The following is a 51,006-nucleotide window of genomic DNA, read 5'->3' as shown; positions in this document are numbered from 1 at the left end:
CCCCTCCACACTCTACCGCCCACCCCGCCGCGCCGCGCCGCCCCCGCGCCCGGGGCGGCGGCCGCCGCGCGCGGGCCCCCCCCCCCCCCCCCCCCCCCCCCCCCCCCCCCCCCCCCCCCCGCGCCGCCGTCCGGCGGCCATCGCGTACGGATCGCGGGAGCCGTCCCCTGTCCCGGTGTGAACGCCCGGACAGGGGGAAGGAGTCGCCCCTGAGCAGCGGGGGCCCGCGGATCAGCCGTCTACACTCGACCGGCGACGGCCCCACCGACCGCGGCCGGAGCGGGCAGCTTCTGCCAGACCCGAAGGGTATTCGGCGTTTTGATACGGATGGACTCAGTCACCAAGCGGTACCCGGACGGCACCGTGGCGGTCGACCGGCTGTCGCTGGAGATACCCGACCGCGCGATCACGGTCCTCGTCGGACCCTCCGGCTGCGGGAAGACGACGACCCTGCGGATGATCAACCGGATGGTCGAACCCACCGAGGGAACGATCCTCCTCGACGGCCAGGACCTCCAGCAGCAGCCGGTCACCACGCTGCGCCGGTCGATGGGGTACGTCATCCAGAACGCGGGGCTCTTCCAGCACCGGACGATCCTCGACAACATCGCCACCGTGCCCCGCATGATCGGCTGGGGCAAGCAGAAGTCCCGCGAACGGGCCGCGGAGCTGATGGAACGGGTGGGGCTCGACGCCTCCCTCGGCAAGCGGTACCCGTACCAGCTCTCCGGCGGCCAGCAGCAGCGCGTCGGCGTGGCCAGGGCACTCGCCGCCGATCCGCCCGTGCTGCTCATGGACGAGCCCTTCTCCGCCGTCGACCCCGTGGTCCGCAAGGGACTTCAGGACGAACTCCTGCGCATCCAGGACGAACTGGGCAAGACCATCGTCTTCGTCACGCACGACATCGACGAGGCCATCAAACTGGGCACCATGGTCGCGGTGATGCGCACCGGCGGCCGGCTCGCCCAGTTCGCCCCGCCCGCCGAGCTGCTGTCCGACCCCGCGGACGACTTCGTCGAGGACTTCCTCGGCGCCGACCGCGGCATCCGGCGGCTGTCCTTCTTCCCCTCCACCGCCCTGGAGCTGACCACCGGCCCGGTCGTGCCCGCCGACGCCACCGCCGAGCAGCTCGCCGCCGCCGGCGACGCCGCCCACCTGCTGGTGACCGACGCGGACGGCCGTCCGCTGGGGTGGGCCGAGCCGGGCGGCCTGACGGCCGGGGACCTCGCGGCCGGACGACTGCTGTCCCACGGGCGGCCGTTCGTGCCCGGCACCGACTCGCTGCGGGCCGCCCTCGACTGCGCCGTGCTCTCGCCCACCGGCTGGGCCGTCGCCGTGGACACCGACGGGCGGGTGACCGGCGTGGTCTCCCAGCAGACCATCGGCGAGGCGATCCGCGCCGCCCACGGCGCCGAGAGCCCCGGCACGGCCGCACCGGCCGCGGAGCCCGTCGACGTCACGAAGGTCGCCCCGTGAACGGCTTCTTCGACATCCCGAGCGACCTCGACAACACCTGGCTCGGCCTGATCGGGCTGCACCTGCGCGAGGCGCTGCTGCCGGTCCTGGCGGGCCTGCTCGCCGCGTTGCCCCTCGCCCAGCTCTGCGTGCGCTTCCGCTGGCTGTACCCGCCCGTGCTCGGCGTGACGACCGTGTTCTACGCCGTCCCCTCGCTGGCCGTCTTCGTCGTCCTCATCGATTACACCGGCCAGACCGAGCTGACCGTGATGATCCCGCTGGCCGTGTACAGCCTGGTGGTGCTCGTCCCGGCGATCGTCGACGGCGTGCGGTCGGTGCCCGAGGAGACGCTGGCCGCGTCCACCGCCATGGGCTTCGGGCCGCTGCGCCGCTACCTCCAGGTGCAGCTGCCGATCGCGGTGCCCGCCATCCTGGCCGGTCTGCGGGTGGCCGTCGCCTCCAGCATCTCCCTGGTCAGCGTCGGCGCCCTCATCGGCAACCAGGGCGCCCTCGGCAACCTCCTCGCGGACGCCCAGAAGTACGGCCGGCCCGAGCTGGCGGTGAACTCCGTCCTCACCACCGCCGTCCTGGCCATCCTGTGCGACGCGGTCCTCGTCCTGGCCCGGAACCTGCTGACCCCATGGATGCCGCGGGGCAGGCGGCAACGCCCGAAGGAGGCCGCCGCGCGGCCCGAGCCCCAGGAGGCGTCCGCCCGGTGAACGTCCTGAACTTCGTCAACGCCTTCTTCAGCGACAGCGCCCACTGGCACGGCTACGACGGCATCCCCACGCGCCTCGCGGAGCACGTCCAGTACACGCTGATGGCCCTCGGTCTCGCCGCCGCGATCGGGCTGCCGGTCGGACTGCTGACCGGGCACACCGGACGCGGTGGCAACGCCGTCGCCTTCGTCGCCACCGCCGCCCGCGCCCTGCCCAGCTTCGGCCTGCTGGTGCTGATCGCCGTCGTCGTCGGCATCGGCCTGCTGCCCGTGATGATCCCGCTGGTCGTCCTCGCGATCCCGCCGATCCTGGTCACCACCTACGAGGCCGTCCGCTCCGTCGACCCCTCCCCGGTGGACGCCGCGCGGGGCATGGGCATGCACGAGACCGGCATCCTCTTCCGGGTCGAACTGCCCGTCGCCCTCCCGCTGGTCCTCAGCGGACTGCGCTCGGCCGCCATCCAGGTCGTGTCGACGGCGACCATCGCCGCGTACGTCAGTCTCGGCGGGCTCGGCCGGTACATCATCGACGGGCTCTACCAGCGCGACTACGAGAAGGTCGTCGGCGGCGCCGCACTCGTCGCCGTCCTCGCACTCGTCACCCTCGCGCTCTTCTGGGCGGCCGGGCGGTTCGCGGTGTCCCCGGGGGTGCGCAGGCGATGACGGCGCACGGCGGCGGGAAAACCGTAACCAGGCCGTTCTTGACTGACCGGCAAGTGGCTCGTTTGGATCGACGGATGACTTCCACCGCCAAGAGCAGCAGGTCCAGAACGAGGCACACCGGCGCGGCGGCCGTCGCGCTCGCCGCCGCGGCGGCGCTGCTCGCGGGCTGTTCCTCCGACTCCGACGACACGTCCGACAATCCGCTGGCGGGTGACAAGGCGGAGGCCGGCACCGTCGTCGTCGGCTCCAACAACTTCGCCGAGAGCACCCTCCTCGCCGACATCTACGGGGAGGCGCTCAAGGCCAAGGGCCTCAAGGTCTCCTACAAGCACAACATAGGCAGCCGCGAGACGACCTACGGCCTGATGAAGAACGGCTCCGTCACGGTGCTGCCGGAGTACAACGGCTCACTGCTGGCCTACCTCGACCCGAAGGCCGTGCAGAAGTCCGCCGAGGCGGTGAACGAGGCGGCGAAGGCGAAGCTGGACAAGAAGCTGACGCTGCTGGAGTCGTCGCCGGCCGAGAACAAGGACTCGGTCACCGTCAACGCCGAGACGGCGAAGAAGCACGGCCTCACCGCCGAGTCGACCCTCGCCGACCTCAAGGAGGCCGCACCCGACCTGGTGATCGGCGGCTCGCCCGAGTTCCAGACCCGGCAGCAGGGCCTCAAGGGCCTGGAGTCGGTGTACGGGCTGAAGTTCAAGTCGTTCAAGGCGCTCGACGCGGGCGGCCCGCTGACCCAGTCGGCGCTGACCAAGAACACCGTGCAGGCCGCGGACGTCTTCACCACCGATCCGACGATCATCAAGGAGAAGCTCGTCGTCCTGAAGGACCCGGAGAACCTCTTCGGCCACGCGAACGTCACCCCGCTGGTCGCCAGAGACGGACTGTCCAAGGACGGCGTGGCCACGCTCAACGCGGTCTCCGCCAAGCTGGACACCAAGACGCTCCTCGACCTGGACGCGAAGGTCCAGCTGGACAAGAAGGACCCGCTGGACGTCGCCAAGGAGTGGCTGAAGTCCGCGGGCCTCGGCTGACCGCGGCCGGCGTCACGACGCCGCGGCACCGGCCGCGGCGTCGATCAGCTGGTCGATCAGGGCGATGAGGACGTCCCGGCTGGAGGTCCGCTCCCGCGCGTCGCACAGCAGCACCTGCACGTGCTCCGGCAGCGCGAGGGCCTCGCGGATCTCCGCCGCCGGGTACGGGTGCCGGCCGTGGAAGCCGTTGACGGCGACGACGAACGGGATGCGCCGCCGCTCGAAGAAGTCGATGGCGGCGAAACTCGACTCCGGCCGCCGGACGTCCACCAGGACGACCGCGCCGAGCGCCCCGATCGCCAGGTCGTTCCACATGAACCAGAACCGCTGCTGACCGGGCGTGCCGAACAGGTACAGCACCAGGTCCCGGCCGATGGAGATCCGGCCGAAGTCCAGCGCCACGGTCGTGGCCCGCTTCTCCTCGATGCCGGCCAGGTCGTCGACGTTCAGGCCCGCCTCGGTGAGCGGTTCCTCGGTGCGCAGCGGGGCGATCTCGCTGACCGACCCGACCATGGTGGTCTTGCCGACCCCGAAACCGCCCGCGATCAGGATCTTCACCGCGTCGGGCGCCGTGGAGCGTGCGGGTGCCGCGGCAGCCGCGGTGGTCTCGGCAGCCGCGATGGTCTCGGCGACGCGCTCAGAGCCGGCCAAGGCCGTCCCTCACTTTCTGCAGCAGGTCCAGGTCCTCGGAGGCACGGGAGACGACGTGCGGCGGCCGGGCGGTGATCCGGCCGGCCTCCAGCAGGTCCGAGAGCAGGATGACGACCACGCTCACCGGCAGGTCGAGACGGGCCGCGATCTCCGCCACGGCCACCGGCTCGGCGCACAGCCGCAGGATCCGCAGGTGCTCGGGCTGCGGCCGCGCCGCCCGGGTGGGCTGCGGGTGGACGGCGGTCACCGTCGTGATGAGGGTGAAGTCGGCGCGGCTGGGCCGGGTCCGGCCGCCGGTCAGCGTGAACGGCCGCACGAGCCGGCCCGCCGCGTCGCCTCCGGTCACGTCACTCGCCGGGGCCGGCGGTGGCCCGCGGTGCCGCGCTCAGGTGCTCGCCGATCTTCTTCACCAGCATGTTCATCTGGTACGCCACCACGCCGACGTCGGCGTTCGGACCGGTCAGCACCACCAGGTGCGCGCCGGGGCCCGCGGAGGTGAGTATCAGATAGCTGTTGGCCATCTCGATGAGCGCCTGGCGCACCGGGCCGCCCCGGAAGTCCATGCTGACGCCCTTGCTGAGGCTCATCAGGCCCGACGCGGTCGCCGCGAGCCGCTCGGCGTCGTCCCGCAGGAAGCCGGTGGACTTGCTGACGACCAGTCCGTCCTCGGAGAGCACCACGGCCTGGTTCACCTCGGCGACCCGCTCCACGAGTCCGGTGAGCAACTGGTCCAGCTCGGTGTGCGTGGCGGGGGAGGGTCGGGTCATCGCGTGTCCTTCGTCGGCGGTCGGCGGTCGGCGGTCGGAGTCGAGGGGCCGGCGGACGAGACCACGCGCCCGTCGGTGTCGGTATCTGCGGCGTCCGTGCCGTCGTCGCTCTGGGCGCGCAGCGTGCCGCGCTGGAAACCGGCGAGGGACGAGGCGGCGCGTTCGGCCGTGAAGTCGGCGTAGTGGTCCCCGGATCCGTCGTCCGGCCCCTCCCGGCGGCCGGGGTCCTCGTCGCGCAGCTCGGCCGCGAGGCTGGTCTGCGGCACCCGGCGGGGCAGCGGAGCCAGGCCACCGGGCCCGTCGGAGGAACGGCCGGGTTCACCGTCGCGCGAGCCTCCGGACGCCCCTGCCGCGACCGCGGACCGGGCCGGAGGCGCCGGACGGGAGGACCGTACGGGCTGTTCGCCGCCGGCCGGGCCGGAGGCGGGGGATTCCGTGCCGCCGGAGGCCCGGGCGGCCTGCGCGCCGCCCGGCGGGACACCGGTGCCGTCGGCCCCGCCGACCGTCTCGCGCACCACGACGTCGTGCGGGATCAGCACGATCGCCGTGGTCCCGCCGTACGGGGAGGGACGCAGGGTGACGGTGATGCCGTGCCGGTGCGCCAGGCGGGCGACGACGAACATGCCGAGCCGCAGGTCGTCGGCGAGGGCCACCACGTCGAACTGCGGAGCCACCGCCAACTGGGCGTTGAACGAGGCGTAGTCCTCCTCGGACAGCCCCAGCCCGCGGTCCTCGATCTCGACGGCCAGGCCCTTGGCCACCAGCGCAGCCCGCACCCCGACCGGGTTGGGGGCGGGGGAGTACGCGGTCGCGTTGTCGATCAGCTCGGCCAGCAGGTGGATCACGTCGGCCACCGCGGGCGGGGCGAGGGCCACCTCCTCGTCGGCGTGCAGCTCCACCCGCTGGTACTCGGCGACCTCACCGACGGCGCTGCGCAGGATGTCCACCAGCGACACCGGCTCGCGCCACGTGCGCCGGGGCTGCTCACCGCTGATGATGACGAGGTTCTCCTCGTAGCGGCGCAGCTGGCTGGCCGTGGAGTCCAGCTCGTACAGGCCCTTGAGGATGTCCGGGTCGGTGTGCTCGCGCTCCAGCGCGTCCAGCTTGCCCAGCTGCATGTTGACGAGGTTCTGGCTCTGCCGGGCGATGCCCAGGATCACCTTCTGGAACCCGCGCCGGGTGTCGGCGAGTTCGACGGCGGTGTGCACGGCGGTGCGCTGCGCCGTGTTGAACGCCTGCGCCACCTGGCCGAGTTCGTCCCGGCCGTAGTCCAGCGGCGGGGTGGCCGACTCCACGTCGACCTTCTCGCCGCGCTCAAGACGGGCCACCACGTCGGGCAGCCGCTCCTCGGCCAGGCTCAGGGTGGCCAGCCGCAGACCGCGCAGCCGCCGGGACAGCGAACGGGTGATGCGCCAGGACATGACGATGCAGAGCAGCAGCGCGAGCAGCCCGCCCGCGCTGAGGGACGCGGCCTTGATCAGCAGCGCGCGGGCGTCGTCGGCGCTGCGGTCCAGGAGCCCGCCCGTCTGCTGCCGGATCAGCCGCCCGTACTGCTCGGTGACCCCCTCCATGGCGGGGGCCCACCGCTGCCGCAGGTCCGGCAGGTCGATCCGGTCCTCCCCGTCCGCGGTACGGGCCGCGAGCACCTGGTCCTCGACGGTCTGCAGGGTCTTCCACTCCGGGCTCGCCAGGATGCGCTCGGTCTCGGTCTTGGCGCTGCCGTCGAGCGAGGGGAGGATCTGGTCCCGGATCAGCCAGCGCCGGGTGTGGACCAGCATGGAGAACTGCTCCCACTCCGTCTGGTCCATCCGGTCCGACGGCCAGGCCAGGGTGAGCCGGGCGTCCTCCTGGGAGACCAGCTCGGCGGCGTGTTCGAGGGCGACCAGCGGACCGGCCTGCGAGGTGAGGTCGCCGTCGTCGACCTGGGACAGCTCCTGGAAGGCGTGGATCTGCTCGTCGACGATCGCGGTGTACTGGTCGAGCGCCTGCTCGGCGGTGATGTCGCTGGGGTCGTCCACCTGGTCGCGGTAGTACTCCAGGCTGCCCACCGAGCCGAGCACCGAGTACAGCCGGTCCGAGACGCGCTCGGGCGCGCTCTCGATCGCGTCGGACTGGCTCACCAGCTCGGCGATCGCCTCGTCCGCCTTCTTGCGCTGCGCGTCCAGTTCCGTCCGGTCGCCGCCCGGGTCGGCCAGCCGGGCCGCGGACAGGCTGCGTTCCCGCTGCAGGGCGAGGGCCGTCTCGGTGCCCATGGCGCCGGTGTCGCGGCTCAGCTGGGTCTGCGCACGGAGCCGCAGGCCCTCGGAGAACATCTGGATCGTCGTGACGCCCCACACGGTCGCGAGGGTGACGCCGGGCACCAGGGCCAGGAGGATCAAGGACAGGCGTATGGAGCCCAGGCGACGCCGGGCGCGCGTCTTCCGCGTCGTGCCTGTCGTGCGTGCAGACATCGTCGTCCTAGGCGATCAGTGGGCGGGAGGGGCGGGGACGCGGGGGGTGACGGCGGCCGCGGGACCGTCCGGTCACCGGGTGCCGCCCGCGGCGAACTTCGCGACCGTGTCGGCGTTCGTCCGGGTCACGAACGCGGGGCCGGTCAGCACGGGGGACACCCCGCCGCCGCTGACGTTGCCGTTGGTGCGGTACAGCCACAGCGCGTCCACGGCGAGATAACCCTGAAGATAGGGCTGCTGGTCCACCGCGAACTGGACGTCCCCGCGTTTGACGGCGGCCACCAGGTCGTCGTCGAGGTCGAACGTGGCGACGTGCGCCCCGCTGCCCGCCTCGTCGACCGACTCGACCGCGGCGAGGGCGAACGCCGCGCCGTTCATGACGACTTCGTCGATGCCGGTGTCCTGCCGCAGCCGCGTCGTGACGGCCGCGCCGACCGCCTTCATGTCGGTGCCCTCGACGTAGAGCATCTCGGTCTCGCCCCGGAAGGTCTTCTTCACGCCGGCGCAGCGGGCCTCCAGGGCGACGTTGCCGCGCTCGTGGATGACGCACAGGGCGTGCTTGGCCTTGAGGGCGTTCAGCTTCTCGCCGACCGCCCGGCCCGCGACGCTCTCGTCCTGTCCGAAGTACTCCAGGAGCCCCGTGGAACGCCAGGCGTCGATGCCGGAGTTGAGTCCGACCACGGGGATCCCGGCGGCCTCGGCCTCGGCGACCGGCGCCTTCATCGCCTGCGGTTTGGCCAGGGTCACGGCGATGCCGTCGACCTCGTCCCGGACGGCGTCCCGCACCAGGTCGGCCTGGTCGGCGGTGTCGGCGTCACCGGCGTAGGTCAGGTCGACGCCGTCCTTGGCGGCCGCCGCCTCGGCGCCCTTGCGCACCCGGTCCCAGAAGGCGTCGCCCTCACCGCCGTGGGTGACCATGACGATCTTCATCCGGTCGCGGCCCGGCCCGCCCGCGGCGTCCCCCGCCGAAGAACCGTCCTCGTCCCCGCCGAGAGCGGAGCAGCCGGCCGCCAGCAGACAGACGGCGGCGGCGAGGGCCGCGATGCGCAAGGGGCCGGGGGAGTGGGTGGGCGGGGGAGCTGTACTCATGGGGGCGGGGGCACCTCGCTGTGCGGCCGAGCAGGAGGAACGGGACGAGCCGGCCCGGAGCCGCGGGTCAGTGCGCCAACCGGGTGAAACTCGCCTGGCCGGAGCAAACCGTGTGTGACCGCTGACAGTCAAGTGACCAACGATGCGCTGTCAGTTGTCGGTGCCGCATCGTGATGAACCGGTCGGCGAAAGCGGGCCGAAGCGGAATCCCGGGCGGTATGCCGGTGGCGGTGGCGGTGGCGGTGGCGGTGGCGGTGGCGGTGGCGGTGGCGGGCTCCGGGCGCGAAGTCCGTGCCGACCGTGCCGTTCGTGCCTCCACGGGTTCGCCGAAGAAGGCTGATCTGACGGGCAGTTAGCCGGTGAGTTATCGTGTACAGGGGGTAAAGGCAGGCGGCCGGCCTGTTGGGTCCAGCCCGGGAGAGTTCAGCCGATGGCGAGGCAGGCACGCGCCGAGCAGACACGCGCGACGATCGTCGACGCCGCGGCAGACCTGTTCGACCGTCACGGATACGAGTCGACCAGCCTGAGCGAGATCGTCGCCCACGCCGGAGTGACCAAGGGCGCGCTGTACTTCCACTTCGCGGCGAAGGAGGACCTCGCCCACGCCATCATGGAGATCCAGTCCCGTACCTCGCGCCGGCTGGCGCGGGACCTGGACGGGCGGGGCTACTCCTCGCTGGAGGCGCTGATGCGTCTCACGTTCGCCATGGCGCGGCTGTGCGAGGAGGGACCGGTGCTGCGGGCCGGGCTGCGGCTCGCCACCGCCGGAGTGCCGGTACGGCCGCCGCTGCCGCACCCGTTCACCGAGTGGCGGGAGATCGCCACCTCCCGGCTGCTGAACGCGGTGCGGGAGTCCGACGTGCACCCGGACATCGACGTGGACTCCGTCGCCCACACCCTCGTCTGCTCCGTCGTCGGCACCCGCGTGGTGAGCGGCACGCTGGAACCGTCCGGCCGCCAGCCCCGCCGCCTGGCCGAGATGTGGTACATCCTGGTCCGGGGCATGGTCCCGGTGACCCGGCGGGCCCGCTACCTCACCCTCGCCGCGCGCCTGGAGCAGGAGACGGGCCCGGCCTGACCGGTACGGTGACGGGCATGCCCGACACCCCGTCCCCGTCCGCGCCCGTCATCCTGGGCGACGAGCCCGGGTCCTTCCCGCACGGTGTGCTCGCCGAGCGCCACCCCGCCATCGTCCGGCAGGTGCGCGACGCCTTCCCGCTCGATCCGGGACGGCGCCGGGCGCTCGACGCGCTCCTCGCGAGCTGCGCCGACGGCGTCGTCGAGCCGCTGCCCGCCGACGCCGACCCCACCGGACGCGACCGGGACCGCTGGGCGGCCTGGGGCCTCGACGGGTACGCGGGCCGCTCCTGGTACGACGTGCCCTGGCTGTGGGCCGAGAGCCACTTCTACCGCCGCCTCCTGGACGCCGTCGGCTACTTCGGCCCCGGCCCCTGGCAGGGCGTCGACCCGTTCCGGCCCGCCAAGCTGGCCGAACTCGACGCGCCGGAGACGGACGAGGAGCTCGCCGCGCTCGACGGCCTCGCCGAACTGCCCGCCGACGAGCGGACGAAGGCCCTGCTGCACGGCTCGCTGTGGGGCAACCGCGCCGACCTCGGCTTCCGCCTGTCCGACCGCGGCGCGGACGCCGCGGACCAGGTGGACGCGCTCGTCGCCGACGACAGCGACACCCTCTGGTCCCTGCTCCCGGCCCCCGGCCCGGGCGCCCCGCGGCGGGAACCGGCCACCCTGTGCCTCGTCGCGGACAACGCCGGCCGCGAACTCGTCCCCGACCTGCTGCTCGTCTCCCACCTCCTCGCCGAGGGCCGCGTCGACCGTGCCGTCCTGCACGTCAAGCCGTACCCCTACTACGTCTCCGACGCCACGCCCACCGACGTGCTCGACGCCCTGCGGCGGCTCGTGGCGGCGGACGGCACGGCGGCCGCGTACGGCGACCGGCTCTGGGCCGCGCTGACCGACGGCCGCGTCACCGTGCGCGCCCATCCCTTCTCCTGCGCGCCGCTGCCGTACGCGGACATGCCCGACGACCTGCGCGAGGACTTCGCCGCGGCCACCGTCACCGTGCTCAAGGGCGACCTCAACTACCGGCGTCTGGTGGGTGACCGTCGCTGGCCGGCGACCACCTCCTTCGCGGACGTCACCGCGTACTTCCCCGGCCCGGTCGCCGCCCTGCGCACCCTCAAGTCCGACGTGATCACCGGGCTGGACGCAGGGACGGAGGCCGCGCTGGAGGCGGGCGGCGAGCGGCGCTGGCGGACCGGCGGGACCCATGCGCTGATCCAGGCCAGGCCCTGAGGGAAAAGTTCCGCGGCGCGGGCCGGTTCACGCGATGGTGTGATCATGTGCCGCCGGCCGGATGCGTCCGAAGGGCCGTGGGTAGGGCCGGGCCATGACGCAACAGCCCTTCCGACTCCCGCACTTCTACCTGCCGCATCCGGCGCGGCTCAACCCGCATCTCGACGAGGCCCGCGCCCACTCGACGGCGTGGGCCCGCGAGATGGGCATGCTGGAGGGCTCCGGGGTCTGGGAGCAGTCGGACCTGGACGCCCACGACTACGGCCTGCTCTGCGCCTACACCCACCCCGACTGCGACGGGCCGGCGCTCTCCCTCATCACCGACTGGTACGTGTGGGTCTTCTTCTTCGACGACCACTTCCTGGAGAAGTTCAAGCGCACCCAGGACCGCCTCGCCGGCAAGGCCCACCTGGACCGGCTCCCGCTGTTCATGCCGCTCGACCCGGCCGCCGACATGCCCCGGCCGGAGAACCCGGTGGAGGCCGGCCTGGCGGACCTGTGGACCCGTACGGTGCCCGCGATGTCGGCCGACTGGCGCCGCCGTTTCGCCGTCGCCACCGAGCACCTCCTGAACGAGTCCCTGTGGGAGCTGTCCAACATCAACGAGGGGCGCGTCGCGAACCCCGTCGAGTACATCGAGATGCGCCGCAAGGTGGGCGGCGCCCCCTGGTCCGCCGGGCTCGTGGAGTACGCGACCGCCGAGGTGCCCGCCGCCGTCGCCGGGTCCAGGCCGCTGCGGGTGCTCATGGAGACCTTCTCCGACGCCGTCCACCTGCGCAACGACCTCTTCTCCTACCAGCGGGAGGTCGAGGACGAGGGCGAGCTGAGCAACGGGGTGCTGGTCCTGGAGACCTTCTTCGGCTGCACCACCCAGGAAGCCGCCGAGCTGGTCAACGACGTCCTCACCTCCCGGCTGCACCAGTTCGAGCACACCGCGTTCACCGAGGTGCCCGCCGTCGCCCTGGAGAGCGGCCTGACCCCGCCCGAGGTCGCCGCCGTCGGCGCGTACGCGAAGGGCCTGCAGGACTGGCAGTCCGGCGGCCACGAATGGCACATGCGCTCCAGCCGCTACATGAACAAGGGCGAGCGCCCCCCGGCCGGCTGGCAGGCGCTGACCGGCCCCGGCACCTCCGCCGCGGACGTCGGCGCGCTGCTCGCCGAGGCGGCCGCCCGGCGGGCCCGCTCCTACACCCACGTGCCCTTCCAGAAGGTCGGTCCCTCCGTCATCCCCGACATCCGCATGCCCTACCCGCTGGGGCTGAGCCCCGCCCTGGAGGGCTCCCGGCGGCACCTGTCCGAGTGGTGCCTGCGGATGGGCATCCTGAGCGAAGGCGTCTGGGACCAGGACAAGCTGGAGAGCTGCGACCTGCCACTGTGCGCCGCCGGCCTCGACCCCGACGCCACACAGGACCAGCTCGACCTCGCCTCCGGCTGGCTGGCCTTCGGCACCTACGGCGACGACTACTACCCGCTCGTCCACGGCCACCGCCGGGACCTCGCCGCCGCCCGGCTGACCACGGCCCGCCTGTCGGCGTGCATGCCGCTCGACGGCGAGCCGGCCCCGCCGCCAGCCAACGCCATGGAGCGCTCCCTGACCGACCTGTGGGCGCGCACGACGGCCGGGATGACGCCCGAGGAGCGGCGCCCGCTGAGGACGGCCGTCGACAAGATGACCGAGTCCTGGGTGTGGGAGCTGTCCAACCAGATCCAGCACCGCGTCCCCGACCCGGTCGACTACCTGGAGATGCGCCGCGCCACCTTCGGTTCCGACCTCACCCTCGGCCTGTGCCGCGCCGGACATGGCCCGGCGGTGCCGCCCGAGGTCTACCGCAGCGGCCCCGTCCGCTCCCTGGAGAACGCGGCGATCGACTTCGGCTGCCTGCTCAACGACGTCTTCTCGTACCAGAAGGAGATCGAGTACGAGGGCGAGATGCACAACGCCGTCCTCGTCGTGCAGAACTTCTTCGGCGTCGGCTACCCGGACGCCCTGGGCGTCGTGCAGGACCTGATGAACCAGCGCATGCGCCAGTTCGAGCACGTCGTCGCGCACGAACTGCCCGTGGTGTACGACGACTTCCAGCTGTCCGAGCAGGCGCGGACCGTCATGCAGGGGTATGTGGCCGACCTCCAGAACTGGATGGCCGGCATCCTCAACTGGCACCGGAACGTCCCGCGCTACCGGGCCGAGTACCTCGCGGGGCGCACCCACGGATTCCTCCCCGACCGGATTCCGGCGGCGCCCGTGACCGCGCCGGTCCTCGCGCCCCCGCCGGTCCCGGTGCCGAGGAGCAGCCCCGTCCCGACGCCCTGACCGGCGTTCAGTCTCACTCTTTCGTGGCTCGTCACGCGCGGGTGCGCCGGGTAGAGCACCTGCCGGAGGCGATCCATGGAACAGACAGCGTTGCGTCCCAAGCCGATGCCCGGCAGGGACCCGGGGCCCGGCACGGAGCCCGACACCGACCGGCGTCCGCACACCGGGCGCCGGCGCCGCCGACGGGCGGTCACCGTGCTGCTCGGCGTGCTCGCCGCGGTCGTCCTCGTCCTCGCGGGCGTGGGGCTCGGCACGGTGGGCGCCACCGTGATCGGCATGAGCAAGCTGGCCGAGCTGCAACAGCGGGCCGGAGCGGCGGGGCCTGGCGGGGCGCCGGGAGCGCCGGGACCCGGGGGGACGGCGGGAGTGCCGGGGACCGGGGGGACGGCGACGGGCACCCGGGGAGCACCGGGCCACCCGTCGTCCGGCCCCTCGCCCTCCCGGGTCCCGGTCGGCGCGACCCTCGGGGTGGAGGCCGTGGACGACAAGGGGCCCGGCGCCCGGGTCGTGGGCGTCCACGTGCCGGGCCCCGGATACGCGGCGGGCCTGGTGCGGGGAGACGTGCTGCTGGCCTTCGGCACCACTCGCGTCGACTCGGCCGCCGACCTCGCGCACGCCGTGTCCCGCGCCAGGCCCGGCAAGAAGGTGAAGCTCACCGTGCGCCACCGGAGTGGGGGCTACCAACAGCTGACGGCCCTGCCCGGCGTGGTCACCTGAGGGCCGCACCCGGCCACGCCCGACCGTGCCGTCACGCGACCGTACGGAGCGGCTCGTGAGCCGTCCGGCACCGTCCGGCACGTGGCGGGCCGGTCGCGTCCCGGCCCGCGACTGTCCCGGCGCCCCCTCCCCGACCGCCGGGGCATCCGTCCACCGGCTCGCCTGCCGGCCCACCGGCCGGCCCTCCCGGGCCGGCGGGAGGTCTGTCTACCGGTTCGCCTGTCGGGCCGGCGGGAGGTCTGTCTACCGGTTCGCCAGCCGGGCCAGCGGGAGGTCTGTCTACCGGTTCGCCCTCCGGGCCACCGGGACACCGGCCCACCGGCAAGCCCTCCCGGGCCGGCCGCCGGGCCCGCGTCGCCCGGGGGCGGCGCCCGGCGGCCGTTCGCGAACACGGTGACGGCGGGAGCGCGGGCCCGCCGTGATCAGCGGTCCCGGCGCGGACCGCCGGGCGTGCGCGAGCGCGGGTGCGGTGCCGTCTCACTCCGAGCGGCGGACCACGTCCCCCGTGAGACCGGCGCCCGGCCGTCGGCCGTGAGGGCCGATCCACGGCAATCGGCTCGCGCCGCCCTCTTCCTGCGGGCAGGATGCTGCCCGTGGTTCCTTCACCCTCGTGCCCTGGGAGGCCCGGATGACCGGCAGCAGGCCCGCTGCTCCCTTCACCGCCGACGACTACCGGACCCGCATGCGGCGTGCCGCCGGGGCGGCGGCCGACGCCGGGCTGGCCGGGCTGCTGGTGGCCCCGGGCCCCGACCTGGTGTGGCTCACCGGCTACGCGCCCACGGCGGACACCGAGCGGCTCACCCTGCTCGTCCTCGCCCCGGACCGCGATCCCGTGCTCGTCGTCCCCGCCCTGGAGGCCCCCGACGCCGCCAAGGCGGCCGGTGCCCCCGCGCTGACCCTGCGCGACTGGACCGACGGCAAGGACCCCTACGCGGCCACCGCCGCCCTCCTCGACCGGGCCGGCCGCTTCGGCATCAGCGACAACGCCTGGGCGATGCACCTGCTCCAGCTCCAGCGCACGCTGCCCGACACGTCCTACGCCTCCCTCACCGAGGCGCTGCCCATGCTCCGCGCCGTCAAGGACGCGGCGGAGCTGGAACTGATGGCGGCGGCCGGCGCCGCCGCCGACGCCGCCTTCGAGGAGATCCGGAAGGTCCGCTTCGGCGGGCGCCGCGAGTCCGAGGTCGCCGCCGACCTCGCCGAGCTGCTGCGGCGGTTCGGGCACTCACAGGTCGACTTCACCATCGTCGCCTCCGGGCCCAACGGCGCCAACCCGCACCACGAGGTCGGCGACCGCGTCATCGAGGACGGCGACATGGTCGTCCTCGACTTCGGCGGCCTGAAGGACGGTTACGGCTCCGACACCTCCCGCACCGTCCACGTGGGCGCGCCCACCGACGAGGAGCGCCGGGTGCACGACCTGGTCCGCGAGGCGCAGGAGGCCGGCTTCCGCGCGGTGCGGCCCGGAGCCGCCTGCCAGGACGTCGACCGGGCCGCCCGCGCGGTCATCGCCGGCGCCGGGTACGGCGAGTACTTCATCCACCGCACCGGCCACGGCATCGGCGTCACCACGCACGAACCGCCGTACATGATCGAGGGGGAGGAGCAGCCCCTGGTGCCCGGCATGTGTTTCTCGGTCGAGCCCGGCGTCTATCTGCCCGGCCGTTTCGGGGTACGCATCGAGGACATCGTCACCGTCACCGAGGACGGCGGCAGGCGGCTCAACGACACCACGCGGGAGATGATCATCGTCGAGTGACCGGTGGCGGACGGACCCCGAACGCCCCGGCAGACCCGGAAGACGGCGGCGCGACATGACCCAGGCACCGACACCCACCGCGGACACCGTCCGCCGACTGGTCCGTTCCCTGCTGGGCGGGAGCACGGAACCCGACCTCCGGCCCGTCCCCGGGGGCGACGGGCCCGACACGTGGTGGGTCGGCCCCCGGCACGTCCTGCGGCTGGCCCCCGACCGGGAGACCTCGGCGCGCAGGCGCCGCGAGCTGCGCCTGCGGGAACTGGTCCGGCCGTACGTCCCCGTCCCGCTGCCGACGAGCGTGGCGCACGGCGACTGGGCGCCGGGCCTCGCCTACACGCTCGACGCCAGGGTGGCCGGCGGGTCGGGCGAGGACCACGACGTGTCCGCCGCGGGCGAGGCGGACCTCGCGGCGCTGCTCGGCGGCCTGCGCGAGGTGCCGGTCCGGCAGGCCGAGACACTCGGGGTGCCGCGGGCCGCCCCCCGCTCCCTGGAGACGCTGCGGCAGTCGGCCGAGCACGCCGCCCGCCGCCTCGCCGCGGCCGACGAGTTCGACGCCGCGCGCCCGGAGCGGCTCACCCGGGAGGCGGCGGCCCAGCTCGGCGTCCAGCAGGGCGCTGCGGTCCTCGTCCACCACGGGCTGACCGCCGGGCACCTCGTGGTCGGCACCGACGGCCGGGTGCGCGGTGTCCTCGGGTGGAGCGACGCCGTCCTCGGCGACCCGGCCGAGGACATCGCCGGGCTCGCCCTGTCCGTCGGCTCACCGGCCGCCGTGCGCGCCGCCACCCTCGCCGGTTACGGCGCCCGGCCCTGCCTGCGCGGCCTGTGGCTGGCCCGCTGCGACGCCGTCGCCCACCTCGCGGAGGGCCTCTCCGGCCGGTCCGGCGCGCCGCTTCCCCCGCTCAGGACCCGGCTGCGGCACGCCTGGGAGCCGATCCTCCTGGAACGCGTGACGGAACTGCGCGACGACGGCCCGGACGGCCCCGACTGACCGCCCCCGGGCCCCCGCTCACTCCTGCACCAGCACCACGCTCGACTCGCCCGGCACGCGCAGTATCCCGTTCGCGCCCGGGCCCTCCACCGGTTCCCACGCGGCGAGCACCCGCGCCGGGCGGTTGCCCAGCGGGATCGCCGCCGGCCCGGTGCCCAGGTTGACCACCACCCGGATGTCCCCGCGCCGGAAGGCCAGCCAGCGCGCCGTGCCGTCGTACGCGACCCTGGTGTCGGCCAGGTCCGGGTCGGTCAGGTCCGGCTGCTCCGCGCGCAGGGCGATCAGCCGCCGGTACCAGTCCAGGACGCGCGCGTGCGGCTCGCGTTCCGGCTCCGACCAGTCGAGGCAGGAGCGCTCGCGCGTCGCCGGGTCCTGCGGGTCGGGCACGTCCTCCTCCCGCCAGCCGTGCGCGGCGAACTCCCGCCGCCTGCCGTTGCGTACCGCCTCCGCGAGTTCGGGGTCGGTGTGGTCGGTGAAGAACTGCCACGGCGTGCCGGCCGCCCACTCCTCGCCCATGAACAGCATCGGGGTGAACGGCGCGGTCAGCGTCAGCGTGGCCGCGCAGGCGGCGAGCCCGGGGGAGACCAGCGACGCCAGCCGGTCCCCCTGGGCGCGGTTGCCGATCTGGTCGTGGGTCTGGCTGTAACCGGTCAGCCGGTGCGCGGCCACCCCGGCCCGGTCCAGGGCCCGGCCGTGCGAGCGGCCCCGGAAACTGGAGTAGGTGCCGTCGTGGAAGTAGCCGCGGGTCAGCGTCTTGGCGAGCGCCGCCAGCGGGTCGCGCGCGAAGTCGGCGTAGTAGCCCTGCGACTCACCGGTCAGCGCGGTGTGCAGGGCGTGGTGGAAGTCGTCGTTCCACTGCGCGTGCACACCCAGGCCGCCCTGAGCGCGCGGGGTGATGACCCGCGGGTCGTTCAGGTCGGACTCGGCGATCAGGAAGAGCGGCCGGCCCAGGTCGGCGGACAGCTCGTCCACGGCGTGCGACAGCTGCTCCAGGAAGTGGTACGCGCGGGTGTCCACCAGGGCGTGCACCGCGTCCAGGCGCAGCCCGTCGAGCCGGTAGTCCCGCAGCCACGCCAGCGCGCTGTCCACGAGGAACGCCCGCACCTCGTCCGAGCCGGGCGCGTCCAGGTTGACGGCGACGCCCCAGGGCGTGTGGTGGGTGTCGGTGAAGTACGGGCCGAAGGCGGGCAGGTAGTTGCCGGACGGGCCCAGGTGGTTGTGCACCACGTCCAGGACCACACCGAGGCCCAGCTCGTGCGCCCGGTCGACGAACCGTTTCAGCGCCTCGGGCCCGCCGTACGGCTCGTGCACCGCCCACAGCGAGACCCCCTCGTACCCCCAGCCGTGCCGGCCGGGGAAGGGGCACAGCGGCATCAGCTCGACGTGGGTGACGCCGAGCCGCACCAGGTGGTCGAGGCGCTGTGCGGCGGCGTCGAGCGTGCCCTCGGGTGTGTACGTCCCCACGTGCAGCTCGTACAGGACCCCGCCGGGCAGCCCGCGCCCGGCCCAGCGGGCACGCCACGCGTACCGCCCGTGGTCGACGACCGCGCTGAGCCCGTCGGGACCGTCCGGCTGGCGGCGCGAGCGCGGGTCGGGCAGCACCGGCCCGTCGTCCACCGCGAAGCCGTACCGCGAGCCGTCCCCGGCCCGGGCCTCACCGCACCACCACCCCGGCCGCTCCGGATCGCGCTCCAGCGCGCGCGTGGCGCCGTCGCACTGCAACGTCACCCGGCCGGCCTGCGGTGCCCACACCTCGAACTGCACGGACGGTTCCCCTTCGTCTGTGGTCCCTGACCCGTCCATGGTCCTCCACCGTGGATCGTTCCGCTGGGGATTCTCCCGCGCGCAGGGTGTCGCGTCCGGTGCCCGGCCCCGCCGTCCGTCACCGGACCGCACCGGGGCCGGGCACCGGTGCGGCGTCAGACCGGACGGAGCAGCGGGGTGGCGACGCCCAGGACGGTCCGCAGGGCGGGGATGTCCGCCCAGGTGAGGCCGAGGACGCGGACCGCGTGGCGGAGGGTGAGGTGGTCGGCGCCGCCGGCCGCTTCGCCGAGGACCTTCATGGCGCTGTCCCGGTCCAGGGCGGCGGCCCCCGCGACGGGCGGGTCCTGGACCCGCCGAGGCGGCGCGGTGCGCTCGCTCGCCAGCCCGGGGATGCCGGTGAGGCGGTGGGAGACGGCGGCCGCGTCCTCCAGGGTGGCCGGGCGCTCCCCGACGAGGGCCCGCGCGACCGGGTTGTGGTCGAGGGCCTCCCCGAGCGGCAGGGGGTACAGCCCCGGCGAGGCGTCGGTGAGCCGGACGGTGCCGCCGCGGGCGGTGCGGGCGGTGCCGCGGGCGCCGAGGACGGCCGCGGCCCACAGCGCGGAGGCCTCCGAGGGGTGCCAGGCCAGCGCCCGGGCGGCCGCCGCCACCGCGCCCGGGCCGGGGACGAGGGGCTCGCTTCCGGTGAGACGTCCGAGGAGGATCCGCTCCTCGATCTCGCCGTCGAGGCCGGGGCCGGCGACGTGGACGGTGGTGGGGACGCCGGTGAGGTGGCAGGCGGCGAGGGTGAGGGCGTCCGTGAACGGGCTGCACAGGCCGGGCTCGTCGCCGTGGGTCAGGATGTCGCCGCCGACGTCGACGACGCGGATCCGGCCGCCCGCGGCCGCCGCCATGGAACCGATCCGCCGCGCCAGGGCGTCGAGCCCCGCGGCCGGGTCGAGCAGCAGCAGCCGGGCGGGCAGGTCCCGGGCGAGGCCGGGCAGGGTGGATCCGGCCGGCGGACGGACGCGCGTGGCCGCGGTGAAGGCCGCGAAACCGTCCCCGGCGCCGCCCGGTTCGTGGACGAGTCCCTCGAAGTCCCCCTCGCCGAGGGCGGCGGCGGTGGGATCGACCTCGGGGCGCTCCCACGCGTACGTGGCGATCAGTGCAGGGGCGGCCGGGTCGCCGCCGCCCAGGGCACGGGCCGCGATCAGGGTCCCGACGGGATCGCCTCCGCCGCCCGCCGCCACGTACAGGTCACTCACGCGGCGCCCTCGCGCAGGTCGACGCCGGTGATGCGGACCGGTGCCGCCCCCATGTTCCTGCGGGCGCGGGCGTTCGCCGCGTGCAGCGTCTCGTAGTACTCGCGGTCGAGGTCCTTGACGGGTCCGGAGTAGAACATCCACGACAGGATGTCGCGGTACTTGAAGCCCTTCGGGGTCAGCTGGACCCGGTCGCCGAGGCGGTGGACCAGGCCGTTGGACTCCGCCGCGTCCAGAACGGGCTCGAACTCGTCCGCGTGCCGCCGGTAGCCGAAGCGCTCCAGTTCCGACAGGTCGAGGTCGAAGGTGTCGAGGACGAGCCGCTTGCGGAGGTTCTCCTCGGCGGTCAGTTCGAAGCCGGTGACGGGGGTCAGCTCGTGGGCACGGGCCTTCCTGATGTAGTCGGCGACCTCGGCCGCCGAGGGCTTCACGCTGCCGCACATGTAGTCGAGCACGCTGGTGTAGGAACGGGCGCCGACGCCGAGGCCGAGCAGCGGGACGCCGTGGAAGGTGAGCACCTTCTGCGCGTAGCCGCCGCGGCCGGGCTTCTTGTAGCGGACGGAGCCCTCCTGGACGTACCCGTGCTCCAGGAACACCTGGCGGGCGTAGTCGTAGCGCTCGTACAGCTCGGGCTGCCACATGTACTGGTAGGCGCCGGTCTTGGAGAACCAGGCGTCCGGCCGCACGGTCAGGAAGTAGGTGCTGATGGTGGTCGGCCGGAGCGCGGCCAGTTCGTCCACGCTCTGGCGCCAGGTCTCGGGGGTCTGCCCGGCGAACCCCATGATCAGGTCGGTGGACAGGTCCGGCAGGCCGAGTTCGTGCGCGGTGCGGACGGCGCGCCGGATGACGTCCTCGTCCTCGCCGCCGCGCCCGGCTTCGCGGATCTCGCGGGGTACGAGGGACTGGATGCCGACGTTGGCCCGGGTCAGGCCCATGTCGATGAGGGCCTTGAACTCGCCGGGCGCGTCGGCGATCGACGACGGGGTCGCCTCCACGGCCACTTCCTCGGCCGTGGAGCGCCAGTTCGGGTAGACCTCGCCGATGGCGGCGAAGATCTGCTCGAAGTGGCGGGGCTTGAGCAGGGCGGGGGTGCCGCCCCCGATGTAGACGGTGCGTAACCGCCGGGCCCGGATGATCTCCGCGTGGTCGCGGATCTGAGTGCACAGGGCCTCGGTGTAGGCGTCGTAGACGTCCTCGTCGGTGCTGATGACGGTGTAGAGGTTGCAGAACCCGCATTTGCGGTCGCAGAAGGGTACGTGCAGATAGAGGTTGAGTTCCGGAACCTGGTGGTTGGCGAGGTCCGCCGCCCACACGCCGGAGACGGTCCATCTGCCCTCGGGGAGGGGGCGGTACGCGGAGCGGGGCGGGTAGGAGTACTGGTAGGGCGGGATCACTCCCTGGTCGATGTGGTCGGCGAGCTGCTGGTGCAGACTGCTGGTCACGGTGGAGCCTTCCCTGGGTGGTGGAGCGTGGTTGGTCCGGCCCGGTGATCCGACCACGGGGCGCTCACCTCCCTCCATGAGGTGTGCGCACCAAATACCCATCTCCTACTCGCCAGTTCGTTGGCCGTTGCTCCAAAAGACCACGTCAGAAGCCGAGTTGGTTTCGTCGATCAGGCCCATAGCCGCCGCGGACGCCGCACGGCTTTGCTGGTGGAATGACGATGTGGACGAGCCCGCGCGGGCCGGCAGTGCTGGTGATCGAGCCGATGGGGAACGCGGGACGCTTCCTCGTCGAGGCGGCCGACCGGCTGGGGGTGCGCCTGTACGCGGCCACCCACGAGGACGTCCACGACGGCTACCCGGACTGGCTGCGCACCGCGCTGGCCGGCGTGTGCGCGACGGACCTGACGGACACCGCGAGGGCGCTGGAGGACATGGCGGCCTTCTGCCGGCAGCACGCCGTCGCCGGGATCGCGGCCTGCTTCGAGCTGTTCACGCCGCTCGCGGCCCTCCTCGCCCGGCGGGTCGGCCTGCCCGGCAACGATCCCAGGCTCGCGCACGCGGCCCGCAACAAGATCCTCATGGGGGAGGCGTTCGCGGCCGCCGGGATCCCCGCGCCGCGCTGGGCCGTCGCCCACGACGTGGCCGAGGCCCACCGGGTGGCACGGGAAGGACCGGACGGTCTGGGGTGGCCGCTGGTGGTGAAGCCCGCGGAGCAGGGCGGCTCGTGGGGAGTGTCCGTGGTCGAGGGCCCGGACGGGCTCGCCGACGCCGTCGAGGCCGCCCAGCGGTTCACGCACGCACAACCGCACGGCCTGGCGCTCGACCCGCGGGTCCTGCTCCAGGAGTACGTCGCGGGGGAGGAGTACTCCTGCGACACGGTCGTCGCGGGCGGGGTGGCCTACCCGATGCCGGTCGTCAGGAAGGACACCACCAAAGGCCGGTACCGCGTCGAGACCGGGCACACCTGCCCCTCCGGACTCTCCGCCCGGCTCGTCGCGCAGGTGCGGCACACGGCGGCGAGGGCGGCGCTGGCCGTCGGAGTGCGCGACGGGATCGCGCACACGGAGGTGAAGATCCCGCCGGGCAGCCGGACACCGCACGTCATCGAGACCGGGGCCCGGCTGCCGGGCGACAGCCTGTGCGAGGTCGTCGAGGCCGCGACGGGTGTGAGCGAGGCGGTGGCGTACCTCCAGGCCGTGCTCGGCCTCGTCCCGGACACCGTCCCCAGCCGTGCGGACGCGGCGGCGATCAGGTTCCTGCTGCCCGAGTCCGGCGGAGTGCTGCGCCGGGTGGACATCCCGGGCCTGCCCGGCACCCACAGCGAGGTGAGTCTGCGGCCCGGGGACGCGGTGCCCGAGCCGTCCGACTCGACGTGCCGGGTCGGGCACGTGGTGGCCCGGGCGGGAACCGCCGACCGGGCACGTGCGCTGGCCGACCGGGTGGTCGCCCGGTCCCGAGTGGAAGTGGGCTGACAGAGGTGCGGAAGATCGCGTTCTTACGATCCGTGCACATCCGGCGGGCCGACCCCTACATCCAGCGGGCCGTGCGCGAACTCGCGGCCGAGGGCATCGAGGCCGGACTGTTCCACACCAGCGGCACCCCCGGTGACGCGGACTTCCCCGGATACCGGCAGCGGCTGGACCGGGCGGTGACGCCGAGACGGCTGGCGGACGCGGTCGCCGCCTGGGGGGCGGACGCCGCCGTGTCGATCTCGCTGCCGTGCGAGAACGCCCTCCGCGACGCCGCGGCCAAGGCGTTCCTGGACGCCGCCGGCATCCCGACGGTCATGACCCCGCTCCCGGCCACCCTCCAACTGGTGGACAAGTGGGAGACCAAACGGCTCTGCGCCCGGGCGGGGCTGGACGTGCCCGACGGGTTCCGCGTCGACTCCGACCTCCTCGGCGGACGGGGACTGCCGGTGCCCGGCTACCGCGACGCACTGCGCGTGCAGGCCGCACGCATCGGCTACCCGCTGATGTCGAAGCCCGTATGGGACTCGACCAGCATGGGCATCCGCACCCTGCGCTCACCCGCCGACCTCGACGCCCAGCTGGACCCCGGCCCGGACACGGTGTCGACGGTGGTGGAGCAGGTGATCGAGGGCGACCTGTGCAGCGTGGACATCGTGGGCCGCCCCGGCGCCTACCGGGTCCTCCCTCTGTGCTGGACCGGGCGTGCCGGGGCTGACCCGGTGTTCACCTTCGCCGACCTGCGCTGGTGCGGTCCGCGCGAGGAGGCGGACGCCGCGTTCACCGGGGTGGCCCGCGCACTGGCCGGTCTCTGCCAGGACCTCGGGGTCCACGGGTCGGTCAACGTGGACATGATCTACACCGGCGGCCGGTTCGTCGTCCTGGAGGTCAACCCCCGGATCGGCGGCGCCACCACCCTGTCGTGCGCCGCGTCCGGCACCAACACCTTCGCCTCCCTGGCCCGCATGGCACGCGGCCTTCCCGTCCCCGGGGGTACGGCCCGCCGGACCGGCTGGGCGATCGAGTTCCTCGCCGCCGACGGCATCCCGCCCGCCGCACGGGCCGAACTCGGACGGTGCGTCCGGGTGGTCACCGCGCACGAGCTGGTCATCGACGGCACCTCCCGCGGCGACATCGTCGTGTTCCGCCTGGCCGAGGGCGAGGAGCAGCGGACCGTCAAGGCCCTCACCGAGCTGCACGAGGCGTCCGGCTTCCCCGAGACCGGCCTCATGACCAAGCTCCGCTCGCTGCTGGACGTGAACCGGTGACCGAGCCCGCGGCCGCCCGCCGCTCGCGCACCGCGCACCGCCTCGGCCTGCCCCGGCTGCGCGGGCAGGGCCTGTTCGTCACCGGCAACCTGATCGACTCCGTCGGCAACGGCATGCTCCTGCCCCTGGGACTCCTCTACTTCACCGACGTGCTGCACCTGCCCCTGGCCCGGGTGGGCGTGGCCATGACGGCCGGTCAGGCGCTGGCGCTGCCGGCCACGTTCCTCGCCGGGCGCCTCATGGACCGCGTCGGGCCCCAGCGCGTCGTCGTGTGGGCGAACATCCTCTCCGCCGCCGGGTTCGCCCTGTTCCTGCCCGCCCGCGAACCGTGGCACATCGCCGGCGTGTACGTGCTCGTCCAGGCCGGCATCAACATGTACTTCACCGCGCAGCGCACCCTGATCACCCACGTCGCCCCGGACGAGCACCGGTCCTGGTTCGCGTTCACCGGTTCGCTGCGCAACGTCGGGCTCGCCGCCGGAGCCGGTGCGGCGGCCGGGGCCCTGAGCCTGTTCGGCACCGGATCGCTGCGCTGGCTGATCGCCGTGGACGCGGTGACCTACCTGCTGGCGGCCGTCTGCTTCGCCACCCTCACCACCACCCCGCCGAAACCGGACGCCGCCCCGCCGGACGACCCCGCGACCGGCTCCGGCCACACCCGCCGCTACCTCGTGCTCGTGGCCGTCAACATCCCCTACGTCCTCGCCCAGGCCCTCCTCGCCGTGCTCGTCGCCGTCTACACCACCCGCGCGCTGGAACTCCCCGCCTCGGCCGCGAGCCTGCTGTTCGCCGTCAACACCGTCATCGTCTCCGCGTGCTCGACCGTCGTCACCGCGCACCTGGCCCCCCGGGCACCCCGGCGCGCCGTGTCCGCCGGTTACCTGATCATGGCCGCGGGCATGGTGGCGTTCGCGCTGCCCGCCCTCCCCGGCGCCACCGCCGCCGCCTGGGCGGCCCTCATCGCGGCGATCGTCCTGTTCAGCGTGGCGGAGATCCTTCTCGGGCCCGCGCTGAGCGAACTGTCGGTGACCCTCACACCCCAGGCGGCCGGGGGCTTCACCCAGGGCCTCTACCAGTTCTCCTGGGCCGTCGGCATGGTCGCCGCCCCCGCCCTGTTCACCCGGCTCCTGGCAACGGACCCCCTCCTGCCGTGGGGCTTCGAGGCCGCCGCCTGCCTGCTCGCCCTGCTGGCCGCCCCGGCCCTCACGACCCGTGGCCGCCACGGCCGAAGGAGCCCCCGTTGATCACGAGCGTCGTCCACTCGCTGCACGACCTGCCCGCCGCCGAGTGGGAGCACCTCGCCCGTCCGGCCGGCCTCTACCTCTCCCACCGCTGGCTCACGGGCGAGGAGCCGGACCCCACCGCCGGCACCGCGTACGCCCTCGTCCGGGACCGCCGCGGCGCCCTGCTCGCCGCCGCGCCGCTCCACCTCGTGCGGGACGAACCGAACGACCGCTACCGGCCCGGCACCGTCCTGCCCCCGCACCTGCGGCCCCGCGTCGTCGCCGGCGCCCGCCGCGGCTACCACAACACCCCGCTCACCAGGCCCGGACTCGCAGCCGCCGACCGGGACGCCGCCCTCGGCCTCCTCCGGGACACCGCCCGCCGCTTCGCCGCCGGCCACGGCACCACGCACTGGTGGCCCTACCTCACCGCCCCGGCCGCGGCCGCCCTCGCCCCGCTCTACCCCGGCCCGCCCCTCCACCTGGAGGACGACGCCGTCATCCCCCTGCCCGGCACGGGCTTCGACGACTACGTCACCTCGCTGCCCGCACGGCGCCGGGCCGGCGTCCGCCGCGAACGCCGCGACTTCGCCGCCGCCGTCCCGGTACGCCGGCACCTGCTCGCGGACTGCTTCGAGGAGGCGGGGGCCCTGCTCGCCGGACACCAGCAGGGCCACGGGCACGACCGTGACGGCGTCGCCGCGATGACCGCCCTGCTGGAACGCCAGGCCACGGCCATGGGCACCGAGGCCCGCGTGGTCGCCGCCCACGACGAGGGCCGCATGATCGCCTTCTGCCTCTACTACCACTACGGAGACACCACATGGATCCGCGCGGTCGCCCACGACCGCGAACACCCCGCACCCCACCTCTACTTCAACCTCATGTACTACCTCCCCATCGAGGACGCCTACACCCACGGCACGACCGCCCTGCACGCGGGCATGACCACCATCGAGGCCAAGCGGCGGCGCGGCGCCCGCGTGTCGGCGCTGTACGCCCTGGCCGACGAGCCCTCTTCTGGACACCCCGGCCCTCGCTGACCGACAAACAGGCGCGTGACGTCGTCCTTCGAGTTCCCCGTACACCCCGCCCGGTTGTCGGACGCGGAGCGCGACAAGGCGCTGAGCGTGCTGCGGGACGGCGTCGCCGCGGGCCGCCTGTCGCACGACACCTTCCTCCGCCGGATGGAGCTGGCGCTCGCCGCCCGCCGGCTGGAGGAGCTGGCCGCGCTCACCGCCGACCTGCGCACCGAGAGCCGGCTGTCGCGGATGGTGTTCGGCACCGTCGAGGCGGTGTCCGGGTTCGGGGTACGGCTCGGCCGGGCGTGGCGGGCCGAGCGGCTGCCCAAACTGCTGCTTCCCCACCCCGGCACGGTTCACCCGCTGCGCATAGGGCGCGACCCGGCGAACGGGCTGCGGCTGAGCCACGACACGGTCTCCCGGGTGCACGCCGAGCTCAGCCGCCAGGGCGGCATGTGGGTGCTGCGCGACCTCGGCTCCACCAACGGCACCACGGTCAACGGGCGGCGGGTCATCGGCGCGGCCGTCGTCCGCGAGGGCGACCAGGTCGGCTTCGGCCGGATGTCCTTCCGCCTCGCGGCGGCCTGACGCGAGCGTCCCCTCGGGCGGCGCGGGCCCGGCGGACCGAGCGACCGAACAGAACCCTGGCCTGGGCTTCACGTGGAGTCGTGGCCGCTTCGAGGGGGCAAACGCCTTTGCTTCTCGCGGTGTTGACGTAACCCCCGACACGTGACTGACTGTGCGTACACCGCGCACACCAGGTGAATCGACGGCCCGCTTCCTGGAGGTGTGCCCTGCCGCCCCTCCTGCGTTACCCGACCGTGGACGAGCTGGGGGCCCGGGCCGCCGCACTCGTCGCCCGGCATCCCCGGCACGCCCGGCTGCGCCGCGTCGGCACCTCCCGCGCGGGCAGCCCGCTGCTGCTGCTCTCCGTCGGCCACGGCAGCCGCCATGCCCTCGTCGTCGCCGGACCGCACGCGAACGAGCCCGTGGGCGGCGCCACCGCCCTGCGGCTGGCCGAGCGGGCCGTGGCGGACCCCCGGCTCACCGACGGCGCCGACGCCACCTGGAACCTGCTGCTGTGCGCCGACCCCGACGGCCTGCGGCGCAACGAGGGGTGGCTCACCGGCCCCTACACCCTCGGCCGATACGCCCGGAACTTCTTCCGGCCCGGCTTCCTGGAGCAGCCCGAGTGGCTGCCCGACGGCCCGGAGCGCGCCACGCTGCCCGAGACCCGCACGCTCCTCGCCCTCCAGGACGAACTGCGGCCCTTCCTCCAGTGCTCCCTGCACGGCGTGGACGTCGGCGGCGGCTTCGTCGAGCTGACCCACGACCTGCCCGGCCTCTCCCAGCGCATCGCGCACACCGCGGCCCGGCTCGGCATACCCCGCGAACTCGGCGCCTACGACACCCTGTACTGGCCCGACCTCGGACCCGCCGTCTACCGCATCCCGCCGCCCCGCCGCGGCGACTTCACCGCCGCCATCACCGAGGCCGCCGTCGACTCGACGTGGTGCCATCCGCGCCGCTTCGGCACGGTCACCGCGGTCGTCGAGGCACCGATGTGGGGCGTGGCGGCCGTGGCGGACGGCTCGCCCCCGGCCGACCGCGACGCGGTGCTGCGCACCGTCAGCCGCACCCTGCGCCACGACACCCGGCGCCTGCACCGCATCCTGGCCCGGCTCAGGCCGCACCTCGCCGACGTGCCGGAGGTGGCGCACCTGCTCGCGCCGGTCGACGACTACCTGCTGGTCTGCCCCCGGCTCGCCGACGCGTGGGACCCCGACACCGACGACGGGACGGGCCGCTCACTGCCGCCCATGAACACCTCCCACCTGGTCGCGCTGCGGCTGGCCGGACGGCGCCTGTCCCTGCGGACCGCGGGGCTGCTGTACCAGCTGGTCACCCGTACCGGCGGCGATCCGGCGGGCGTCCTGACCGAGGTGGACCGGATGGTGGACGAGGGCTGCGCCGACTACCGCGACGGCTGCGCGGCGCACTGGATACCGGTCGGGCGCCAGGTGGAGTACCAGACGCGGGTCGTGCTCGCCGCGTTCGAACTGGCCGTGCGGCGGGACGCCGCGGACTCCCGTCCGGGGGAGCCGGACCGGGGCCCCGGGGCCACGGTGCCGGTGCACCGCGACTGACACGGACCGTCTCCGGCCCCGGTGCGCGCCTCCCTCGCCGCCCGGGGTCCGCCGTCGCACTCCCGCCCGCCCGGCGGCGCCCTGCACGCACTTCCGCCGCACCGGGCGCCGACCACGTACGGACCCGTACGCCGGTCGACGCCCGGCGCACCGGGAGCCCGCCCGACGCCGCCGAGCCCGCCCTCCGGCCGGACGACGGAAAGGTGACGGCAGAACCTACTCCCGCGCCGCATCCACCCGCTCCAGCAGTGCCACCGGCGTGTCCGCGAACAGGTCCGCCACGCGCGCGTGCCCCTTGAACGACCGCCCCGGCACCAGCGCGTCGGCCCACCGGCCCGGCGGCAGCGCCAGCGTCGTGCCGCGCCAGCCGCCCGCCTCCGCCAGCCGCAGCGACAGCCGGGTCACGGCCGTCACGACCCGGCCGGAGCGGGCGAACGCCACGCAGTGCTCCGCCGCCGGACCGTCGGCGGGCAGCGGCTCGTACGTCGCCGCGTCGCCGAACGCCTCGGGCCGCCGCGCCCGCAGGGCCAGCGCCGCCCGGGTCACCGCCGCCTTCTCCCCGGCGTCCGGCTCCCCCACCCCGGCGGGGAAGTCGACCGGCCGGCGGTTGTCCGGGTCCACCAGCGCCCGGTACTCGTGCTCGGTCCCCTGGTAGAGGTCCGGCACGCCCGGCATCGTCAGGTGGACGAGGGCGGTACCGAGGACGTTCGCCCGCACGTGCGGCCCGAGCGCCTCGCGCAGGGCGGCCACCCGCTCGCCCGGGACGCCGCACGGCCCCGCCGCCACGAACCGGGCCACCGCCTCCTCGTACGCGGGCTCCTGCTCCGTCCAGCTGGTGTGCGTGCCCGCTTCGCGCACGTGCTTCAGCAGCGCCTCGCGCACGCGCTCCCCGTCCGCCGGGCCCAGCCCGAACACCGTCTGCCAGGCCGCCCACGCCGCCTGCCCGTCCGGCGCCCCCTCGCCCGGGCGGGCGGCCTCCGCCAGGACGTCCTCCCACCGCGCCGGGCACTGGGTGAGCACCGCCAGCGCGGCACGCACGTCGGCGCTGCGCTTGGTGTCGTGGGTCGAGACCACCGTGCCCGTCGTCGGCCAGTCCCGCTGCACGCGCGCGCAGTACGTGTGGAACTCCCGCGCCGACACCGCCGGACGGCCGGGGTCGCCCCCCACCTCGGTCGCCGACAGCAGCGGCACGTAGCGGTAGAAGGCGGTGTCCTCGACGGACTTGGCGCGCAGCGCCGACGCGGTCTGCGCGAAGCGCGTCCGGAACTCCACCTGACCGGGCCCGTCCCCGTACCGCCCGAGCAGCAGGTCCCGTACCACGTCCACCGCGCCGGCCTCCTCCGGCACCGCGAAGGCGCGCCGTGCCTCGGCCGCCGCCTCCTCGGTGACGACGGTCGCCGCGTCCGCCGTGCTGTACGGCCGGTACACCTCCAGCCGGACCAGCAGTTCCCGCAGCGCCGTGCGCAGCGCCCAGGGCACCCGGTCGCGCAGCGCCGGCTCCGGCGAGCCGGCGCACAGGCGGTGCGCCACCCGGGTCAGCCGGTCCGTCTCGGTGGCCAGCTCGTGCGTCAGCACCTGGTACGCGGCGTGCCGCACCGTCGCCGCCCAGTCCCCGCCCCGGTCCGCCCGCGGAGCGGCGAACCGGCGGTAGTGGTCGAGCAGTTGCCCGTACCCCGCCGGGTCCGTGAAGAGCCCGTCGACGTGCCGCAGGGCGTCGTAGCCGGTCGTGCCGGCGACCGGCCAGGCGGCGGGCAGCCGCTCCCCGTCCGCGAGGATCTTCTCCACCACCGTCCACCGGCCGCCGCTCGCCCGGTGCAGCCGCTCCAGGTACGCGCCGGGATCGGCGAGGCCGTCGGGATGGTCGACGCGCAGTCCGTCGATCACGCCCTCGCGCAGCAGCCGCAGGACGGTCCCGTGCGTGGCGTCGAACACCTCCGGGTCCTCCACGCGCACGCCGATCAGCTCCGAGATGCTGAAGAAGCGCCGGTAGTTCAGCTCGGTACGGGCCAGCCGCCACCACACCGGCCGGTACCACTGCGCGTCCAGGAGCCGGGGCAGCGGCAGGTCCGCGGTGCCCTCCCGCAGCGGGAAGGCGTGCTCGTGGTAGCGCAGCACGTCGCCGTCGACCCGGAGATCGGCCAGCACCTCGCCGACCGGGGCGCCCAGCACCGGCAGCAGCACCCGGCCGCCCTGTGCCTGCCAGTCGATGTCGAACCACCGCGCGTACGGCGACTCGGGCCCTTCGCGCAGCACCTCCCACAGGGCGCGGTTGTGCCGCGGGGACATCGCCATGTGGTTCGGCACGATGTCCACCACCAGACCCAGACCGTGCTCCCGCGCGGTGCGCGACAGCGCCCGCAGTCCCTCCTCGCCGCCCAGCTCGGCGCGTACGCGCGCGTGGTCGACGACGTCGTAGCCGTGCAGCGAGCCCGGGACCGCCTCGAGCACGGGCGACAGGTGCAGGTGCGACACCCCGAGCGAGGCCAGGTACGGCACGGCCGCCGCGGCGGCTTCGAAGGGGAAGTCCGGCTGGAGCTGGAGCCGGTAGGTGGCCGAGGGGGCGGGCGCGGCGGGCGAGTCGGCGGGGGCGGAGGAGGCCGGGGAGGGCACCGGGTCGGGTCGCTCAGGTGTCATGGAAAGCTACGTACCCGCCCCGCCGCCTTTCCTGTCACCGGCCCCCTGCTCGGGTGCAGGGGGCCGGTGAGCCGGTGAGCGCCTACACGGGACGCTGGAGCACCGTCAGGCTCCGGTCCACCAGCGTCAGCCGGTCACCTGCCTGCACCTTCGGGCCGGTGTCCGTGGGCACTCCCTCCGTCAGCGCGGTGTCGACGACCACTTCCCACTGCCGGCCGTGGTCGACCGGCACCACGAAGTCGAGCGGCTTCGGCGAGGCGTTGAACATCAGCAGGAACGAGTCGTCGGCGATGCGCTCCCCGCGCGGGTCGGGCTCGGAGATCGCGTTGCCGTTCAGGAACACGGTGAGCGCCGAAGCCCGCGCCGAGTTCCAGTCCCGCTGGGTCATCTCCGCGCCCTCCGGGGTGAACCAGGCGATGTCCGACAGCTCGTCGTGCGTGCCCTGCACCGGGCGCCCGTGGAAGAAGCGGCGCCTGCGCAGGACCGGGTGGTCCTTGCGCAGCCACACCATGGCGCGGGTGAACCGCAGCAGGTCGTGGTCGTCCTCCGGCCACTGCACCCACGCCAGCTCGTTGTCCTGGCAGTACGCGTTGTTGTTGCCCCGCTGGGTGCGGGCGAACTCGTCACCGTGGCTGATCATCGGGACGCCCTGGGAGAGCAGCAGGGTGGCGATGAAGTTGCGCATCTGCCGTGCCCGCAGGTCCAGCACCGCGGGGTCGTCGGTGTCGCCCTCGGCGCCGCAGTTCCAGGAGCGGTTGTGGCTCTCGCCGTCCCGGTTCTCCTCGCCGTTGGCCTCGTTGTGCTTGTCGTTGTAGGCCACCATGTCGTGCAGGGTGAAGCCGTCGTGGCAGGTCACGAAGTTGATCGAGGCCAGCGGGCGCCGCCCGTCGTCCTGGTAGAGGTCGGACGACCCGGTCAGCCGGGAGGCGAACTCCGCCAGCGTGCGCGGCTCGCCCCGCCACAGGTCCCGCACCGTGTCCCGGTACTTGCCGTTCCACTCGGTCCACAGCGGCGGGAAGTTGCCCACCTGGTAGCCGCCCTCGCCCACGTCCCAGGGCTCGGCGATCAGCTTCACCTGCGAGACCACGGGGTCCTGCTGCACCAGGTCGAAGAACGACGACAGCCGGTCCACCTCGTGGAACTGCCGTGCCAGGGTGGCCGCGAGGTCGAAACGGAACCCGTCGACGTGCATCTCGGTGACCCAGTACCGCAGCGAGTCCATGATCATCTGAAGGACGTGCGGGGACCGCATCAGCAGCGAGTTCCCGGTCCCCGTGGTGTCCATGTAGTACCGGGGGTCGTCCGTCAGCCGGTAGTACGAGGGGTTGTCCAGGCCCTTGAAGGACAGCGTCGGCCCCAGGTGGTTGCCTTCGGCGGTGTGGTTGTAGACGACGTCCAGGATCACCTCGATCCCCGCCTCGTGCAGCGCCTTGACCGCCGACTTGAACTCCAGCACCTGCTGGCCGCGGTCGCCCCAGGAGGCGTACGCGTTGTGCGGGGCGAAGAAGCCGACCGTGTTGTAGCCCCAGTAGTTGTTGAGCCCCATGTCCACCAGGCGGTGGTCGTTGACGAACTGATGAACCGGCATCAGTTCCAGCGCGGTCACCCCGAGCCCCGTGAGGTGCTCGATCACCGCCGGGTGCGCGAGGCCCGCGTAGGTGCCTCGCAGTTCTTCCGGGAGATCGGGATGCCGCATGGTCAGGCCCTTCACATGGGCCTCGTAGATCACCGTGTGGTGGTACTCCGTCCGGGGGCGCCGGTCGTCGCCCCAGTCGAAGTACGGGTTGACCACGACCGACGTCATCGTGTGCGGGGCGGAGTCCAGGTCGTTGCGCCGCTCGGGTTCGCCGAAGTGGTAGCCGTACACCTCCTCGCCCCACTGGATCTCGCCGCTGATCGCACGCGCGTACGGATCGAGGAGCAGCTTGGCGCTGTTGCAGCGCAGCCCGCGCTCCGGGGCGTAGGGGCCGTGCACGCGGTACCCGTACCGCTGCCCGGGCATCACCCCCGGCACGTAGGCGTGCCGTACGAAGGCGTCGCTCTCCCGTAGCTCGATCGCCGTCTCCGAGCCGTCGTCGTGCAGCAGACACAGCTCTACTCGGTCGGCGGCCTCCGTGAAGACCGCGAAATTGGTGCCGGCGCCGTCGTACGTGGCACCCAGTGGATATGCCTCTCCAGGCCAGACCTGCATGAACACGACTCTTTCAGGTGTGGGGCGCCGCTGTGGACGCCTTGGCTGCGAGTCCCGCGGAAGTCTCCCCGAAAGTGAGGTGACCACCTAGCACGTACGTCCTCATACCCATCCCTCGGCGTTCTGTTCCGTCGGACCCCGTGCGGGTGCCCGGCCTCCCCCGTCGTACCCCGCCCACGTCACCGCTATGAATCCGCTCACTCCCCGGTGTGAGCCGGTGGGGAACACGCCCGCGGGCCAACGACGTTGGTGAAAACCGGCCCGTCCATCGGGCTGCACCGCGGACCGCTCCCGGAGTACCCTTCCTTGATCGTTGGGACGGGGTGTCCCCGGCAGTGACCGGGGGAGCGGAAGGCGGTACTCGGGTGGGCTCGGGAGGGCTGGAGCTGCCTCCTGGTGACGAGGGTCACCAGGGGACCTCCACGGACGTCCCGCCCGGTGCGGTGTCCCTGGCGCGGCCGATGAACGCGGGCGCGATCGGTCCGGAGCTGGACTGGGACGCCGGGGACTGGCACGAGGTGCGCACCCGTGCGCAGCGGGCGGGCCGGGCCTACATCTGGCTCAACCTCGTCGAACAGCGGCTGCGCGCGGTGGTCGCCGCCGTCCTGCGGCCCGTCTACGAACCGGTCCACGGCGACGACTGGGTGGTCGCCGCCGCCGGGCCCGCCGGCCAGGAGTGGGTGCAGCGCGCCGTCGCGGTCCGCGAGGTCAGCCGCCGCAAGGGCTACCTGCTCGACCCGGCCGACGACAACGTGCTCAGCTTCCTCACCCTGCCCCAGCTGCGCGAGCTGATGGTGCAGCACTGGCCCTGCTTCGAGCCCTACGTGGACGAGCGCCGCGACGTCGAACTGGCCCTGGACGAGCTGGAGGTCACCCGCAACGTCGTCTCCCGCAACCGGGCCCTGTCCGAGGCCGTCCTCAACCAGGCCGAACGGGCCGCCGCGCGGCTGCTCGAAGTCCTCGGCGCGGGCAGTGACGTGCCCTCCGCCCGCCGCCTGCCGGTGGACGCGGTGGAGGACCTGGTCGGGGACCGCTACGCCGACGTGGTCGCCGTGCACCCGGACCGGGTGCGGCTGCTGCGCCAGTTCCCCGCCGAGGACCTGTTCGGCAGCGCCCGCCGGGTGGACGCACTGGGCATCGGCCTCAACCTCCTGGTGCAGAACTTCTCCGGCCGGCGCCTGCTGCGGATGGCCGAGGCCGGCGGCCGGGTCCGGCTGCTCTTCCTGAACCCGGCCTCCAGCGCGATCAAGCGCCGGGAGCGCGAACTGGGCATCAAGCGGGGCGAGCTGAGCCGCGCCGTGGAGATGAACATCCTGCACATGCGCCGGGTGCGGGCCCGGTTGCGGGACCCGGGCGCCTTCGAGATCCAGGTCTTCGACGAGACACCCCGCTTCACGGCGTACCTCGTCGACGGGGACGGCACCGACGGCATCGCGGTCGTTCAGTCCTACCTGCGCCGGACGCGCGGCATGGAGGCACCGGTCCTCGTCCTGCGCAACGGACGCAACGGCGGAAAGGTCGTGAAGTCGGACCGGCTGGAGGAAGGCGGACTCTTCCCCACCTACCGTGAGGAGTTCGAGCTGATGTGGGCGGATTCGCGCCCGGTGTCCTGACCGGCGTGTTCCCGGGACCTCGCGAGCGGAAGCGGAAGGCGATCCTCTGATTGTCAGTGGCCCGTGCGAAGGTGGAGACCACTGGGGGACGCACCACCGAGGAGGGGGACCGCCCATGGGCTGGCACCGCGAGCTGCTGATCGGCTTCGACCTGGAGACGACCGGCACCGATCCGCGCCAGGCGCGCATCGTCACGGGAGCCGTGATCGAGGTCAGGGGCGGAGTTCCGCTCGGCCGCCGGGAGTGGCTGGCCGACCCCGGCGTGGAGATCCCGGCGGACGCGGTCGCGGTGCACGGGATCAGCAACGAGCGGGCGGCCAGGGAAGGCCGGCCCGCCGACCAGGTCGCCGACGCCATCGCCGGCGTCCTCACGGACCACTGGAAGGCGGGCGTCCCGGTCGTCGCCTACAACGCGGCCTTCGACCTCACCCTGCTCTCCGCCGAGCTGCGGCGGCACGGACTGCCGTCCCTGCGCGAGCGCCTGGGCGGTCTGGACCCCGCCCCGGTCGTCGATCCGTACACCATCGACCGTTCCGTCGACCGCTACCGCCGGGGCAAGCGCAATCTGGAGGCGGTCTGCCGGGAGTACGGCGTCCCGCTCGACGCCGCCCACGACGCCACGGCCGACGCCCTCGCCGCCGCGCGGCTCGCCTGCGCGATAGCCGGCCGGCACCCCAAGGTCGCGGCCTTCGGTCCGGCGGAGCTGCACCGCCGTCAGATCGAGTGGTGCGCCGAGTGGGCGGCCGACTTCCAGGCCTTCCTGCGGCGCAAGGGCGATCCCACGGCCCTCGTCGACGGGACCTGGCCGCTGCGCGAGCTGACCGCGGAACCGGCCGACGAGCGGGTCTGAGCGTCCCTGCCGGAGCACCCCTGCCGGAGCAGCCGTGCCTGAGCAGCCGCGCCGGGTCAGAAGGGGTACCACCGCACCGTCGGGTCCCCGTCCCGCAGCGACGCCACCCGGCGCTCGAACTCGGCCAGGGCCTTCGGGTTGCTCGGCGCGTGCTGGGCGACCCAGGCGCAGCTGGCGGTCTCCCGGGCGCCGCGGAGCACGGCGCAGCCGTCCCACTCGCGCACGTCCCAGCCGTAGGTCGCGGTGAAGGCGTCGTACGCCTCGGCGGGCAGCCCGTAGCGGTCCCGGCTCAGCGCCATCACCACGAGGTCGTGCTCGCGCAGGTCGGCGGAGAAGGTCTCCAGGTCGATCAGGACCGGTCCTCGGGGGCCGACGTGCACGTTGCGGGGCAGCGCGTCCCCGTGGATCGGGCCCCTCGGCAGGTGCGGGGTGAGCGCGGCGGCGGCCGACGCGAAGCCGTCCCGCCGCTCCCGCAGGTACGCGGCGTCCGCCGGGTCGATCACGTCGCCCGCGAGGCGCAGCCAGCGTTCCACGCCGCCCAGCAGTTCGCGGGGCGGCAGCTCGAAGGACGAGGGGAGGGGCAGCTCGTGGACGAGCCGGAGCAGCGCGGCCACGTCCCGCGGCTCGGTGGGCCGCACCGGCTCGGGCAGGCGGCGCCACACGGTCACCGGGTGCCCGTCGACGATCAGCGCCGTCGGGTCGGCCGCCCGCACCGCGGGCACGCCCGCCTCCTCCAGCCAGAGCGCGACGGCCAGCTCCCGGCGCGCCCGGTCCAGCAGTTCGGCGTCGCGGCCGACCTTGACCGCCAGGTCCCCGGAGGCGAACACGGCGTTCTCGCCGAGCGCCAGCAGCCGTGCCTCCCGTGCCTCCCGGGCCGCGCCGGGCAGCACCCCCGCCGCGGCCAGCACCTCACGCGCCCGTACCTCGTCCATCGTCCCGCGCCTCCGTGCCCTCGATGTTCTCCCGCGAGTCCCGTGTGCTCGCCGACCGTCGGTCAGTGTCGCATTCGCACTGGTGGGAGGGTGTACGCGGACCCTTGACGGGACACGGTCACTTCACGACCATGGCCAGGCCCGTCCGAGCCGTGCAAAACGGTTGATTACGTGACATCGGTGACCGATGCGAGAAGACCGGCGCGTGACGCGCCCGGCACGGACCGCCCACCGGGCGGACCGGACCACGGCGCCTGGTTCCTGGTGCTGCCCGCGCTGATCCCGATCCTGGTCCTCAGCGTCGGTCCGCTGCTCTACGGCATCCTGCTGGCGTTCACCGACGCCCAGTCGGGCCGCACGGAACCCACCCAGTGGATCGGCGCGCTGAACTTCCAGGACCTGCTGCACGACACGCTGTTCTGGGAGTCGTTCCGGATCGGCCTGGTGTGGGCCGCCGGGGTGACGGTGCCGCAGTTCCTGCTCGCGCTCGGCCTCGCCCTGCTGCTCGACCAGAACCTGAGGCTGCGCTGGCTGGCCCGCGCTCTCGCGATCGTCCCCTGGGCGATGCCCGAGGTCGTCGTCGGCATCATGTGGCGGCTCGTCTACAACACGGACGCGGGCATCCTCAACGAGACCCTGCGCGACCTCGGTCTCGGCGACGGCCGCGACTGGCTCAGCGGGCTCGGCACCGCCCTGCCCGCCGTCATCGTGGTCGGCGTCTGGGCCGGCATGCCGCAGACCACGGTCGCCCTGCTCGCCGGGCTCCAGAACACCCCGCGCGAGCTGCACGAGGCCGCCGCCGTCGACGGCGCGGGCGCCTGGCGGCGCTTTCGCACGGTCACCTGGCCCGCCCTCAGGCCCGTGGCCCTCGCCATCACCGCGCTCAACCTCATCTGGAACTTCAACTCCTTCGCCCTGGTCTACGTGCTGACCAACGGCGGTCCGGGCGGACGCACCCGGCTGCCCATGCTCTTCGCCTACGAAGAGGCATTCCACTACGGGCAGTTCGGCTACGCGGCGGCGATGGGCTGCGTACTGGTCGCGGTGATCTCGGTCGTGCTGGCCGTCTTCCTCGTCGGCCGGCTGCGCGGCGGAGCCGGGGGAGGTGACGAGGCGTGAGGACCTCGACGAGCGCCCGGGTGGGCCAGTACGCCGCACTGCTCGCGTATCTGGTCTTCCTCGCCTTCCCGTTCCTGTGGCTGATCTCCGTCGCCTTCAAACCGCCGCGCGAGCTGGCCAGTCTGCATCCCACCTGGATCCCCGAGCACCCCACCCTCGACAACTTCCGGCAGGCCTTCGACGAGCAGCCGCTGCTGCGCGCCGGGCTCAACTCCCTGCTCGCCGCGCTCGGCGCCGCCCTGGTCGCGGTGCTGATCGCGACGCCGATGGCGTACGTCATGGCCCGCCGTCGCGGCCGGCTCGTCAAGGCGGCCACCGGCTGGGTCGTGGTCAGCCAGGCTTTCCCCTTCGTGCTGCTGATCATCCCGCTGTTCCTGGTCCTCAAGAACCTCGGACTGATCAACTCCGTCCCCGGCCTGGTGATGGTGTACGTCGTGTGGTCGCTTCCGTTCGCGCTGTGGATGCTCGCCGGGTACGTCCGCGCCGTACCGCGCGAGCTGGAGGAGGCGGCCGCGGTCGACGGCGCCGGCCGGCTGCGGACGCTGGTCTCGGTGACCGCGCCGCTGCTCGCGCCGGGGATCGTCGCGACGGCCCTGTTCGCGTTCATCACCGCGTGGAACGAGTTCTTCTTCGCGCTGGTGCTGCTCAAGACACCGGAGAAACAGACCCTGCCCGTGATCCTCACCCACTTCATCGGCGCCGAGGGCGTCGCCGACCTCGGACCCCTCGCCGCCGCTGCCGTCCTCGCCACCCTGCCCTCGCTGGTGGTCTTCGCCCTCATCCAGCGGCGGATCACGGGCGGCATGCTCGCCGGGGCGGTGAAGAGCTGATGCGCACCAGAACCACCACCCTGCTCCTCGCCCTCGTCCTGCTCCTCGCCGGCTGTGCGGGGGGCGGCGACCGCGACGACGGCCGGATCACCCTCCGTTTCCAGTCCCTGGCCTGGCAGGACGAGTCGGTGAAGGCCAACAAGGAACTGGTGCGCGAGTGGAACGCCACCCACCCGGACGTGCGCGTCGAGTACGTCCAGGGCAGCTGGGACAGCGTCCACGACCAGCTCCTCACCTCCTTCGAGGGCGGTGAGGCACCCGACATCATCCACGACGCCTCCGACGACCTCGCGGACTTCGCCTACGGCGGCTACCTCGCCGACCTCACCGGGCTGCTGCCCGCACGGCTGACGTCGGACATACCGGAGCGCAGTTGGGAGGCGGCCACGTTCGGCGACGGCGTCTACGGCGTGCCGTTCCTCCAGGAGCCGCGGGTGCTGATCGCCAACGCGGCCCTGCTGAGGAAGTCGGGCGTGCGGATCCCCACGCCGGAACACCCCTGGACCTGGCCGGAGTTCCGGCAGGTGACGAAGGAGCTGAGCGGCGAGGGGAGGTACGGGGTGGCCTGGCCGCTGAAGGAGCCCGTCTCCGCCACGCTCAACCTCTCCCTGTCCACCGGCGGCCGGCTCTTCCACCGCGGCGCCGACGGCAGGGTGACCGTCCGCTTCGAGGAGGGCGACCAGGTGGTGCCCCGCACCGTCCGGGAGCAGGTCCGCACCGACCGCAGCGCCTCGCCCACCACCCTGGGCAGCGGCGGCTCCGACACCCTGCCCGGCTTCTTCGCGGGCACGTACGCGATGGTGCCGCTCGGCTTCTCCTACCGCCAGCAGATCGAGCAGCAGGCGCCCGAGGGCTTCGACTGGCAGGTGCTGCCCGCCCCGGCCGGCGCCGACGGACTCGCCCAGGGCGTCAGCCCGCAGACCCTGTCGGTCGCCGAGGACAGCCCGCACAAGAAGGAGGCGGCCGCGTTCGTCGACTTCCTCCTCCAGCCGGACAACATGGTGCGCCTCGCACTCGGCGACTGGATGCTGCCCACCGGCGAGCAGGCCCTGAAGGACCCCGCCCTGCACACGGCCGAGCACGGCTGGGCCACCGGCACCGCCCTCGCCGGGCACCTGCGCCCGGCGCCCGCGCAGTCCGTGCGGGGCTACGCCGAGTGGAAGGACAAGGTCGCGACACCGGCGCTCCAGGAGTACTACAGCGGGGCGATCGGCATGGACGAACTGCGCCACAGGATGGAGGAGGACGGGAACCTGGTGCTCGCCCGCTACCAGCGCTAACGGCCGCCCGCAGCGACGGCTGTCCGCAGCGACGGCTGTCCGCACCGACGGCTGTCCGCACCGGCGGCCGTCCGCGCCGGCGGCCGTTCGCGCGAAAACCGGTTGCCCGCCGGGCGCGGCCCCGCCTAGCGTCGGCTCCGTGGCAGCTTTCAACGCGATCTTCAACTCCGGTCTCGGCCGGGGCTGCACGTACGCCATCAGGATGCGTCGTGGCCCCGGAGCCCTGACCGGCCCGGGGTCCCCCCGCCGCTGACGCGCCCGAAGCGTCCTTCGCGCCCGGCGCGCCTGCGGCGGGGCTGAGCCTCCGCATCCCTTTTCGCCTTCGTCTTCCGGTCAGGGCCTTCGGCTGCCCTTTTCCCCTTCGTCACGGAAGACAAGGACCGCAGGCCATGGCCCGCCCCACCCAGCGTGCCCGCACGCTCTCGCAGAACTTCCTCACCGACCGCGCCACCGCCGACCACGTCGCCCGGCTCGCCGCCCCCGACCGCGGGCGCCCGCCCCTCGTCGTCGAGGTGGGCGCGGGCAAGGGCGCCCTCACCGAGCCGCTCGCCCGCCGCAGCCGCGAGCTGCACGCCCACGAGATCGACCCCCGGCTCGTGCCGGTACTGCGCGCCCGTTTCGCGCGCAGCCCGCACGTCCGCGTCGTCGCCGGTGACTTCCTCGCCTCCCGGCCTCCGCGCGCGCCCTTCTCGGTGGCCGGGAACGTCCCGTTCTCCCGCACGGCCGGCATCGTCGACTGGTGCCTGACCGCACCCGCTCTCACCGAAGCCACCCTCCTCACCCAGCTCGAGTACGCCCGCAAGCGCACCGGTGACTACGGCCGCTGGAGCCTGCTCACGGTCCTGACCTGGCCGCGGCACGAATGGCGGCTGGTGGGCCGGGTGGGCCGGCACCGCTTCCGCCCGGCGCCGCGCGTCGACGCCGGCATCCTCCGCATCGAACGGCGCCGCACCCCGCTGCTGACCGAAGCCGCCGCCCGCCGGACCTGGGCGGACCTGGTCGAACTCGGCTTCTCGGGTGTCGGCGGCTCGCTGCACGCCTCCCTGCGCCGGGCCCACCCGCGGCGCCGGGTGGACGCGGCGTTCCGGGCCGCGCGGCTCGATCCCGGCGTGCTCGTCGGCGAGGTCGCGCCCGGCCGCTGGCTGCGGCTGCACGAGGAGCTGGCGGGGTGAAGCGTTATCAGTTGCACGAGACGTCTCGTCTCGCATACGGTGGAGTCATGCCCACTCCCGCGCACATCGCCATGTTCTCCATCGCCGCCCACGGTCACGTGAACCCCAGCCTCGAGGTGATCCGCGAGCTCGTCGCGCGGGGGCACCGGGTGACCTACGCGATCCCGCCGCTGCTCGCGGACAAGGTCGCCGAGGCCGGCGCCGAGCCCAAGCTCTGGAACAGCACGCTGCCCGGCCCCGACGCCGACCCCGAGGCATGGGGGAGCACCCTGCTGGACAACGTCGAGCCCTTCCTCGACGACGCGATCCAGTCGCTCCCGCAGCTCGCCGAGGCGTACGAGGGGGACGAGCCGGACCTGGTCCTGCACGACATCGCCTCGTACACCGCCCGCGTCCTCAGCCGCCGCTGGAACGTGCCGGCGATCTCCCTGTCGCCCTGCATGGTCGCCTGGGAGGGATACGAGCAGGAGGTCGCCGAGCCGATGTGGGAGGAGCCGCTGAAGACCGAGCGCGGCCGGGCCTACTACGCCCGCTTCCAGGCCTGGCTGGAGGAGAACGGGATCAGCGAGCACCCCGACCCGTTCCTCGGTCGCCCCGCCCGCTCCCTGGTGCTGATCCCCAGGGCGCTCCAGCCCCAGGCCGACCGGATGGACGAGAGGGCCTACACCTTCGTCGGCGCCTGCCAGGGGGACCGCACCGCCGAGGGGGGCTGGACGCGTCCCGAGGGTGCCGACAAGGTCGTGCTCGTCTCCCTCGGGTCCGCCTTCACCAAGCAGCCCGCGTTCTACCGGGAGTGCGTCGAGGCCTTCGGCGAGCTGCCCGGCTGGCACACGGTGCTCCAGGTCGGCCGGCACGTCGACCCCGCCGAGCTGGGCGACGTACCGGCCGGCGTGGAAGTGCGCACCTGGGTGCCGCAGTTGGCGATCCTCCAGCAGGCCGACCTGTTCGTCACCCACGCGGGCGCCGGCGGCAGTCAGGAGGGCCTGGCAACCGCCACGCCGATGATCGCCGTACCGCAGGCCGCGGACCAGTTCGGCAACGCCGACATCCTCCAGGGCCTCGGTGTCGCCCGTACCCTCCCGACCGAGGAGGCCACCGCCGAGGCGCTGCGCACCGCCGCCCTCGCCCTGGTCGACGACGCCGAGGTGGCCGGGCGGCTGAAGGAGATCCAGGCGCAGATGGCCCAGGAGGGCGGCACCCGGCGGGCCGCCGACCTCATCGAGGCCGAACTGGCCGCGGCGAGGCGCTGACTTCCCCGTACCGCACACCGCAGGGCCCGCCGGTTCCCCCGGAACCGGCGGGCCCTGCGGCCATGGGCGCGCCGGTCAGACCCCGACCGGTTCGCCCCGCTCCCCGCGCTCGCCCTCGCCGTCCCGGACGGCCGGCGCGAGTGCCTCGGGCGCCTCGTCGTGGGTGAGGTCCGGCAGCCGGTGCAGCCACTTCGGCAGGTACCAGTTGCGCTCGCCGAGCAGCGACATCACGGCCGGCAGCAGCACGCCCCGGATGATCGTCGCGTCGATGAGCACCGCCGCGGCCAGGCCCACGCCCATCTGCTTCATCGACTGCATGGACAGCGTGCCGAAGATGGCGAACACCGCGACCATGATGACGGCGGCGCTGGTGACGACGCCCGCCGTGGTGACCACGCCGTGCTGGATCGCGTCCCGGGTCGAGCGCCCGCGCAGCCGTGCCTCGCGGATCCGGGAGACCACGAAGACGTGATAGTCCATCGACAGACCGAACAGGATCACGAAGAGGAACAGCGGCAGCCACGTGATGATGGCGCCCACGCCCTCCGCGCCCACCAGCGAGGCACCCCAGCCGTGCTGGAAGACGGCGACCAGGATGCCGTACGCCGCTCCCACCGACAGCAGGTTCAGCACGATCGAGGTGAGCGCGACCGTCAGCGAGCGGAAGGACAGCAGCATCAGCAGGAAGGCGAAGACCACGACGAAGGCGAAGACCGGCAGGACCGAGCCGACGAGCTGGTCGTTGAAGTCCTTGTTGCCGGCCACCTGCCCGGTGATCGGGGCCTGAACGCCGTCGACCTCGCCCAGCGTCGCCGGCCGCACGTCGTCGCGCAGCTTCTCCAGGCTCTCGCCCGCCTTGTCCTGGTCGGAGCCGCCCACCAACGGCACGTAGACCAGCGCGACGTTCTGCTCGTCGTGCATCGTGATGTCCACCGGACCGCGCGAGGCACCCGAACTGATCGCCCGCTCACGAAAGTCGGCGAGCGCCGCCCGGACCTCGGGCGCGTTGATGTCGTCGGCCTTCACGACCACCTCGGCCGGGTCGGAACCGCCGGGGAAGGCCTCGTTGACCCGGTTGTACGTCTGCACGATGGGCAGCGAGTCGCCGAACTCCTGGTCCAGCGTGAGGTTCTGGGTCTTCATGCCGAGGGCGGGCGCGGCGACGGCCAGCAGCGCGCCGACGGCGACCGCGGCGGACAGCAGCGGCTTGGCGAGGACGCCCTTCAGCACGGCCGTCCAGAACCGGCTGCCCTCACCGGCGGAGCCGCCCGGCCTGCGTCGGCGCAGGAACGGCACGCGGCCCTTCTCGACCCGCTCGCCCAGCAGGGACAGCAGCGCCGGCAGCACCGTCACCGAGCCGACCATGGCGACCGCGACCACCATCAGCGACGCCAGGCCCATCGCCTCGAACTCGGCGATGCCCGTGAACAGCATGCCCGCCATCGCCACGCACACCGTGACACCGGAGACCACGATCGCCCGGCCACTGGTGGCGGCGGCGATCCTCAGCGCCGTCTGCGCGTCCCGGCCCGCCGCGCGTTCCTCGCGCTCGCGGCGCAGGTAGAACAGGCAGTAGTCGACGCCGACGGCCAGACCGACCAGCAGCATCACGGAGTTGGCGGTCTCGCTCATCGGCTGGAAGTGACTGACCAGGCCCATCAGGCCCATCGTCGCGATGATCGCGGTGATCGCCAGCGCCACCGGGACCAGTGCCGCCACCAGCGCGCCGAAGGCGACCAGCAGGATGCCGAGGGCCACCGGCACCGCCGAGTACTCGGCCTTCTTGAAGTCGTCGCCGAACGCGTCGTCGAACGTCTTCATCATGCTGGCGCCGCCGATCTCCTCGATCCGCAGCGACTCGTGCTCCTTCTGGACGCCCTCGACCGCCTTCAGGACCGGCTCGACCCGCTCGCCCGCGGTGTCCGCCTCGCCGCGCATGTCGAACTGGACCAGCGCGCTGCGCCCGTCCTCGGAGATCGTCCTGGCGTCGTACGGCGAGGTGACGCCCGTGACCTCCCCGGTCTTCTCCACCGCCGTGACGACCGCGCCGACGGCGGCCCGGAACTCGGCGTCCGTGGCCTTCACACCGCCGGACCTCGCCTGGATCAGCACCGTCTCACCGGCCGGTTCGTCGATCCCGGCGTCCTCCACGATCCGGGCGGCGGTGTGCGTCTCGCCGCCCATCTGGTCGCTGTCCTCGACGTCGACGCGGCCGGCCGCCGAGCCGAGCCCCATCGCCAGCACGACGAACAGCACCCAGATCCCGACGGCGGCCCACCGGTGCCGGGCGCTCCAGCCACCCGCCCGGGCGGCGATGCCCCGCACCCGTGTCTCTCGGTTCCGCATGACCGGCCTGCCCCCTCACGTGCGGTGCCGGCCCCCTGCCGTCACCTTGCGATTCGAAGGTATGGCCGGCATAAGGCCGACGCGTCGTGCTCCCAGGCGACGTACGGCGCCGCCCCCTCATCCCTCCGGACCGCCGTCCTCACCGCTGAGGAGGATCCCCGCCCCCTACACGTATCGGGGGCCCACGCGTGCGTTGATCAGGGGCGGTGACGGGACGGGGCACGTCCGCAGGGTTGTCGGCCAAGTCACAGGCGCGGGCAGTGGTTGAATCCCCCGCCCCGCATCGGAGAGAGTGACACGCACGTGCGCCCGGCGCGCGCCCCGGCCGTCGTGCCCACCCCCACGGGGCACGACGGCCGTTCTAAGGTGTGCCGATGACGACGATGTACGCGGCCCTGCTGCGCGGGATCAACGTGGGCGGCCGCCGGAAGGTCCCGATGGCCGACCTGCGCGCGCTGCTGACCTCCCTCGGACACGACGCCGTACGCACCCATCTGCAGAGCGGGCAGGCCGTCTTCGCCTCCGACCACGGCGACGAGGACTCCCTCGCGGCCGGCCTCGCCCGGGCGATCGAGGAGCGGTTCGGCTTCCCGGTGGACGTGATCGTGCGCGACCACGCCTACCTGGAGGCGGTCGTCGAGGCGTGCCCCTTCCCCGCCGCCGAACTGGAGGCCAGGCAGCTGCACGTCACGTACTTCTCCGCGCCGGTCACCGAGGAGCGCTTCGCGCCGGTCGACCGGGCCGCCTTCCTGCCCGAGGAGTTCCGGCTCGGCGACCGCGCCCTGTACCTCCACGCGCCGGACGGCCTCGGCCGCTCCAAGCTCGCCGAGGCCCTGGCCAAACCCGCTGTCAACAAGGGTGTCGTCGCCACCACCCGCAACTGGAACACCGTCACCAAGCTGGTGGAACTGACCGGTCCCTGACCTCAGGCGGCCCCGGCCGCCCGCGCCGACGGCGCCCGCGCGGCGTCGTACCGCTCCAGCAGCACCCGCGCCACCTCCGGTGCGGGCCCCAGGACGTCCGCCAGCACATCCGCCCCGGCCGCGCCCCGCGCGATGCGGTCCGGCAGGAATCCCGGGGCCAGGACGTACGGGGCCACCGCGACGCGCGCACACCCCAGCGCGCGCAACTGCCGCACCGCGTCCTCGGTGCGCGGGAGGGATGCGGAGGCGAACGCAGGCCGCACGGCGCACCAACCGGTGAGCCGCCACTCCCGCGCGATTTCAGCGATCACTGCGATCGCCTCCGGGTCGGAGGACCCCGCCGAGGCCAGTACGACCCCGGTCGAGGACTTGTCGGCGGGCGTGAGGCCCGCCTCGTACAGGCGCCGTTCCAGCGCCGACAGCAGCAGCGGCGAAGGGCCGAGCACCTCGGCCTGCCGGATCCGCAGCCGGGGCGGCGCCGCCGCCAGGACGGCGGGGATGTCCGCCTTGGCGTGGAAGGCGCGGGTCAGCAGCAGCGGGAGGACCACCACGTCCCGCACGCCCTCCGTCTCCAGGGACTCCAGGACGCCCGGCACCGAGGGAACGTTGAAGTCCAGGAAGCCGGTCTCCACCCGCAGGTCGGGACGCAGCGTCCTGACCCGGCGGACCAGGGCGTGCACGGTCGCGGCGTGCCGCGGGTCGCGGCTGCCGTGGGCGACGACCAGGAGCACGGGGCGCAGCGACGTGGACACGGCGTACCTCAGCCCTTCACCAGCAGACCGCGGCTGCGCAGCACCCACCGCTCCAGCGGACTGAAGATCAGCAGGTCGATGGCGATGCCGACGATCAGGATGAGCAGGATGGCCTCGAAGACCATGGCCATGTCGCTGGCGTTGCGGCCGTTCTCCAGCAACTGCCCGAGGCCCACCCCGAGGTCGGGGAAGGACGCGATGATCTCGGCGGCCATCAGTGAGCGCCAGGAGAACGCCCAGCCCTGCTTGAGGCCGGCCACGTAGCCGGGCAGGGCGGCGGGCAGCACGATGTGCCAGGTGCCCTTCAGCCCCGTCGCGCCCAGGGTGCGGCCCGCGCGCAGGAAGATCGGGGGGACCTGGTCGACGCCGGACACCAGGCCGTTGGCGATGGAGGGCACCGCGCCGAGCAGGATGACGGCGTACATCATCGAGTTGTTCAGGCCCAGCCAGATCACGGCCGGCGGCACCCAGGCCACCGACGGCAGCGACTGGAGGCCGGACAGGATCGGGCCGATCGCCGCGCGCACGAACTTCACCCGCGCCACCAGCAGCCCCAGCGGGGTGCCGATCAGCAGCGCGAAGCAGAAGCCGAGCAGGCCGCGCGAGACGCTGGTCCAGATGTAGCCGAGCAACTCGCCCCTCAGCCACGCCTGGTGGACGACCTCCCACACGTCCGAGGGGGCGGGCAGCTTGGTCGGGTCGTCGACGATCTCGAAGGAGACCAGGGCCTGCCACACCGCGAGGACCAGCAGGACCGCGACGGCGGGCGGCAGGATCTTCTCGACGAAGGTCCGCCGCAGCGGTGTGCGGCCCTGCTGCACCGACTCCAGTGCGTCCAGGCCCGCCTCCAGACCGGCGAGGTCGCCGACGTCCTTCGCGCTGCGGTCCCCGGCGGGACGCGTCGTGTCAGTGCTGGCCATGTCGGCGGATCTCCCCACGCAGTTCTTCGGTGATCTCGACGGACAGCTCCGCCACGGCGGTGTCCTCGATACGGCGCGGCTGCGGGATGCCCACCGTCCACTCGCGCGCCACGCGCCCGGGACGCGAGGACAGCAGGACGACCCGCTCGGCCAGCCGCACGGCCTCGCGGACGTTGTGCGTCACGAACAGCACGGACAGCCGTGTCTCGCGCCAGATGCGGGTCAGCTCGTCGTGCAGCACGTCCCGCGTGATGGCGTCGAGCGCCGCGAACGGCTCGTCCATCAGCAGCAGCCTGCTCTCCTGGGCGAGCGCCCGGGCCAGCGCGACCCGCTGGCGCATACCGCCCGACAGCTCGTGCACCCGCTTGCCGTACGCACCCTTGAGGCGGACGAGTTCGAGAAGCTCCTCCGCCTTGTCGCGGCGCTCGGGCTTGGGCACGCCCCGCAGCTTGAGGGCGAGTTCGATGTTCTTGCCCGCGGTCAGCCACGGGAACAGGGCGTGCTCCTGGAACATCAGGGCGGGCCGCCCGTCCGTGCTGATGCCGCCCGCGGTGGGCTCGTCCAGCCCCGCCACCAGGTTCAGCAGCGTGGACTTGCCGCAGCCGGAGGCTCCCAGGAGGGTGACGAACTCGCCGGGCGCGACATCGAGGGTGATGTCGTCCAGGACGAGCTGCTGCCCGGCGGGGCCCGCGAAGGACTTCGAGACGTGCTCGATCCGGGCGGCGTACGCGGCCGGCTCGGTACCGTCGGCGGCCTTGGCGAGGGTCGTGGTCGTGGCCATGGTCGTCACCTCCTGGGTGGTCGGATCCGGGCTCTACTCGACGCCGAGTCCGGCGTCGTCGACCGCGGGCTTGCCCTTGGCCTTGAGGACCTTGTTGAGCAGCGTCAGGTCGTAGATGCCGGTCAGGTCGGGCTTGTCCAGCAGACCGGCCTTCACGGCGTGCTCCGCCTGGGCGTCGAGGGTGGAGGCCAGCGGATCGTCGATCACCTTGATCGACTTCCAGGCCTGGTCGAGCACGGCCGCGGGCAGCGCCTTGCCGGAGTCCTTCTCCAGCTGGGCGTTGGCCGCCGTCTTCGCCTCGTCCGGGTGGGCCGTGATCCACGCGTTGGTGTCGACCGACGCCTTCAGCACCGCCTCCACGGCCTTCGGGTGCTCCTTGAGGAACTTCTGCGACACGATGATGTTCGTGATCACGAACTTCTCGTCGGGCCACAGCGTCGACTCGTCGAGGAGCACCTTGCCGCCCTCGGCGACCAGCTTGGACGCGGTGGGCTCGGGCACCCAGGCGCCGTCCAGCGAACCGGACTTGTAGGCGTCCGGGGTGACCTTGTTGTCGCTGCGCACGACCGTCACGTCGCCCTTGCCGCTCTGCGCGTCGACCTTCCAGCCCTGCTCGGCGATCCAGTTGAGGAACGCCACGTCCTGCGTGTTGCCCAGCTGCGGGGTGGCGATGCGCTTGCCCTTGACGTCCTTCAGGGACTTGATCTTGTCCGGGTTCACCACGAGCTTCACGCCGCCCGACGCGGAACCGCCGATGATGCGCAGGTTCTTGCCGCCGGACTTGGTGTAGCCGTTGATCGAGGGCGAGGGGCCGATCCAGCCGATGTCGATGGAGCCGGAGTTCAGCGCCTCGATCTCGGACGGGCCCGCGTTGAAGACCGCGTACTTGGCCTCGGTGGCGCCCAGCGCCTTCTGGAAGAGGCCCTTCTGGTTGGCGACCAGGGGCGTGGCGTGCGTGATGTTGCCGAAGTACCCGATCCGCACGGAGTCGAGGCCGTCGATCTTGTCGGCGCCCTCGGCGACCTTGGCGGAGTCGTCGTCCTTCGCCTCGGATCCGTACCCGCAGGCGGCCAGGGAGAGCAGGGGAAGGGCGGCTATGACCGCCAGGGTGCGGCGAAGGGCAGTGGTGGCAGGCACGGGAGGTGTTCCTCTCGTTGGTCCGGCACGCACGCCTGTCGGATCGTCCGAGGTGTCAGGTCGTGGCCGGGAGGTCGGCAGGTCTTCGGCTGTGGGGGGTGTGGGCGCGCGAGCGGTGCGCGTACGTCAGCGCGCACATCGCGCCACTCCGCCCTGCCCGCTGCCGAGGAAGCCGCTGCCGACGCGGCCGCCCTCCTTGGCGAACGTGGAGTAGAAGTCGGGGAAGAACATGGTCAGAAGTCCCACCCGTCGTCGTCGGCCGCGTCCTTGACCGGCTCCGGCGCGGCGAAGGACTCGCCCGCCATGCCGGCCGTGAGCGTGGTGCCGTCGCTGGGGTCGATCAGGATGAACGAACCGGTGCGCCGCGAGTCGGCGTAGGAGTCGGCGGGCAGCGGCTCGGCGGTGCGGATCTTCACGCGGCCGATGTCGTTGGCGACGAGCTGCCCGGGGTGCGGGTGCAGGGACAGGTCGTCCAGGGTGAGCCGGGCCGGGATGTCCTTGACGATCGCCTTGACGGTGCGGGTCCCGTGCTTGAGCAGCACCCGGTGGCCCACGGTGAGCGGCGCGTCGGCGACGTGGCAGACGGTGGCCTCGACGTCCTGGCTGGTCTCGGGGGCGTCCTCGCGGGGCACGATCAGGTCGCCGCGCGAGATGTCGATGTCGTCCTCCAGGAGCAGCGTCACCGACTGCGGCGTCCAGGCGGCCTCGACCGGTTCGCCGAGCAGGTCGATCCCGGACACCTTGGAGGTGCGGCCCGAGGGCAGCACGGTGACCTCGTCGCCGACGCGGAAGGTGCCGGCCGCGATCTGGCCCGCGTAGCCGCGGTAGTCGGGGTGTTCGGAGGTCTGCGGCCGGATCACGTACTGGACGGGGAGCCGGGCGTGGCAGTGCGCCAGGTCGTGGCTGACCGGCACGGTCTCCAGGTGCTCGAGGACCGTCGGGCCGCCGTACCAGTCCATGACCGCGGAGGCCTCCACCACGTTGTCACCGGCGAGGGCCGAGATCGGGATGGCGGTGACCTCGGGGACGCCCAGTTCGGTGGCGTACGCCGTGAACTCCTCGGCGATCCCGGCGAAGACGGACTCCTGGTAGTCGACCAGGTCCATCTTGTTGACGGCCAGGACGACGTGCGGGACGCGCAGCAGCGCGGCGATCGCGGCGTGCCTGCGGGTCTGCTCGACGACGCCGTTGCGGGCGTCGACCAGGATCACCGTCAGCTCGGCCGTGGAGGCGCCGGTGACCATGTTCCGCGTGTACTGCACGTGGCCCGGCGTGTCCGCCAGGATGAACCGGCGGCGCGGGGTGGCGAAGTAGCGGTAGGCCACGTCGATGGTGATGCCCTGCTCGCGCTCGGCCCGCAGGCCGTCGGTGAGCAGCGCGAGGTCCGGGGCGTCCTGGCCGCGGCTCGCCGAGGCGCGCTCGACGGCCTCCAGCTGGTCGGTGAGGACCGACTTGGAGTCGTGCAGGAGACGGCCGACCAGCGTGGACTTGCCGTCGTCGACCGATCCGGCGGTGGCGAAGCGCAGCAGCGTCGTCTCCGACAGCTGCCACACCGACAGCGCCTCGGCGGACTCGGCCGACGGGGCGGGCTCGATGGGTTCGGTGGTGCTGGTCATGGTTAGAAGTACCCCTCGCGCTTGCGGTCTTCCATCGCGGCCTCGGACATCTTGTCGTCGGCACGCGTCGCGCCGCGCTCGGTGAGGCGGGAGACGGCGATCTCGGCGATCACCTTCTCGATGCTGTCGGCGTCCGAGTCGACGGCGCCGGTGCAGGACATGTCGC

Annotated in this window: 42 protein-coding genes (1 of these 42 only partly in view); 24 read left to right on the top strand and 18 right to left on the bottom strand. The window is 73.4% G+C overall.

Translation table 11 applies throughout. The features are described from left to right. The first annotated feature begins 318 nt into the window (after window positions 1-318). From ACIBCJ_RS23675 to ACIBCJ_RS23660, 4 genes are all read left to right on the top strand, one after another. On the top strand, window positions 319-1,476 hold the full coding sequence (locus tag ACIBCJ_RS23675; RefSeq protein WP_365978342.1) for an ABC transporter ATP-binding protein: 1,158 nt from the start codon (window positions 319-321) through the stop codon (window positions 1,474-1,476). Then, window positions 1,473-2,174 (top strand): ABC transporter permease subunit, encoded by a 702-nt coding sequence (locus ACIBCJ_RS23670; protein ID WP_362092663.1) that lies wholly within the window; start codon window positions 1,473-1,475, stop codon window positions 2,172-2,174. Before ACIBCJ_RS23675 ends, ACIBCJ_RS23670 begins: the two co-directional genes overlap by 4 nt. After that, window positions 2,171-2,836 (top strand): ABC transporter permease, encoded by a 666-nt coding sequence (locus tag ACIBCJ_RS23665; protein ID WP_362092666.1) that lies wholly within the window; start codon window positions 2,171-2,173, stop codon window positions 2,834-2,836. The genes ACIBCJ_RS23670 and ACIBCJ_RS23665 overlap by 4 nt, the downstream gene beginning before the upstream one ends. A 74-nt stretch (window positions 2,837-2,910) precedes the next feature. Next, on the top strand, window positions 2,911-3,873 hold the full coding sequence (locus ACIBCJ_RS23660) for an ABC transporter substrate-binding protein (RefSeq protein ID WP_362510572.1): 963 nt from the start codon (window positions 2,911-2,913) through the stop codon (window positions 3,871-3,873). Between the two features lie 12 nt (window positions 3,874-3,885). Here the strand turns inward: ACIBCJ_RS23660 and ACIBCJ_RS23655 are convergent, their stop codons facing one another. The 5 genes from ACIBCJ_RS23655 to ACIBCJ_RS23635 all read right to left on the bottom strand — a co-directional run bounded on the left by ACIBCJ_RS23655 (window position 3,886) and on the right by ACIBCJ_RS23635 (window position 8,830). Continuing rightward, window positions 3,886-4,524 carry a GTP-binding protein gene (locus ACIBCJ_RS23655; RefSeq protein ID WP_399283153.1) on the bottom strand — a complete coding sequence of 213 codons (639 nt, stop codon included), beginning with the start codon at window positions 4,522-4,524 and terminating at the stop codon, window positions 3,886-3,888. Beyond that, window positions 4,511-4,870: a DUF742 domain-containing protein gene (locus tag ACIBCJ_RS23650; RefSeq protein WP_133886306.1), complete on the bottom strand. Its 360-nt coding sequence runs from the start codon at window positions 4,868-4,870 to the stop codon at window positions 4,511-4,513. Before ACIBCJ_RS23650 ends, ACIBCJ_RS23655 begins: the two co-directional genes overlap by 14 nt. Before the next feature lies 1 nt (window position 4,871). After that, entirely contained in the window at window positions 4,872-5,291 is a 420-nt protein-coding gene (locus ACIBCJ_RS23645) for a roadblock/LC7 domain-containing protein (protein ID WP_133886305.1), read from the bottom strand. Next, window positions 5,288-7,741 carry a nitrate- and nitrite sensing domain-containing protein gene (locus ACIBCJ_RS23640; RefSeq protein ID WP_365978341.1) on the bottom strand — a complete coding sequence of 818 codons (2,454 nt, stop codon included), beginning with the start codon at window positions 7,739-7,741 and terminating at the stop codon, window positions 5,288-5,290. Before ACIBCJ_RS23640 ends, ACIBCJ_RS23645 begins: the two co-directional genes overlap by 4 nt. A gap of 72 nt (window positions 7,742-7,813) precedes the next feature. Next, the gene (locus tag ACIBCJ_RS23635) at window positions 7,814-8,830 is read right to left on the bottom strand and encodes a substrate-binding domain-containing protein (RefSeq protein ID WP_362510566.1); all 1,017 of its coding nucleotides are present in this window, start codon (window positions 8,828-8,830) and stop codon (window positions 7,814-7,816) included. A gap of 430 nt (window positions 8,831-9,260) precedes the next feature. Here ACIBCJ_RS23635 and ACIBCJ_RS23630 point away from each other — a divergent pair, with 430 nt between their 5' ends. The 6 genes from ACIBCJ_RS23630 (at window position 9,261) to ACIBCJ_RS23605 (ending at window position 16,918) form a co-directional block, all read left to right on the top strand. After that, entirely contained in the window at window positions 9,261-9,908 is a 648-nt protein-coding gene (locus ACIBCJ_RS23630; RefSeq protein WP_133886302.1) for a ScbR family autoregulator-binding transcription factor, read from the top strand. Window positions 9,909-9,925: 17 nt separating this feature from the next. After that, on the top strand, window positions 9,926-11,143 hold the full coding sequence (locus tag ACIBCJ_RS23625) for a damage-control phosphatase ARMT1 family protein (protein WP_362510562.1): 1,218 nt from the start codon (window positions 9,926-9,928) through the stop codon (window positions 11,141-11,143). Between the two features lie 94 nt (window positions 11,144-11,237). Continuing rightward, on the top strand, window positions 11,238-13,454 hold the full coding sequence (gene cyc2, locus ACIBCJ_RS23620; protein WP_365978340.1) for a germacradienol/geosmin synthase Cyc2: 2,217 nt from the start codon (window positions 11,238-11,240) through the stop codon (window positions 13,452-13,454). A gap of 75 nt (window positions 13,455-13,529) precedes the next feature. After that, window positions 13,530-14,171, top strand: a complete 642-nt coding sequence (locus ACIBCJ_RS23615; protein WP_365978339.1) for a PDZ domain-containing protein — start codon at window positions 13,530-13,532, stop codon at window positions 14,169-14,171. Window positions 14,172-14,799: 628 nt separating this feature from the next. Continuing rightward, window positions 14,800-15,930 carry an aminopeptidase P family protein gene (locus ACIBCJ_RS23610; protein WP_362092691.1) on the top strand — a complete coding sequence of 377 codons (1,131 nt, stop codon included), beginning with the start codon at window positions 14,800-14,802 and terminating at the stop codon, window positions 15,928-15,930. 55 nt (window positions 15,931-15,985) lie between these two features. Then, complete coding sequence (locus ACIBCJ_RS23605) at window positions 15,986-16,918, top strand: aminoglycoside phosphotransferase family protein (protein ID WP_365978338.1); 933 nt, start codon at window positions 15,986-15,988, stop codon at window positions 16,916-16,918. An 18-nt stretch (window positions 16,919-16,936) separates the two neighbouring features. Here ACIBCJ_RS23605 and treZ read toward each other — a convergent pair whose 3' ends face one another. From treZ to ACIBCJ_RS23590, 3 genes are all read right to left on the bottom strand, one after another. Next, window positions 16,937-18,682, bottom strand: coding sequence for a malto-oligosyltrehalose trehalohydrolase (gene treZ, locus ACIBCJ_RS23600; RefSeq protein WP_365978337.1), 1,746 nt, complete (start codon window positions 18,680-18,682; stop codon window positions 16,937-16,939). A 155-nt stretch (window positions 18,683-18,837) separates the two neighbouring features. Further along, a complete protein-coding gene (locus tag ACIBCJ_RS23595; protein ID WP_365978336.1) occupies window positions 18,838-19,923 on the bottom strand; it encodes a DUF1152 domain-containing protein in 1,086 nt (361 codons plus the stop codon). After that, on the bottom strand, window positions 19,920-21,362 hold the full coding sequence (locus ACIBCJ_RS23590) for a radical SAM protein (protein ID WP_362510547.1): 1,443 nt from the start codon (window positions 21,360-21,362) through the stop codon (window positions 19,920-19,922). Before ACIBCJ_RS23590 ends, ACIBCJ_RS23595 begins: the two co-directional genes overlap by 4 nt. A 215-nt stretch (window positions 21,363-21,577) precedes the next feature. Here ACIBCJ_RS23590 and ACIBCJ_RS23585 point away from each other — a divergent pair, with 215 nt between their 5' ends. From ACIBCJ_RS23585 to ACIBCJ_RS23560, 6 genes are all read left to right on the top strand, one after another. Beyond that, window positions 21,578-22,837: an ATP-grasp domain-containing protein gene (locus tag ACIBCJ_RS23585; RefSeq protein ID WP_365978335.1), complete on the top strand. Its 1,260-nt coding sequence runs from the start codon at window positions 21,578-21,580 to the stop codon at window positions 22,835-22,837. Between the two features lie 32 nt (window positions 22,838-22,869). Then, window positions 22,870-24,102 (top strand): ATP-grasp domain-containing protein, encoded by a 1,233-nt coding sequence (locus ACIBCJ_RS23580; protein ID WP_365978334.1) that lies wholly within the window; start codon window positions 22,870-22,872, stop codon window positions 24,100-24,102. Continuing rightward, entirely contained in the window at window positions 24,099-25,346 is a 1,248-nt protein-coding gene (locus ACIBCJ_RS23575; protein WP_362092714.1) for an MFS transporter, read from the top strand. Before ACIBCJ_RS23580 ends, ACIBCJ_RS23575 begins: the two co-directional genes overlap by 4 nt. After that, entirely contained in the window at window positions 25,343-26,368 is a 1,026-nt protein-coding gene (locus ACIBCJ_RS23570; RefSeq protein ID WP_362092717.1) for a GNAT family N-acetyltransferase, read from the top strand. The genes ACIBCJ_RS23575 and ACIBCJ_RS23570 overlap by 4 nt, the downstream gene beginning before the upstream one ends. A gap of 15 nt (window positions 26,369-26,383) precedes the next feature. Beyond that, complete coding sequence (locus tag ACIBCJ_RS23565; RefSeq protein ID WP_365978333.1) at window positions 26,384-26,935, top strand: DUF1707 and FHA domain-containing protein; 552 nt, start codon at window positions 26,384-26,386, stop codon at window positions 26,933-26,935. 233 nt (window positions 26,936-27,168) lie between these two features. Then, entirely contained in the window at window positions 27,169-28,494 is a 1,326-nt protein-coding gene (locus ACIBCJ_RS23560; protein WP_365978332.1) for a M14 family zinc carboxypeptidase, read from the top strand. Between the two features lie 216 nt (window positions 28,495-28,710). Here ACIBCJ_RS23560 and treY read toward each other — a convergent pair whose 3' ends face one another. After that, window positions 28,711-31,128 (bottom strand): malto-oligosyltrehalose synthase, encoded by a 2,418-nt coding sequence (treY, locus tag ACIBCJ_RS23555; protein ID WP_365978331.1) that lies wholly within the window; start codon window positions 31,126-31,128, stop codon window positions 28,711-28,713. A gap of 82 nt (window positions 31,129-31,210) precedes the next feature. Next, window positions 31,211-33,319: a glycogen debranching protein GlgX gene (gene glgX, locus ACIBCJ_RS23550; RefSeq protein WP_362092729.1), complete on the bottom strand. Its 2,109-nt coding sequence runs from the start codon at window positions 33,317-33,319 to the stop codon at window positions 31,211-31,213. A 365-nt stretch (window positions 33,320-33,684) separates the two neighbouring features. On the opposite strand from glgX, the gene ACIBCJ_RS23545 reads away from it, so the two are divergent. After that, window positions 33,685-34,932: an SAV2148 family HEPN domain-containing protein gene (locus ACIBCJ_RS23545; RefSeq protein ID WP_362092732.1), complete on the top strand. Its 1,248-nt coding sequence runs from the start codon at window positions 33,685-33,687 to the stop codon at window positions 34,930-34,932. Window positions 34,933-35,047: 115 nt separating this feature from the next. Beyond that, on the top strand, window positions 35,048-35,782 hold the full coding sequence (locus ACIBCJ_RS23540; protein ID WP_365978330.1) for a 3'-5' exonuclease: 735 nt from the start codon (window positions 35,048-35,050) through the stop codon (window positions 35,780-35,782). Between the two features lie 56 nt (window positions 35,783-35,838). Here ACIBCJ_RS23540 and ACIBCJ_RS23535 read toward each other — a convergent pair whose 3' ends face one another. Further along, window positions 35,839-36,714: an aminoglycoside phosphotransferase family protein gene (locus tag ACIBCJ_RS23535; protein WP_365978329.1), complete on the bottom strand. Its 876-nt coding sequence runs from the start codon at window positions 36,712-36,714 to the stop codon at window positions 35,839-35,841. Between the two features lie 171 nt (window positions 36,715-36,885). Here ACIBCJ_RS23535 and ACIBCJ_RS23530 point away from each other — a divergent pair, with 171 nt between their 5' ends. The 5 genes from ACIBCJ_RS23530 (at window position 36,886) to ACIBCJ_RS23510 (ending at window position 42,365) form a co-directional block, all read left to right on the top strand. Next, the gene (locus ACIBCJ_RS23530; RefSeq protein ID WP_362092741.1) at window positions 36,886-37,833 is read left to right on the top strand and encodes a sugar ABC transporter permease; all 948 of its coding nucleotides are present in this window, start codon (window positions 36,886-36,888) and stop codon (window positions 37,831-37,833) included. Further along, window positions 37,830-38,663, top strand: coding sequence for a carbohydrate ABC transporter permease (locus tag ACIBCJ_RS23525; protein ID WP_362092745.1), 834 nt, complete (start codon window positions 37,830-37,832; stop codon window positions 38,661-38,663). The genes ACIBCJ_RS23530 and ACIBCJ_RS23525 overlap by 4 nt, the downstream gene beginning before the upstream one ends. Then, window positions 38,663-39,943, top strand: a complete 1,281-nt coding sequence (locus tag ACIBCJ_RS23520; protein ID WP_362510526.1) for a sugar ABC transporter substrate-binding protein — start codon at window positions 38,663-38,665, stop codon at window positions 39,941-39,943. Before ACIBCJ_RS23525 ends, ACIBCJ_RS23520 begins: the two co-directional genes overlap by 1 nt. Window positions 39,944-40,332: 389 nt before the next feature. Continuing rightward, entirely contained in the window at window positions 40,333-41,115 is a 783-nt protein-coding gene (erm(O), locus tag ACIBCJ_RS23515) for a 23S rRNA (adenine(2058)-N(6))-methyltransferase Erm(O) (protein ID WP_365978328.1), read from the top strand. After that, entirely contained in the window at window positions 41,112-42,365 is a 1,254-nt protein-coding gene (locus ACIBCJ_RS23510) for a glycosyltransferase (protein WP_365978327.1), read from the top strand. The genes erm(O) and ACIBCJ_RS23510 overlap by 4 nt, the downstream gene beginning before the upstream one ends. 75 nt (window positions 42,366-42,440) lie before the next feature. On the opposite strand, the gene ACIBCJ_RS23505 is transcribed toward ACIBCJ_RS23510, so the two are convergent. Continuing rightward, window positions 42,441-44,711, bottom strand: coding sequence for an MMPL family transporter (locus ACIBCJ_RS23505; RefSeq protein ID WP_365978326.1), 2,271 nt, complete (start codon window positions 44,709-44,711; stop codon window positions 42,441-42,443). A 374-nt stretch (window positions 44,712-45,085) separates the two neighbouring features. On the opposite strand from ACIBCJ_RS23505, the gene ACIBCJ_RS23500 reads away from it, so the two are divergent. After that, window positions 45,086-45,634 (top strand): DUF1697 domain-containing protein, encoded by a 549-nt coding sequence (locus tag ACIBCJ_RS23500; protein WP_362092760.1) that lies wholly within the window; start codon window positions 45,086-45,088, stop codon window positions 45,632-45,634. 2 nt (window positions 45,635-45,636) lie between these two features. On the opposite strand, the gene ACIBCJ_RS23495 is transcribed toward ACIBCJ_RS23500, so the two are convergent. The 6 genes from ACIBCJ_RS23495 to cysD all read right to left on the bottom strand — a co-directional run. After that, window positions 45,637-46,386: a sirohydrochlorin chelatase gene (locus ACIBCJ_RS23495; protein WP_362092763.1), complete on the bottom strand. Its 750-nt coding sequence runs from the start codon at window positions 46,384-46,386 to the stop codon at window positions 45,637-45,639. Window positions 46,387-46,394: 8 nt separating this feature from the next. Beyond that, window positions 46,395-47,306 (bottom strand): ABC transporter permease, encoded by a 912-nt coding sequence (locus ACIBCJ_RS23490; RefSeq protein WP_362092767.1) that lies wholly within the window; start codon window positions 47,304-47,306, stop codon window positions 46,395-46,397. Beyond that, window positions 47,293-48,087 (bottom strand): ABC transporter ATP-binding protein, encoded by a 795-nt coding sequence (locus ACIBCJ_RS23485; RefSeq protein WP_362092770.1) that lies wholly within the window; start codon window positions 48,085-48,087, stop codon window positions 47,293-47,295. The genes ACIBCJ_RS23490 and ACIBCJ_RS23485 overlap by 14 nt, the downstream gene beginning before the upstream one ends. Before the next feature lie 33 nt (window positions 48,088-48,120). Next, on the bottom strand, window positions 48,121-49,224 hold the full coding sequence (locus tag ACIBCJ_RS23480; RefSeq protein WP_362092773.1) for an aliphatic sulfonate ABC transporter substrate-binding protein: 1,104 nt from the start codon (window positions 49,222-49,224) through the stop codon (window positions 48,121-48,123). 233 nt (window positions 49,225-49,457) lie between these two features. Next, window positions 49,458-50,840: a GTP-binding protein gene (locus tag ACIBCJ_RS23475; protein ID WP_362092776.1), complete on the bottom strand. Its 1,383-nt coding sequence runs from the start codon at window positions 50,838-50,840 to the stop codon at window positions 49,458-49,460. Window positions 50,841-50,842: 2 nt separating this feature from the next. Further along, window positions 50,843-51,006: the final stretch of a sulfate adenylyltransferase subunit CysD gene (cysD, locus tag ACIBCJ_RS23470; RefSeq protein WP_133886276.1), read on the bottom strand. It continues 784 nt past the right edge of the window; 164 of the gene's 948 nt are visible here — the last part of the coding sequence; the start codon falls outside the window, past its right edge; its stop codon occupies window positions 50,843-50,845.

Source organism: Streptomyces sp. NPDC051136, assembly GCF_044455745.1.
GTDB lineage: Bacteria > Actinomycetota > Actinomycetes > Streptomycetales > Streptomycetaceae > Streptomyces.
The sequence above is the reverse complement of the archived record's forward strand: the minus strand, read 5'-3'. Positions and strand labels throughout refer to the sequence as shown.

Coding starts and splice junctions, on each gene's coding strand:
- ACIBCJ_RS23660 (WP_362510572.1), top strand. CDS start 2,911: ATGACTTCCACCGCCAAGAGCAGCAGGTCCAGAACGAGGCACACCGGC.
- ACIBCJ_RS23645 (WP_133886305.1), bottom strand. CDS start 5,291: ATGACCCGACCCTCCCCCGCCACGCACACCGAGCTGGACCAGTTGCTC.
- ACIBCJ_RS23640 (WP_365978341.1), bottom strand. CDS start 7,741: ATGTCTGCACGCACGACAGGCACGACGCGGAAGACGCGCGCCCGGCGT.
- ACIBCJ_RS23635 (WP_362510566.1), bottom strand. CDS start 8,830: ATGAGTACAGCTCCCCCGCCCACCCACTCCCCCGGCCCCTTGCGCATC.
- ACIBCJ_RS23630 (WP_133886302.1), top strand. CDS start 9,261: ATGGCGAGGCAGGCACGCGCCGAGCAGACACGCGCGACGATCGTCGAC.
- ACIBCJ_RS23625 (WP_362510562.1), top strand. CDS start 9,926: ATGCCCGACACCCCGTCCCCGTCCGCGCCCGTCATCCTGGGCGACGAG.
- cyc2 (WP_365978340.1), top strand. CDS start 11,238: ATGACGCAACAGCCCTTCCGACTCCCGCACTTCTACCTGCCGCATCCG.
- ACIBCJ_RS23615 (WP_365978339.1), top strand. CDS start 13,530: ATGGAACAGACAGCGTTGCGTCCCAAGCCGATGCCCGGCAGGGACCCG.
- ACIBCJ_RS23610 (WP_362092691.1), top strand. CDS start 14,800: ATGACCGGCAGCAGGCCCGCTGCTCCCTTCACCGCCGACGACTACCGG.
- ACIBCJ_RS23605 (WP_365978338.1), top strand. CDS start 15,986: ATGACCCAGGCACCGACACCCACCGCGGACACCGTCCGCCGACTGGTC.
- ACIBCJ_RS23585 (WP_365978335.1), top strand. CDS start 21,578: ATGACGATGTGGACGAGCCCGCGCGGGCCGGCAGTGCTGGTGATCGAG.
- treY (WP_365978331.1), bottom strand. CDS start 31,128: ATGACACCTGAGCGACCCGACCCGGTGCCCTCCCCGGCCTCCTCCGCC.
- glgX (WP_362092729.1), bottom strand. CDS start 33,319: ATGCAGGTCTGGCCTGGAGAGGCATATCCACTGGGTGCCACGTACGAC.
- ACIBCJ_RS23540 (WP_365978330.1), top strand. CDS start 35,048: ATGGGCTGGCACCGCGAGCTGCTGATCGGCTTCGACCTGGAGACGACC.
- ACIBCJ_RS23535 (WP_365978329.1), bottom strand. CDS start 36,714: ATGGACGAGGTACGGGCGCGTGAGGTGCTGGCCGCGGCGGGGGTGCTG.
- ACIBCJ_RS23520 (WP_362510526.1), top strand. CDS start 38,663: ATGCGCACCAGAACCACCACCCTGCTCCTCGCCCTCGTCCTGCTCCTC.
- ACIBCJ_RS23505 (WP_365978326.1), bottom strand. CDS start 44,711: ATGCGGAACCGAGAGACACGGGTGCGGGGCATCGCCGCCCGGGCGGGT.
- ACIBCJ_RS23500 (WP_362092760.1), top strand. CDS start 45,086: ATGACGACGATGTACGCGGCCCTGCTGCGCGGGATCAACGTGGGCGGC.
- ACIBCJ_RS23490 (WP_362092767.1), bottom strand. CDS start 47,306: ATGGCCAGCACTGACACGACGCGTCCCGCCGGGGACCGCAGCGCGAAG.
- ACIBCJ_RS23485 (WP_362092770.1), bottom strand. CDS start 48,087: ATGGCCACGACCACGACCCTCGCCAAGGCCGCCGACGGTACCGAGCCG.
- ACIBCJ_RS23475 (WP_362092776.1), bottom strand. CDS start 50,840: ATGACCAGCACCACCGAACCCATCGAGCCCGCCCCGTCGGCCGAGTCC.